45 protein-coding genes and 2 tRNA genes (1 of these 47 only partly in view) are annotated in these 57,671 nt (G+C 62.4%); 27 read left to right on the forward strand and 20 right to left on the reverse strand.

Annotation, left to right across the window (positions count from 1 at the left end; genetic code table 11):
- The 5 genes from OSH12_RS01925 to OSH12_RS01945 form a co-directional block, all read left to right on the forward strand.
- On the forward strand, nt 1-388 hold the end of the coding sequence (locus OSH12_RS01925) for an AI-2E family transporter (RefSeq protein WP_266341813.1). The gene continues 704 nt to the left of window position 1, outside the view; 388 of the gene's 1,092 nt are visible here — the last part of the coding sequence; its start codon lies beyond the left edge, outside the window; it ends in the stop codon at nt 386-388.
- Between the two features lie 24 nt (nt 389-412).
- Nucleotides 413-1,120, forward strand: coding sequence for a P-loop NTPase family protein (locus OSH12_RS01930; RefSeq protein WP_266341814.1), 708 nt, complete (start codon nt 413-415; stop codon nt 1,118-1,120).
- Between the two features lie 78 nt (nt 1,121-1,198).
- Entirely contained in the window at nt 1,199-3,397 is a 2,199-nt protein-coding gene (locus OSH12_RS01935; protein ID WP_266341815.1) for an RNA degradosome polyphosphate kinase, read from the forward strand.
- 55 nt (nt 3,398-3,452) lie between these two features.
- Nucleotides 3,453-4,940, forward strand: a complete 1,488-nt coding sequence (gene ppx, locus OSH12_RS01940) for an exopolyphosphatase (RefSeq protein ID WP_456077691.1) — start codon at nt 3,453-3,455, stop codon at nt 4,938-4,940.
- Between the two features lie 24 nt (nt 4,941-4,964).
- Nucleotides 4,965-6,152 (forward strand): glycosyltransferase family 4 protein, encoded by a 1,188-nt coding sequence (locus tag OSH12_RS01945; RefSeq protein WP_266341816.1) that lies wholly within the window; start codon nt 4,965-4,967, stop codon nt 6,150-6,152.
- A 171-nt stretch (nt 6,153-6,323) separates the two neighbouring features.
- Here the strand turns inward: OSH12_RS01945 and rnd are convergent, their stop codons facing one another.
- Nucleotides 6,324-7,502 carry a ribonuclease D gene (gene rnd / locus OSH12_RS01950; RefSeq protein WP_266341817.1) on the reverse strand — a complete coding sequence of 393 codons (1,179 nt, stop codon included), beginning with the start codon at nt 7,500-7,502 and terminating at the stop codon, nt 6,324-6,326.
- Nucleotides 7,503-7,934: 432 nt separating this feature from the next.
- On the opposite strand from rnd, the gene aspS reads away from it, so the two are divergent.
- Nucleotides 7,935-9,716, forward strand: a complete 1,782-nt coding sequence (gene aspS / locus OSH12_RS01955) for an aspartate--tRNA ligase (protein WP_266341818.1) — start codon at nt 7,935-7,937, stop codon at nt 9,714-9,716.
- Between the two features lie 118 nt (nt 9,717-9,834).
- Nucleotides 9,835-9,911, forward strand: a tRNA-Met gene (locus OSH12_RS01960).
- 79 nt (nt 9,912-9,990) lie between these two features.
- On the opposite strand, the gene OSH12_RS01965 is transcribed toward OSH12_RS01960, so the two are convergent.
- Both OSH12_RS01965 and OSH12_RS01970 read right to left on the reverse strand, forming a co-directional pair.
- Nucleotides 9,991-10,596 carry an alpha/beta fold hydrolase gene (locus tag OSH12_RS01965; RefSeq protein WP_266341819.1) on the reverse strand — a complete coding sequence of 202 codons (606 nt, stop codon included), beginning with the start codon at nt 10,594-10,596 and terminating at the stop codon, nt 9,991-9,993.
- Nucleotides 10,597-10,658: 62 nt separating this feature from the next.
- The gene (locus OSH12_RS01970; RefSeq protein ID WP_266341820.1) at nt 10,659-11,546 is read right to left on the reverse strand and encodes a LysR family transcriptional regulator; all 888 of its coding nucleotides are present in this window, start codon (nt 11,544-11,546) and stop codon (nt 10,659-10,661) included.
- Between the two features lie 166 nt (nt 11,547-11,712).
- Here OSH12_RS01970 and OSH12_RS01975 point away from each other — a divergent pair, with 166 nt between their 5' ends.
- The gene (locus OSH12_RS01975; RefSeq protein WP_266341821.1) at nt 11,713-12,921 is read left to right on the forward strand and encodes an MFS transporter; all 1,209 of its coding nucleotides are present in this window, start codon (nt 11,713-11,715) and stop codon (nt 12,919-12,921) included.
- 150 nt (nt 12,922-13,071) lie between these two features.
- Nucleotides 13,072-13,148: transfer RNA gene (locus OSH12_RS01980), tRNA-Met, on the forward strand.
- A gap of 118 nt (nt 13,149-13,266) precedes the next feature.
- Here the strand turns inward: OSH12_RS01980 and OSH12_RS01985 are convergent.
- A complete protein-coding gene (locus tag OSH12_RS01985; protein WP_266341822.1) occupies nt 13,267-13,440 on the reverse strand; it encodes a hypothetical protein in 174 nt (57 codons plus the stop codon).
- Nucleotides 13,441-13,552: 112 nt separating this feature from the next.
- On the opposite strand from OSH12_RS01985, the gene OSH12_RS01990 reads away from it, so the two are divergent.
- Nucleotides 13,553-13,708: a hypothetical protein gene (locus OSH12_RS01990; protein ID WP_266341823.1), complete on the forward strand. Its 156-nt coding sequence runs from the start codon at nt 13,553-13,555 to the stop codon at nt 13,706-13,708.
- 276 nt (nt 13,709-13,984) lie between these two features.
- Here OSH12_RS01990 and OSH12_RS01995 read toward each other — a convergent pair whose 3' ends face one another.
- Nucleotides 13,985-16,003, reverse strand: a complete 2,019-nt coding sequence (locus OSH12_RS01995; protein WP_266341824.1) for a sensor histidine kinase — start codon at nt 16,001-16,003, stop codon at nt 13,985-13,987.
- A 91-nt stretch (nt 16,004-16,094) separates the two neighbouring features.
- On the opposite strand from OSH12_RS01995, the gene OSH12_RS02000 reads away from it, so the two are divergent.
- The 8 genes from OSH12_RS02000 (at nt 16,095) to OSH12_RS02035 (ending at nt 26,775) form a co-directional block, all read left to right on the forward strand.
- Nucleotides 16,095-16,328 carry a hypothetical protein gene (locus tag OSH12_RS02000; RefSeq protein ID WP_266341825.1) on the forward strand — a complete coding sequence of 78 codons (234 nt, stop codon included), beginning with the start codon at nt 16,095-16,097 and terminating at the stop codon, nt 16,326-16,328.
- A 296-nt stretch (nt 16,329-16,624) separates the two neighbouring features.
- Nucleotides 16,625-18,067: a collagen-like triple helix repeat-containing protein gene (locus OSH12_RS02005; RefSeq protein WP_266341826.1), complete on the forward strand. Its 1,443-nt coding sequence runs from the start codon at nt 16,625-16,627 to the stop codon at nt 18,065-18,067.
- 243 nt (nt 18,068-18,310) lie between these two features.
- Nucleotides 18,311-19,102 carry a DUF6065 family protein gene (locus OSH12_RS02010; RefSeq protein WP_266341827.1) on the forward strand — a complete coding sequence of 264 codons (792 nt, stop codon included), beginning with the start codon at nt 18,311-18,313 and terminating at the stop codon, nt 19,100-19,102.
- 136 nt (nt 19,103-19,238) lie between these two features.
- Nucleotides 19,239-19,952 carry a response regulator transcription factor gene (locus OSH12_RS02015; RefSeq protein ID WP_266341828.1) on the forward strand — a complete coding sequence of 238 codons (714 nt, stop codon included), beginning with the start codon at nt 19,239-19,241 and terminating at the stop codon, nt 19,950-19,952.
- A 560-nt stretch (nt 19,953-20,512) separates the two neighbouring features.
- Entirely contained in the window at nt 20,513-23,941 is a 3,429-nt protein-coding gene (locus tag OSH12_RS02020; RefSeq protein WP_266341829.1) for an autotransporter outer membrane beta-barrel domain-containing protein, read from the forward strand.
- 87 nt (nt 23,942-24,028) lie between these two features.
- Nucleotides 24,029-24,301, forward strand: coding sequence for a hypothetical protein (locus tag OSH12_RS02025; RefSeq protein WP_266341830.1), 273 nt, complete (start codon nt 24,029-24,031; stop codon nt 24,299-24,301).
- A gap of 10 nt (nt 24,302-24,311) precedes the next feature.
- Entirely contained in the window at nt 24,312-25,502 is a 1,191-nt protein-coding gene (locus OSH12_RS02030) for a low temperature requirement protein A (protein ID WP_266341831.1), read from the forward strand.
- A 19-nt stretch (nt 25,503-25,521) separates the two neighbouring features.
- Nucleotides 25,522-26,775 (forward strand): 2OG-Fe(II) oxygenase, encoded by a 1,254-nt coding sequence (locus OSH12_RS02035; protein ID WP_266341832.1) that lies wholly within the window; start codon nt 25,522-25,524, stop codon nt 26,773-26,775.
- Between the two features lie 44 nt (nt 26,776-26,819).
- On the opposite strand, the gene OSH12_RS26230 is transcribed toward OSH12_RS02035, so the two are convergent.
- The gene (locus tag OSH12_RS26230; RefSeq protein WP_380223888.1) at nt 26,820-27,170 is read right to left on the reverse strand and encodes an integrase core domain-containing protein; all 351 of its coding nucleotides are present in this window, start codon (nt 27,168-27,170) and stop codon (nt 26,820-26,822) included.
- 1,072 nt (nt 27,171-28,242) lie between these two features.
- Between OSH12_RS26230 and OSH12_RS02040 the strand changes: the two genes are divergently transcribed.
- From OSH12_RS02040 to OSH12_RS02055, 4 genes are all read left to right on the forward strand, one after another.
- On the forward strand, nt 28,243-29,586 hold the full coding sequence (locus OSH12_RS02040) for a rhamnan synthesis F family protein (RefSeq protein WP_266341833.1): 1,344 nt from the start codon (nt 28,243-28,245) through the stop codon (nt 29,584-29,586).
- A 43-nt stretch (nt 29,587-29,629) separates the two neighbouring features.
- A complete protein-coding gene (locus OSH12_RS02045; RefSeq protein ID WP_266341834.1) occupies nt 29,630-30,544 on the forward strand; it encodes a class I SAM-dependent methyltransferase in 915 nt (304 codons plus the stop codon).
- A gap of 154 nt (nt 30,545-30,698) precedes the next feature.
- Nucleotides 30,699-33,752, forward strand: a complete 3,054-nt coding sequence (locus OSH12_RS02050) for a glycosyltransferase (protein ID WP_266342427.1) — start codon at nt 30,699-30,701, stop codon at nt 33,750-33,752.
- A gap of 464 nt (nt 33,753-34,216) precedes the next feature.
- The gene (locus tag OSH12_RS02055) at nt 34,217-34,408 is read left to right on the forward strand and encodes a CsbD family protein (RefSeq protein ID WP_266341835.1); all 192 of its coding nucleotides are present in this window, start codon (nt 34,217-34,219) and stop codon (nt 34,406-34,408) included.
- Nucleotides 34,409-34,493: 85 nt separating this feature from the next.
- Here the strand turns inward: OSH12_RS02055 and amaB are convergent, their stop codons facing one another.
- Nucleotides 34,494-36,035, reverse strand: coding sequence for an L-piperidine-6-carboxylate dehydrogenase (gene amaB / locus OSH12_RS02060; RefSeq protein WP_266341836.1), 1,542 nt, complete (start codon nt 36,033-36,035; stop codon nt 34,494-34,496).
- Between the two features lie 37 nt (nt 36,036-36,072).
- The gene (locus OSH12_RS02065) at nt 36,073-37,356 is read right to left on the reverse strand and encodes an NAD(P)/FAD-dependent oxidoreductase (RefSeq protein WP_266341837.1); all 1,284 of its coding nucleotides are present in this window, start codon (nt 37,354-37,356) and stop codon (nt 36,073-36,075) included.
- Nucleotides 37,357-37,393: 37 nt separating this feature from the next.
- Between OSH12_RS02065 and OSH12_RS02070 the strand changes: the two genes are divergently transcribed.
- Together OSH12_RS02070 and OSH12_RS02075 are read left to right on the forward strand one after the other, a co-directional pair.
- Nucleotides 37,394-37,570 carry a hypothetical protein gene (locus tag OSH12_RS02070; protein WP_266341838.1) on the forward strand — a complete coding sequence of 59 codons (177 nt, stop codon included), beginning with the start codon at nt 37,394-37,396 and terminating at the stop codon, nt 37,568-37,570.
- Between the two features lie 10 nt (nt 37,571-37,580).
- Nucleotides 37,581-38,582, forward strand: coding sequence for a CorA family divalent cation transporter (locus OSH12_RS02075; protein WP_266341839.1), 1,002 nt, complete (start codon nt 37,581-37,583; stop codon nt 38,580-38,582).
- Nucleotides 38,583-38,706: 124 nt separating this feature from the next.
- Here OSH12_RS02075 and cydX read toward each other — a convergent pair whose 3' ends face one another.
- Genes cydX through OSH12_RS02090 form a run of 3 tightly spaced genes read right to left on the reverse strand, consistent with a single transcriptional unit; the run spans nt 38,707 to nt 41,603 of the window.
- Nucleotides 38,707-38,835 carry a cytochrome bd-I oxidase subunit CydX gene (gene cydX, locus OSH12_RS02080; RefSeq protein ID WP_266341840.1) on the reverse strand — a complete coding sequence of 43 codons (129 nt, stop codon included), beginning with the start codon at nt 38,833-38,835 and terminating at the stop codon, nt 38,707-38,709.
- Nucleotides 38,836-38,849: 14 nt separating this feature from the next.
- The gene (cydB, locus tag OSH12_RS02085) at nt 38,850-40,001 is read right to left on the reverse strand and encodes a cytochrome d ubiquinol oxidase subunit II (RefSeq protein ID WP_266341841.1); all 1,152 of its coding nucleotides are present in this window, start codon (nt 39,999-40,001) and stop codon (nt 38,850-38,852) included.
- 15 nt (nt 40,002-40,016) lie between these two features.
- On the reverse strand, nt 40,017-41,603 hold the full coding sequence (locus OSH12_RS02090; protein ID WP_266342428.1) for a cytochrome ubiquinol oxidase subunit I: 1,587 nt from the start codon (nt 41,601-41,603) through the stop codon (nt 40,017-40,019).
- A 151-nt stretch (nt 41,604-41,754) separates the two neighbouring features.
- Here OSH12_RS02090 and cydD point away from each other — a divergent pair, with 151 nt between their 5' ends.
- Both cydD and cydC read left to right on the forward strand, forming a co-directional pair.
- Nucleotides 41,755-43,530: a thiol reductant ABC exporter subunit CydD gene (cydD, locus tag OSH12_RS02095; RefSeq protein WP_266341842.1), complete on the forward strand. Its 1,776-nt coding sequence runs from the start codon at nt 41,755-41,757 to the stop codon at nt 43,528-43,530.
- Nucleotides 43,527-45,182 (forward strand): thiol reductant ABC exporter subunit CydC, encoded by a 1,656-nt coding sequence (cydC, locus tag OSH12_RS02100; protein ID WP_266341843.1) that lies wholly within the window; start codon nt 43,527-43,529, stop codon nt 45,180-45,182. Before cydD ends, cydC begins: the two co-directional genes overlap by 4 nt.
- Before the next feature lie 6 nt (nt 45,183-45,188).
- Here the strand turns inward: cydC and OSH12_RS02105 are convergent, their stop codons facing one another.
- Nucleotides 45,189-45,800: a TetR/AcrR family transcriptional regulator gene (locus OSH12_RS02105; protein WP_266341844.1), complete on the reverse strand. Its 612-nt coding sequence runs from the start codon at nt 45,798-45,800 to the stop codon at nt 45,189-45,191.
- Between the two features lie 115 nt (nt 45,801-45,915).
- On the opposite strand from OSH12_RS02105, the gene OSH12_RS02110 reads away from it, so the two are divergent.
- Nucleotides 45,916-46,539: an FMN-dependent NADH-azoreductase gene (locus OSH12_RS02110; RefSeq protein WP_266341845.1), complete on the forward strand. Its 624-nt coding sequence runs from the start codon at nt 45,916-45,918 to the stop codon at nt 46,537-46,539.
- A gap of 58 nt (nt 46,540-46,597) precedes the next feature.
- Here OSH12_RS02110 and OSH12_RS02115 read toward each other — a convergent pair whose 3' ends face one another.
- The 8 genes from OSH12_RS02115 to OSH12_RS02150 all read right to left on the reverse strand — a co-directional run bounded on the left by OSH12_RS02115 (nt 46,598) and on the right by OSH12_RS02150 (nt 56,775).
- Nucleotides 46,598-48,565, reverse strand: coding sequence for a hypothetical protein (locus OSH12_RS02115; RefSeq protein ID WP_266341846.1), 1,968 nt, complete (start codon nt 48,563-48,565; stop codon nt 46,598-46,600).
- A 157-nt stretch (nt 48,566-48,722) separates the two neighbouring features.
- Nucleotides 48,723-49,865, reverse strand: a complete 1,143-nt coding sequence (locus tag OSH12_RS02120; RefSeq protein ID WP_266341847.1) for a hypothetical protein — start codon at nt 49,863-49,865, stop codon at nt 48,723-48,725.
- A gap of 325 nt (nt 49,866-50,190) precedes the next feature.
- A complete protein-coding gene (locus OSH12_RS02125; RefSeq protein ID WP_266341848.1) occupies nt 50,191-50,355 on the reverse strand; it encodes a hypothetical protein in 165 nt (54 codons plus the stop codon).
- Between the two features lie 118 nt (nt 50,356-50,473).
- A complete protein-coding gene (locus OSH12_RS02130) occupies nt 50,474-51,172 on the reverse strand; it encodes a pentapeptide repeat-containing protein (RefSeq protein WP_266341849.1) in 699 nt (232 codons plus the stop codon).
- Nucleotides 51,173-51,239: 67 nt separating this feature from the next.
- Nucleotides 51,240-51,680, reverse strand: a complete 441-nt coding sequence (locus tag OSH12_RS02135) for an RES family NAD+ phosphorylase (RefSeq protein WP_266341850.1) — start codon at nt 51,678-51,680, stop codon at nt 51,240-51,242.
- A gap of 112 nt (nt 51,681-51,792) precedes the next feature.
- Nucleotides 51,793-52,221 (reverse strand): type II RES/Xre toxin-antitoxin system antitoxin, encoded by a 429-nt coding sequence (gene parS, locus OSH12_RS02140; RefSeq protein ID WP_266341851.1) that lies wholly within the window; start codon nt 52,219-52,221, stop codon nt 51,793-51,795.
- Nucleotides 52,222-52,308: 87 nt separating this feature from the next.
- Nucleotides 52,309-52,794, reverse strand: a complete 486-nt coding sequence (locus OSH12_RS02145) for a hypothetical protein (RefSeq protein WP_266341852.1) — start codon at nt 52,792-52,794, stop codon at nt 52,309-52,311.
- Between the two features lie 273 nt (nt 52,795-53,067).
- Nucleotides 53,068-56,775, reverse strand: a complete 3,708-nt coding sequence (locus tag OSH12_RS02150; RefSeq protein ID WP_266341853.1) for a vitamin B12-dependent ribonucleotide reductase — start codon at nt 56,773-56,775, stop codon at nt 53,068-53,070.
- Nucleotides 56,776-57,671: the final 896 nt, after the last annotated feature.

The following is a 57,671-nucleotide window of genomic DNA, read 5'->3' on the forward strand; positions in this document are numbered from 1 at the left end:
CGGCATCGGCGCGGGCATTCTGTCCTTCATTCCTTATGTCGGCACGACGGTCGGCTTTATCGTCGGTGTCAGCGTCGCGCTGGTGCAGTTCTGGCCGGAGTGGCCGTGGATCGGCGCAACGGTGCTGGTCTTCATGGTCGGCCAGTTCATCGAAGGCAACATCCTGCAGCCGCGGCTTGTCGGGCGCAGCGTCGGGTTGCATCCCGTCTGGCTGATGTTCGCGCTGTTCGCCTTCGGTGCGCTGTTCGGCTTTGTCGGTCTTCTTGTGGCTGTCCCGGCCGCTGCGGCCGTCGCTGTCTTGATGCGCTTCGCGATTGCGCGCTATCTGACGAGCCCGATCTATCGGGGGCAGGCGGGCGGTGACGACCAGCCCCCCGCGCTTGGTTGAGCGGTGTCGTTCGAGCGTATTCCTATGAGTGATTCCCAGCGGCAATTGCCGCTTTCGCTGCCGCACAGCGCCGCCATGACGCGCGCGGATTTCATCGTCGGGCGGGCCAACCAGTCGGCTGTCGCCCTGATTGATCGCTTTCCCGATTGGCCCAATCCGGTGGCGCTTCTTGTCGGTCCGGTCGGTTCGGGCAAGACCCATCTCGGCCAGATCTGGAAGGCGGCCACCGGCGCTGTCGAGATCGCGGCCCGCGATCTGGCAACGACCGGGCTGGACGAACTCGTCGGCGAAAGCCCCGTTCTGGTCGAGGATCTGCACGAAGAGGGCGTCTCGCAGCCGGCGCTCTTCCATCTGTTCAATCTGGTGCGCGAGCGCCGCGTCGCGGCACTTCTGACCAGCCGGGTGCCGCTGCAGGCGCTGGATTTCGCCTTGCCCGATCTCAACTCGCGTCTGCGCGCCACGGTCCCGGTCGAATTGCGCGAGCCGGACGACGAGTTGCTGGCTCGCGTCATCGTGAAGCTTTTTGCCGATCGGCAGGTGGCGGTGGACCCCGCTGTGGTCGATTTCATCAGTCGACGCATGGAGCGCTCGCTGGGGGCGGCAAACCGGCTGGTTGAGCTTCTCGATCATGAAGCCCTGGCGGCGGGACGGCCGATCACCCGGCAATTGGCGGCGGCCGTGCTGACGCGGGAGGCCGGCGATGAGCCGGAATTACCTTTTGACGGCGAATGATCGCTTTGCGCTCCGTTCCTGAGGCAATTGTCACAATTCGCGTGTATCCTCGCGGAAAGATGCGATTGGAAGAGCGATATGGACCAGAAGAATCCTGACGCGGAGGCGGCGCTGGCTGCCCTCAAGATTGAAGCGAAAGACGCGAACCGGCTGCGCCACAGCCCGGAGCGCTTCATAAATCGCGAGATCTCCTGGCTGGAGTTCAATCGCCGCGTTCTCGAGGAATCGGGCAACCCGCAGCATCCGCTGCTGGAGCGCCTGCGGTTCCTGTCGATCTCGGCCAATAACCTCGATGAGTTCTTTATGGTGCGCGTCGCTGGCCTTCGCGGTCAGCAGCGCGAAGGCGTGAGCATGACCAGCGACGACGGCCTGACGCCGAGCGAGCAACTGGTCAAGATCGCCGATGCCGTTGGTCAGTTGGCATCCGAGCAGCAGAACCGCTGGGCGGAGCTGCGCGGCGAACTCGCCATTGCCGGCATCATGCTGGTCGATCCGGTGGACCTCAAGGACAGCGAACGCGGCTGGCTTGAGGGCTATTTCATGGACTCGATCTTCCCGGTCCTGACGCCGCTCGCCATCGACCCGGCGCACCCGTTCCCGTTCATCCCCAATCTCGGCTTCTCGCTGGTATTGCAGCTCGTTCGCCTTGCGACCGGCAATCGCATGACGGCGCTGCTGCGCGTGCCGATGACGCTAGACCGCTTCATCCGCCTGCCGGCGTCCGAAACTGGAATCGAGCGCTTCATCAGCCTCGAGAATGCGGTCTCGCTGTTCACGGCACGGTTGTTCCCGAGCTACACGATCGAGGGCGTCGGCGCTTTCCGCATCATTCGCGACTCCGATATCGAGGTCGAGGAAGAAGCCGAGGATCTCGTTCGCTTCTTCGAGACGGCGCTGAAGCGTCGCCGGCGCGGTTCGGTGATCCGGTTGGAGATCGAATCGGCCACGCCGGACGCCTTGCGCAATTTTGTTGCCGGTGCGCTCGCCGTGCTGCCGGACGAGATATTCCTGGTCAACGGCATGCTGGCGCTCAACGACTTGGCGCAGCTTGTCGGTATCGACCGGCCCAACCTCAAATTTCCGCCCTATCAGGCCCGCTTCCCCGAGCGTATCCGCGAAAATGGCGGCGATTGCTTCGCGGCAATCCGCAAGAAGGACCTGATCGTCCACCATCCCTACGAGTCGTTCGACACCGTGGTGCAGTATCTGCGCCAGGCAGCGCTGGATCCGGATGTCGTGGCGATCAAGCAGACGCTCTATCGGACATCGAAGGATAGCCCGATCGTCAAGGCGCTGCAGGAAGCCGCCGAAGCCGGCAAGTCGGTGACGGCGCTGGTCGAACTCAAGGCACGGTTCGACGAGGAAGCCAACATCAAGTGGGCGCGCGATCTGGAGCGCGCTGGCGTGCAGGTCGTCTATGGCTTCATCGAGCTGAAGACCCACGCCAAGCTGTCGCTGGTGGTTCGCCGCGAGGGCGGAGCGTTGGTCAGCTACGTCCATATCGGCACGGGCAACTACCACCCCGTCACCGCCCGCGTTTACACGGATTTGTCCTATTTCTCGGATGATCCGGCGATCGCCCGCGATGTGGCGCGCATTTTCAATTACATCACCGGCTATACCGAGCCTGTGGAAATCGAGCGCCTTTCGACATCGCCGCATTTCCTGCGCAAGCGCATCCTCGATCTGATCTATGCCGAGATCGACCATGTGAAGGCCGGACGGCCCGGCGCGATCTGGATGAAGATGAATTCGCTCGTCGATCCGCAGATCATCGATGCGCTCTATGATGCCAGCCGGGCCGGGGTCGAGATCGATCTCGTCATCCGCGGCATCTGTTGCCTGAGGCCCCGAGTGCCGGGCCTTTCAGACCGGATCCGGGTCAAATCCATCGTGGGCCGTTTCCTGGAGCACGCCCGCATTCTCTGCTTCGGCAATGGCCACGGGTTGCCCTCGCCGGAAGCGATCGTCTATATCGGGTCAGCAGACCTGATGCCGCGGAACCTCGATCGTCGCGTGGAAGCGATGATCCCGATGCTGAATCCGACCGTGCACGAACAGGTGCTCGATCAGATCATGGTCGCCAACATGAAGGACAACCAGCAGAGTTGGGAAATCCAGCCTGATGGAACGTCCCGAAGGATCGTGCCGCGCAAGGGCGAAGAAGTCTTCAACGCCCATCAGTATTTCATGACAAACCCGAGTCTATCTGGCCGTGGAAAATCGCTCAAAAACAGCTCCCCTCGGTCAATCGGAAGCCGACCTGCCAAGCCCTGACGATAGTTCCAGCGCGGCTGGGGCTGCCCAGCCGCATGAGTATGCGCCGGGGCGGCTGAATGGCAGCGGTCCCGTCGCGATCATCGACATTGGTTCCAACTCGGTTCGACTCGTCGTCTATGAGCGCATGAGCCGCACGCCGATGCCCCTTTTCAACGAAAAGGAGTTGGCAGGCCTCGGCCGTGGCATCGCTGCCACCGGTCGTCTCAATGATCAGGCCGTTCAGGCCTCGTTGGACGCAATTCGCCGCTTCATGGCGCTTTGCGAGCAGATGCACGTCAAGTCGGTGCATGTGCTGGCGACCGCCGCGGCGCGCGAGGCAACGAACGGCCCGGATTTCCTCGCTCAGGTCGAGGAAATCACCGGCGTCGACGTAGCCCTGCTGAGCGGCCCGGAAGAGGCGCGGCTTTCGGCCATGGGAGTGCTTTCGGGCATTCATGATCCGGACGGTATTGCCGGCGATCTCGGCGGCGGCAGCCTCGAAGTCGTCGATATCAAGAGCGGCGAGATTGGCCTCGGCGAGACCTTCCCGCTGGGCGGACTGCGGCTCGAGGAAGTGTCCGAGAAGACGCTGAAGAAGGCCGAGAAGATCGCCACCGATGCGCTGGCGAAATCGACAGTCCTCCTGCAGGGGCAGGGCCGGCCGTTCTACGCGATCGGTGGCACGTGGCGTTCGCTCGCAAGACTTCACATGCGCCAGAAGGGCTATCCCCTTCATATCATGCACGAATATGCAATTCCGGCGGACGAGGCTCTCGATTTCTGCCGGATGGTCGCGCGTCGCGATGCCGAGTCGCTCGATTCGATCGAGGCGGTCTCGAAAAGCCGTCGCCTTCTCCTGCCCTATGGCGCCATCGTGCTGGAGCAGGTCATCCGGGTGATGAAGCCGTCGGTGATCATCCTGTCGGCGCTCGGCGTGCGCGAAGGCCTGCTCTACGACCTGCTCGACGCGGAAACCCGCACCCAGGATCCGCTCCTGGCCGCCGGCGAAGAACTGGCGCTGCTGCGCTCGCGTTCGCCCGGCCATGCTCGCGAACTCGGTCCCTGGACCGGGCAGGCGCTTGCCGCCATCGGAATCGACGAGACGCCCGAGGAAGCGCGCTTGCGCACGGCGGCCTGCCTTCTGGCCGATATCGGCTGGCGTGCTCATCCCGATTATCGCGGCGAGCAGAGCCTCAACATGATCGCCCACGGCTCGTTCGTCGGCATCGATCACCCCGGCCGCGCCTATCTGGCCCTGGCAAATTATTATCGGCACGAAGGGCTCGGCAACGAGCTCATGTCATCGCGCATCCGCGAGTTGGCGACGACGCGGCTGATCGAACGGGCCCGCGCTCTCGGGGCGGCGCTGCGCGTTGCCTATCTCGTCTCCGGTTCGATGGCCGGTGTCATTCCGCGCACGCGGATCGAGGTCCGCGGCGACGAGCTGACGCTCGTCCTGCCGTCGGACCGCGCCATGCTCGCCGGTAGCCGCCTGCAGCGCCGTATCGCGCAGCTGGCCAAGCTCGGCGCCATGAAGCCGGCCATCGTCATCGAAGACTGACTGCCCGAAAGAGATCACCTACATATGTCGTCCATCGTCATCGCGGACACGAGCAGTTCCTATAACGGCCGTGACCTTGAACTTCGTCCGTTGAGAGGTACGGAGACTTCTGTCATCCGTCTCGCGCGGGCCCTGGCGCGACGTGGCCATCAGGTGACCGTCTATACGCGCGCGCTCGAATCCATCGAGAACGAGGGCGTCAGCTGGCGTCCTCTGTCGGAAGGGCTGCCGGAGAGCTGCGACCTCTATCTCCCGGTGCATCAGACGAAACTGCTTGGCCTGGTCCGTCGTCCCAAACGTCTGGCCCTTTGGGTGGCGTGGCCCGCGAACCAGCTCAGTCACTACAAGCGGCTGCCGGCGATGTGGTGGTATAGGCCGATCCCGGTGCTGATGAGCCTCTATCAGGCTCACGCCTATTCGCGGCTGCTCCCCCGTCGGGATCCGCAGATTGTGATTCCGCACGGCCTGCCGGACGACATACGGGGTCTGCCGCCCTTGAGTGTTCCGCCGCAGCCGCACGCCATCTTCGCGTCCGATCCGACCCGGAATCTCTATGCCGTCGTTTCGATCTGGGCCGAGCGGATCCTGCCAAAATGTCCGAACGCCATCCTCGACATCTATGGTGTCCACGGGGTCAAGGACGGGGAGGACCCCTGGACGGTCTGGGGCGGCAAGTTCCTGCCCGCGAATCTGTCGGCCGCCCAACGCGAATCGATCAAGATCCATCCGAGCGTGACGCGCGCCGAACTGATCGCCGCGATGCGTCAGTCCCGCGCCATGCTCTATCTCGGTCACAAGACGGAGGCGTTCTGCCTCTCCGTGGCGGAAGCTCAGGCGCTCGGCGTCCCCGCGGTGCTGGCGCCGACGACCTGTTTGCCGGAACGTATCGTCGATGGCGTCACCGGTTTCCTGCGCTCCGACCCGCAAAGCTTTGCCGACGCCGCGATTTCGCTTCTGTCCGACGACGCTGTCTGGCGTCACCACCACGAGGCGGCACTGCGCTTGCGCCAAGGGATTTCCTGGTCGGAAATGGCGGCACGGCTGGAACTGGCGCTTCTGTCGGATCGCATCCCCCTCGATTGGGGCGTGAATGATCCGTCGGTCGCCGAACGTGACGTCGATCCGTATGATCTGAAGACGAAGGGTCCGCTGGACGCTGCAGCGCTTCGGGTTCCGCTCGATCAGAGTTCGCCGGAGATCTTCCGGCGCTAGAGCGTTTTCGAGCGAAGTGGATACCGGTTCGCGGGCCTGTTCCGTGTTTCCACGAAACGACGAACGGCTCCAGACCCTGATTGCGCTTTCAGCGCAGCGCTCCGGTGATGGGTCGCGACGTTCGAGCACTCCCTGATGGCGATCGCCATCAGGGAGTGAATCTCAAGCGTTTCAGGCGGCTTCGATCGCCGGCTTCGGCTGGTCGCCGACAATCGTGACGCGGCGTCCATCGAGACGCAGCGAGATATCGCCCCGCTTCAGCTTCAACGCCTGCTCGCCGAACAATTCGCGCCGCCATCCATGCAGCGGCGGTACGTCGGCGTTGTTGTCACCGGCAATCGCTTCCAGATCATCTACCGTGGCGATCACGCGGGCCGCGACGCCATGCTCTTCGCTGGTCATCTTGAGCAGGACCTTCAGCAGGTCGACCGCCGCGCCGTTGCCGTCCGAGGCCGGCTTGACCTTGGGGACCTTGGGCAGCTTGTCCTTCGGCAGGTCGACAGCCTTCTTGACGACTTCAAGAATGTCTTCCGCCGTGCGCGACCGCTCAAAACCACGCGGAATCGTGCGCAGCCGTGCCAATGCCTCGGCGGTGGTCGGATGCTGCTCGGCGATCTCGTAGATCGCGTCGTCCTTGAGAATGCGGCCGCGCGGTACGTCGCGGGCCTGTGCCTCACGCTCGCGCCAGGCGGCGATTTCCATCAGCACGGCCAGTTGCAGCGGCTTCTTGATCCGCATCTTGAGGCGCTTCCAGACATTGGCCGGATCCACCTGATAGGTGTCGACCGAGGTCAGGACGCTCATCTCTTCCGCAACCCACTCGTTGCGGTTTTCCTGGTCGAGCTTCTGCTTCAGCGCCAGGTAGACGTCGCGCAGATGGGTGACGTCGGCGATCGCATATTCGATCTGCTGCGGCGTCAGCGGGCGACGGCTCCAGTCGGTAAAGCGCGACGACTTGTCGATCGGATGGCCGGTGATCCGGCCGACCAGCTGATCATAGCTGATCGATTCGCCAAATCCGCAGACCATGGCCGCGACCTGGCTGTCGAAAATAGGATGGGGGAGGATGCCGCCCAGATGCCAGACGATTTCGATATCCTGCCGGGCGGCGTGGAAAACCTTCACCACGGACTCCTTCGCCATCAGGGCGAAGAAGGGGGCGAGGTCCAGGCCCGGAGCTTCAGCGTCAATAACCACCGCTTCGTCCGTGCTCGCGATCTGGATGATGCAGAGCTTCGGCCAATAGGTGGTCTCGCGCATGAACTCCGTGTCGACAGTCACGAATTCGAACTTGGAAAGGCGTTCGCAAGCGGCGGCGAGGTCTTCGGTTGTCGTAATGATATCGGTCATGAAGCTTCTAATAGCGCAGGCGAGGCGGCTTGTCGCGGGGGGAGGCGACTCGACAAATGGAGAGAGCCCAGGCTCCGGCGATGCCGGGCGCCAGGAGAAAGCGCCTCATGCGTCGACTGCGGGCCTGGGCAATCCAAAATCCCGCCATGGCGCGCGACGACTAGTCAGTCGCGTGCCAACCGATTGGGCCGGAGTACATCCGTCCTGACCCGATCGTTCGAACTGCGGCACCTCTCGGTGCGCGGCCCGTATAGTGGCTGGGATGAGACTTAGATAGGAGACAAATCCTGTATTACAAGGGAAGGCTGCGTGCCGGGGCCGGTTCTTGACAAAGCGGGACCCGCATGCGCTTTTTCGCGCGCGTGCGGATATACCCTTATGTGTTGTATCCGGTCGCCCTGTTGACGCCTGACCAGACCGGATCCCAGCACCATGCATCGCTATCGCACCCATACCTGCGGACAACTCCGCGAGACCCATGCGGGCGAGACCGTCCGTCTCTCGGGCTGGGTTCATCGTGTGCGAGATCATGGCGGCCTGCTGTTCATCGATCTGCGCGACCATTACGGCCTGACGCAGATCGTCTGCGATCCCGACTCGGCCGCCTTCAAGACGGCTGAGGCCGTACGCTCGGAATGGTGCATCAAGATCGACGGCATCGTGAAGAAGCGCACGCCCGAGACAATCAACGCCAACCTGCCGACCGGCCAGATCGAACTCTTCGCCGAGGCGATCGAGGTTCTGGGCGCAGCCAAGGAACTTCCGCTGCCGGTGTTCGGCGAGCCGGAATATCCTGAAGACATCCGCCTGAAGTACCGCTTCCTCGACCTGCGCCGCGAGACGTTGCACGCCAACATCGTCAAGCGCACCCAGATCATCGCGACGATGCGCGAGCGCATGACCGAGATCGGCTTCCACGAGTACACGACGCCGATCTTGACCGCGTCGTCGCCGGAAGGCGCGCGCGACTTCCTCGTGCCGTCGCGCATCCATCCCGGCAAGTTCTACGCCCTGCCGCAGGCGCCGCAGCAGTTCAAGCAGCTCTTGATGATGGCGGGCTTCGACCGCTACTTCCAGATCGCGCCCTGTTTCCGCGACGAGGACCCGCGCGCCGATCGCCTGCCGGGCGAATTCTACCAGCTCGACCTCGAGATGAGCTTCGTCACCCAGGAAGACGTCTGGGACACGATGGAGCCGGTTCTGCGCGGCATCTTCGAGAAGTTCGCCGACGGAAAGCCCGTCAGCCAGCAGTTCCGCCGCATTCCGTATGACACCTCGATCCGTACCTATGGTTCGGACAAGCCCGATCTGCGCAACCCGATCGAGATGCAGGCCGTCAGCGAACATTTCGCCGGCTCCGGCTTCAAGGTCTTCGCGCGCATGCTCGAGGCCGATCCGAAGGCTGAAGTCTGGGCGATTCCGGCCAAGACCGGCGGTAGCCGCGCGTTCTGCGATCGCATGAACGCCTGGGCGCAGGGCCAAGGCCAGCCGGGCCTCGGCTACATCTTCTGGCGTACCGAGAACGACGTGCTTGAAGGCGCCGGCCCGGTTGCCAAGAACATCGGCCCGGAGCGCACGGAGGCGATCCGCGTCCAACTCGGCCTGGAGGATGGCGACGCCGTCTTCTTCGTCGCCGGCGATCCGTCGAAGTTCTACAAGTTCGCCGGCGATGCGCGCACGCGCGTCGGCACCGATCTGAACCTCGTCGACAAGGACCGGTTCGAGCTCTGCTGGATCGTCGATTTCCCGTTCTACGAATGGGACGACGAGTCGAAGACGCTCGATTTCGCGCACAACCCCTTCTCGATGCCGCAGGGCGGCATCGACGCGCTGAACAACCAGGATCCGCTGACGATCAAGGCGTTCCAGTATGACGCCGTCTGCAACGGCTTCGAGATCGCCTCGGGTTCGATCCGCAACCAGTTGCCGGAGACGATGGTCAAGGCGTTCGAGCTGGTCGGCCGTTCGAAGGAAGATGTCGAGCGCGATTTCGGCGGTCTCTACCGTGCGTTCCAGTACGGCGCGCCGCCGCATGGCGGCATGGCTGCAGGCGTCGACCGCATCGTCATGCTGCTCTGCGGCGCGCAGAACCTGCGCGAGATCACGCTGTTCCCGATGAACCAGCAGGCGGAAGACCTGCTGATGGGCGCGCCGAGCGATCCGACGCCGAAGGCGCTGCGCGACCTGCATATTCGCGTCAACCTGCCGAGCTGATTGGCAGGGGACGCCTTCCAGCCTGTGGACGACGGCGAATAATTCTTAGCCGGGGTTCACAAGTGAGGGGCATCCGTCTATATCACCACTGCGCGACGACGTCAGTCGCCGCGCTTGACGCGGGGTGGAGCAGCCCGGTAGCTCGTCAGGCTCATAACCTGAAGGTCATCAGTTCAAATCTGGTCCCCGCAACCAGCCTAAAAAGCCCCGGATCGCAGGATCCGGGGCTTTTTCGTTTGCACGGCTCGCGGGCTCACTTGTCTGGCCGGGACAGCTACCTGAGATGCGCTGCGATAAGGCCGGCGACCTCCGGCGCGTGGGTGAGCGCGAGGTCGTGGTCACCTCCCGGCAGAATGTGGAGGCGCGCATCCGGCAGCAAGCCGAGCAGTCGCTCACCCACTGCGATCGGGCTGATCGGATCGGCATCGCCCAATAAGAGCAAGCACGGTGCAGCGACGCCCGGAAGGCGCGTCGATAGATCCTCCGTCGGGTCTGCAATCCATTCGGCGGCTTGCGGGAAACTGGCCCGGTAGTCTTCACGCCAGTTACTGGCGCCGAGTTCGCCCATGGGCACGCCGGCGGAGGTCGCAGTCAGCACGAGGCGCCTGATCTTGTGCGGCACCCTCAGCGCCGCCTGCATCGCCACATAGCCTCCCATGGACTGCGCAACGAGGTCCACGACGCCCGGCTCTGCCTTCAGGCCTTCGGTCACCATCCCGACCAGATCGTCGATGCATCGGACTTCGGGATCCGGCGGTTCGCTGCCGAGGCCGGGCCAGGCGAAGAAGCGCCGATCCGTATCATCAAGGGTAAGTCGGTCGGAGACGGGCTTCCAGAAGGAAGCGCTGGCGCCCGCGCCGGGAAGGAAGAATATCGTCATTCGTGGTCCATCGGTCGGTGGCGGGCTCGGTACGATCTACGCGCAGGCCGCGCTGCGTCGAATCAAGGTTCCAGCAGGCTTTCCGCCGCGAAATCGACGAACACCCGCAGTTTGGGCGACAGGTGGCGGCTGGATGGCCAAAGCACGTTCAACATCGTCGTATTCGGCATGCAGTCGTTGAGCACGGTGACGAGTGTGCCCGCCTGCAGCTGCCGGCGTATGGCAATGTCGGGAATGCAGGCGATACCGAGTCCCTGTTCGGCCAGGCAGATCTGCGGTTCCAGCGTGTTCATCACGACGCTGGTCGGCAGCGCGACATCGACCGGATCGCCGCCACGTCGAAGCGGCCAGCGGTCCAGCTTGCCGGTGGTGGCGTAGCGGTAGATCAGGCAGGCATGATCGGCGAGGTCTTCCGGTTGTGTCGGGAAGCCGGTCTGATCGAAATAGGTCGGCGAGCCGACCAGAACCTTGCGATAGCTGCCGATCTTTCGAACCATCAGCCGCGAATCTGCCGGTTCGCCGGTCCGGATAACGGCGTCGAATCCTTCGTCGATCACGTCCACCAGCCGATCGCTGAAATCGAGTTCGACCTCGATCTGCGGATGGCGGCGCTTGAAGGCGGCGAATTTCGGCATGAACATGATGCCCATCGACGGCAGGCTAACGCGCAGCTTGCCCTGCGGCGCGGTCTGGGTCTGCGTCAGCTCCGTCTCCGCCGCTTCCACTTCGCATAGGATGCGCCGGCAGCGATCGAGGAAGCGCGAGCCCTCGGCTGTCAGCGTGATGGTGCGCGTCGAGCGGTGGAACAGCCGGACGCCGAGGCGCTCCTCCAGCCGGCCCACTGCCTTGCTGACGGCGGAGGGCGACACGCCGAGCTTGCGTCCGGCTTCAGTGAAGCCGTTGGCATCGGCCGCTTGTACGAAGGCGCTAAGCGCTCCGAGACTATCCATTCACATCCTCGATGAACGACATTTTTGTCAGAAGTGTTGTGAACTTTAGCCCATTTGTCGGCCAGCCGCGACCCTCTACGTTCTGCTCGAACCAGGCCGGATCGTGCATCGCCTTCCCGACGACGCTCCCTCCGCCTTCACCCAACCTCTGAAAGAGGCTGACATCATGTCTTCGATCACGCCAACGGATGCGCTGCCGACAGGTGCCGCCGCCCGGCCGGAATCCCTCCCCATTGCTGGATTGCTGGCGCTGGCCATGGCCGGCTTCATCACGTTGCTGACGGAAGTGCTGCCGGCCGGGCTGTTGCCGAAGATGAGCGCCAGCCTCGCCGTCTCGGAAAGCATGGCCGGCCAATTGATCACGGTCTACGCCATGGGCTCGCTGCTGACAGCGATCCCATTGATTGCCGCGACGCAGGCTCTGCGCCGTCGCCGGCTGCTGCTCTTGGCAATCGCTGGCTTCGCCGTGACCAACACGGTGACGGCGATCTCGGACCATTACCTGCTGACGCTGGTCGCACGCTTCTTTGCCGGCGTTTCCGGCGGTTTGGTCTGGGCTTTGCTCGCCAGTTATGCAGCGCGCATGGTGCCGTCGCATCTGGCGGGCAGGGCGATCGCGATCAGTGGTATCGGCGCGCCGCTGGCCTTCTCGCTTGGTGTTCCGGCCGGAACGTTTCTCGGCGGCGTGGTCGGCTGGCGGCTGGCCTTCGGCTTTATGAGCGTGCTGGCGGTTCTGCTGATCGGGCTGGTTTTCGCCAAGGTGCCGGATTTCCCCGGCCAGCCGGCCGGCAAGCGCCTGTCACTCGGCAAGGTGTTCCAGTTGCCGGGCATCCGGCCGATCTTGTTCGTCATCTTCGCCTTCGTGCTCGCACACAACATCCTCTACACCTACATCGCGCCCTATCTCGCGCCGCTCGGTCTGCTCGACCGCGTCGATGGCATTCTGCTCGTCTTTGGTCTCGGCGGCCTCGCCGGACTCTGGATCGCCGGCGTGCTGATCGACCGTTGGCTGCGCGAGTTGGTGTTGCTCAGCATCGTTGCCTTCGTCGCTGCCGTCCTGGCACTGGCGCTTTGGGCAAGCTCGCCGATGGTGGTCTATGCCGCGGTGGCCGTCTGGGGCGTGGTCTTTGGTGGCGCGCCAGCCCTGTTCCAGACCGCATCTGCCAAGACGGCTGGCGACGCCGCCGATGTCGCGCAGGCGATGATCGTCACCGTCTGGAACCTTGCCATCGCGGCAGGCGGCATCGCCGGGGGCGTGTTGCTCGAAGCGCTTGGCGTGATCTCGTTTCCCTGGGCGATGATCGTCGCGCTGATCCCGACGCTGGTCGTAGCATGGGCGGCGAGGCGGCACGGCTTTCCGGCGGTACGGCGATGAACTGGCTCGCTGGCCGTCCGGTTCTCGCAAGCCGCCGAATGCCAATCGTGTCGCCGTGTATAAAGCCAATTAAGTTTCGAATTGGGCTTCTCATCGGCGGCCTGACCCCCTATATCACCACTGCGCGCCGGCGAAAGTCGACGCGCTTGACGCGGGGTGGAGCAGCCCGGTAGCTCGTCAGGCTCATAACCTGAAGGTCATCAGTTCAAATCTGGTCCCCGCAACCAGCCTACAAAGAACCCGCCCTAACCGGCGGGTTCTTTTGTTCTGGGCCTGCGCGACCATCGCGGCGAGAGCGCCTTCAGGATCGGGCGTCGTTCCGTCCGGTCCTTTATTGACGATGACCTACTCGATCAGTCCGCGCAGCGTATCAAGCGCCGAAGTGCCGACATCGGGATCTGCCAAGGTTGCCGCAAGTTCGGCAGTCTTGCGGCGGTCGAACTCGGAGAGATTGGTGCAACCGAACCGGCGATGGGGCAGGGGGCCGCGAGTTCGACAGCAAGCCGTGCTTCCAACCATTCAAGTTTGCTCTGTAGCCCGGCTGTGCATATGCCGTCAGCAATCGCGTCGTAGAATCCGTCGAGTTGCGGGAGATCGCTGCCCGCTCAGTTGTTGAGCGTGCACGAGCGGCATGATCGACACCGCTGCGCGCATTGATCTCCTCGGCAAAGCCCTTGATGAACGCAGTGACAGCGTCGGGTTGCATGAGCCGGTTCCGGAGCAGATCGCGCACGGCCCCCTCCAGAACGCCGCGGCGGAATTATTTGCTTTGTGTGCAAAAGCGTAGCTTGCGAGCGGCAGAGCAGGCCACGTAGTCGCGGCACACAGCCGCAACCCGCCACAACAGCAGCCGCAGCGCAGTAGGCCTGTTAGCAGGTGAGTGTGTCGCCGCTTTGCATGGCCACTTAGCCGGTTGGGGGGCTCACAGCGGCACTGGAGTTGTGGAACTGTCACGGGCAATATGAATCTCGGCCTGTACGCCAGACCGCAGCCCTAGCTTTGCGGTTCGACGCGACTGGGGCATTTGACCTCAACCAAGCGATCGGCGTCGGCGGGTTGCCCGCTACTGGATCTCCATGATGAGATCGGGCTTCAGAGCCGCGACTTCGGATCCTGCGAGCGGTAGAGAGAGACGGAACGTTGTTCCGCTAGCGTCGCTGGCTACCAGCGTGAGCGCGCCCCCGTGCTGTCTGGCTATTTCCCTCGAGATATAGAGCCCCAGACCGGAGCCGTTGGCCCGCTGCCCGGCTGCGCGGTAATACTTCAGGAAGATGAACTCGCGATACTCGGGCGGCACGCCGGAGCCCTGGTCCGTCACGTTCACGAATACCATGCCCTCATCGACGGAAAGCCGGACGGTGACCGGGGTGGGCGAGGCCGAGTATTTCAGGGCATTCTGGACCAGGTTCTGGAGGGCGATTTCCAGCAGGTACCGGTCGCCGCTCACCTTCGCCTCGTCGCCCGGAAGGAGGCTGACGCGGCTGACGGCGTCATCGTCCAGTGCCGCTTGCAAAGTCCGCAGGATCTCGTTGAGATCGAATGTCTGGACCATCGCGTGCGGCTTCTCCGCCGCGTCGAGCCGATCCCCGGCCAGGACGTTTTCGATCAGCATCGACATCCGGTTGACGGTCCGGCGTATCCTGGCCGCGCGCAGCTGGACGTCTTCCGAGTTCTCGTCCGTCGAAAGCGCCATATTATCCGCAGCGCCTGCGATCACGGCCAACGGACCCCGGAACTCGTGCGTGACCAGCGCCAGAAAGTCTCGTTGCTGGACCAGGGCATCATTGACGGAATCGAGTGATTGCCTGAGTTTCACTTCGAGGCCGTGGCGTCGATCCACCTCCTCTTCGAGCGAGGCGTTGCTCTCGGCCAACTCGGCGGTTCTCTCGCGCACCTTGATCGTCAGGTCGCGTTCGGCTGCCTTGGAGATCGCGAGGACGCGATCCTGCTCCGCCCGCAGACGGCGCTCGGCCAGCTGCGTGGCGATGCGGCCGCAAAGCAGGATCAGGAGAAGGCCGAATCCCGCAGCAAGGCCACCGGTGATCAGATGCTGCATGCGCATGGGGGCCAGCGCCTCCAGCGACGCCAGCGTGAGCAATTGATATGGCGTATTGGTCAAGGACTGCTGCCGCAGAAGATAGGGCCGGCCTTCTATAAGCCACTGGTCGGATTGCCCCGTTTCGGCCATTGAGCGCACGTCCATGGCCTCGCCAAGCTCTTCCTCGCCGTCCGGCGGCTCGACCGTGCCGGGCGGCAGAAGCGTCGCCACATTGCGCAGCATGAACGGCTCGGACGAGGCGGTGATCACGCGCCCCTGGCGATTCACGACCAGGGATACATGTCGCCCCGTCAGGTAGTGCGCCACGTCCGGGGCATCGAACTTCACCGTGACTGACCCTAGCGGGGCGCCGTTCTCGTCATCGATGCGACTGGACACGAAATAGGATGGCGTCTTGTTAAGGCGGGCAATGCCGAACGAAGAGCCCTTGCCGTCGCGCAGGGCGTCGACGAGGTAGGGGCGGCCCGAGTAAATCATGCCGACGATGCTGTCCGGCGCGGCCCAGTTGCTGGCCGTCACCGTGTCGTCTGACAGGTTGTTCATGTAGATTCGGGCATAGTTCAGGTCGCTTGCCAGCGCGTCCATGTAGTCGCCGACCTGTTGCGCCAACGGGTCTCGCGTGAATTGGGCAGCACGCTGCGGACGTGTCAGGTCGATGGCTCCGGGCGCATCGATGCGGTAGCGGGTCGCGAGCTCGATGACCTGCGCTTGGCTCGCCACCATATTGGATACGCTGACCATTTCGGTGAACAACCGGTCCATGACGCGTGCGGTGGTGATCGCCTCGTATTCGGCGCTGGATGCCAGGCTGTCGAGCTGCGCTGTCATGGTGCGCTGCGACATCCACCAACCCATACCGGCCACCAGTGCCAGCCAGATCACGGCAACGCTCAACGTCACCCGGCGCAGGATCCGTAGCTGCCGCTTGTGCTGCGGCAGCGCGTCGCTTCCTCTGTAGCTGCCCGGAAGACCAGAGTCTAAAGCAGCTTGATCCGGCCTCATGCTCGCCACTGACGTGTTCACTTTGTCTCCATACCGGCCGATTGGCCATGTCTACGCACGCTGGCGCCGACTCATCCGGAATCGGTCGAAATGAATATTGGAATGCCGGGAAATGGCATCGCGGATCGTGGGTGTCTCGGCGGAATCCAAGAAGACTGCGGGACAGCCGCTGCGTGAAGCCCCAATCCGTGCTCCGTTTCCAAAATTAGGCGAGTGCAACCTAAGCGTCTGCAACGCCACACATGCAATTGAACAAGAGTGGCAACTCCAGATTGAAATCGATGCTGGCGAACCGAGCGCATTCGTGGGCTCTCTTTCGCCGATTGGAATGATCATTTCTCAATGACGGCAATCCATTTCCTCGCCTGCGCAAAATAGCGCGGGCCTGGAACGATATTGCTTCAAGATCCATCAAGTGAAAGCAAGTGTCAGAAACTGACAGGCAGCGAAATTGTTACGAATCTCGTTAGATATTACGTAGGGAATTGGTAACTCTTTCGATCATTTCGACCTCGAGTCAAAATTAGCTGGCGATTATCGCGGGACGACAAGAAGAAGAATCGCGAGCCGGCGGGGTCAGCGTAGTCCGAATATGCAACGAGAACCCTGAGTTCCATTCCGCCCCGGGGGGGGCACAACCAAATGAAACGACATCGGAATAGACTCTATATAAGCTGCTCGGTCCTTGCCCTTACCGCCGTTTTCGGCAGCTCGCAGGCCCAAGCCGCCGACCTGGCGGAATCCTATGGCGGCGGCTATGTCGAGCAATCCAGCCCGCAGCGCGGTGGGGTAGTCCCTGTGGCGGCGGGCCAGACGCCCAGCAATGATCAGCTCTACAGCATGATCCTGGACCTTCAGAAGGGCCAGCGTCGCCTGGAAGCCGAATTGCAGGCGGCCCATGCCGAACTGGCCGCGGTCCGGACCTCGTCCACCGCCATTCAGGGACAACTCTCTGCTCAGGCGGCAGGAGGCCGGATGCTGGTGGACTACAGCGGCGAAGCTCCGCCGAGCCGCCTTGCGGTGGCTGCGCCGAATTTCCGCATTGGCGGTGGTGGTGGCAATGGCCGCTACGAAGGCTATGGCTACACGGAGGGCTCACTGGCCATTCCGCTCGGCGAGCGCGGCGGCGTCCAACTCGACGCGCTGGGCGGCATTTCGCAGGAGAACGGCTTCGCCGGTTCCGCCGTGCATCTGTTCACGCGCGACCCCGAGAAGGGGGCGATCGGCGCCTATGCCAGCTACCTCTACGGCAACGGCTCCTACAAAGACGGCGACGATTACGAGCAGGGCGTCTCGCAGGCCAAGGTCGGCGTCGAGGGCCAGCTCTATCTGGACCGCTTTACCCTGGAAGGCCTCGCCGGCGTCAACTGGGATTCGCTCGACGACAGTGCGGGCCTGTTCGCCGAGGGCCGTGCCAACTGGTATGCGACCGACAACTTCAAGGTTGGTGGCGGCGTGCGCTACGCTGATGCGTTTGGCGGCGACCGGACCGAAATCGTTGGCGGGGCGGAATATCTGACCCAGTTCACAACCGGCACGGCGGCGTCGATCTTCGGTGATGTCGCGTTCGATGTCGGCGGCAGTGACGGCGGCGGCAGCGACGTGACGGCCTTGGGCGGTCTCCGCTTCCACTTCGGAACCGGCAACAAGTCGCTCATCCGGCGCGATCGCGAAGATTACATGCCGACCTATCTCGGTCGCGATGCCGGCGATCTGCCGCGTTCGGTGGATGTGGTCGCACAGCCGGGCGCCCCAGGCGCACCGGGAGCCCCGGGAGCGGAGGGACCGCCCGGAGCACCGGGACAAAAGGGAGATGACGGCTCGCCCGGAACGCCCGGAACGCCGGGTGCGGACGGAGCGCCGGGAGACAAGGGCGCCTCGGGTATCGACGGGGCGAATGGCGCACCGGGGACCCCCGGAACGCCGGGCGCCAAGGGTGACACCGGCGACAAGGGTGACGCCGGTTCGCCGGGAGCACCTGGCCCCGCAGGTCCGATAGGCCCCGTAGGCCCGGAGGGCCCTATGGGACCGTCCGGCCCGAAGGGCGACACCGGAGCGCCAGGAGAGTCAGGCGCCGGCTTCTGATCCACAGAACGCTCATCGTAAACCATCGCGGCAGCTTGCCGCGATGGTCGTTTCCAAGACATGTCATGATGGGAAATTGCCAGGCCTTGGCTGGTGGGCGACGGCGCTTGGCGCAGGACTTGCTCATCGGACCGGCAATGCGCAAACCTTCCTGGAAGCTGAAATGGCCGGGCCAGCATGGCAATGGACACTTCATGCGCCAACTGTTGAGAGCAGAAGATGGCCACGCCCCGCCTAGAATGCATGATTCAGTCGCCCAATCCGCCAGCCCTTGTCCAGGCGCCGGGCCAACGCGACTGGATGGACGCCACAAACGAGCATTTCGCCTATCGCTGCACGCCACTATCGATCGCAAACGCGTCCGGCTGGGAGCTTCTGAATCCGCACGAAGTGACGGTCATCTGGACCGGCTACAACAGCAAGAACGACATCATCATCCGCGTGCACGAGCCCGGCGTTACACATCGCTTCATCTCTTCGACCTTCGGGCATGGCATCGTCACCTTCCATCCCGGCTATGTCTTTCGGACAGATCCCGGCTGGATGGTCTGGGCGCGCGGCGGCCCGAACCGAATCAAGGATGGCATTCATCCGCTCGATGGCCTGGTGGAAACCAACTGGCTTCCCTTCAGCTTTACCATGAACTGGAAATTCACCCGCCCAGGCGCCGTGACCTTCGCCAAGGGCGAGCCGTTCTGCTTCATCACGATGACACCGAGCGTCGCCATCGAAGAAGTGCAGCCGGTCATCCTGCCGATGGAGGACGATCCGGATTTCCACAGGGAACACAAGATCTGGAACAGCGAGCGCCGCCTGTTCAATGCCGGCCTCCAGATGGGGGATGAACTGACCGAAGAACAGAAGTGGCAGAAGAACTATCTGAAGGGAGTCTCTCCGTCGGGCCTTTCGAAGGCCGACGCAAACCACCGGGTCAAGCGGACGCTCAAGGCGCCGATCTATGGCCGGCTGCAGAAGGATGCGGGTCCGAAAGCGGCGGGTTCCGACGTGCCGGCGAAAGAACCCGGAGAATCATGACGATCGATGCATGGCATCGAGACAGTTGACGGGGGACGACGTTCGCGAACGGCGCGGATAGTCGGCCAGTCCCCTGGCGAGGCGTCGCGATACGCACCCATCGAACCATTGAAATTGTTGCGTCGGAGATCCGTTAATGCCCGGAGAAGCACTCAAGCAGGGTGGCGTCGCCCTCTCTCCCCTCGTCTATCTCGTCGATGACGATGAAGATTTCCGGGAGGAAATGCTGGCCGGCCTGACGAGACTAGCCTTGAACGTGCACGGATTTCGCGACGCGGCGGCCCTCTACCGGGCGTTTGCGGCCAAGCCGGCCGATATCGTCATTCTCGACATTGGCCTGGAGGGCGAGGACGGCCTGTCGATCGCCAGCCATCTGCGGGCCTCGCAATCGGTGGGCATCGTGATGGCGACGGCAAGAGGTTCCGTCGAGGATCGCGTCAATGCGCTTGAAAAAGGCGCGGACGCCTATCTCGTGAAGCCGATCGACATTCGCGAGCTTGCCGCCACGCTGGTTTCGCTCAATGAGCGCGTCAAGCGCCAGATCGCGCCTTCGCCGGAGCAGACGCCGCAATGGGCGCTGGTGGAAGGCGGTTGGGTGCTGACCGATGGGCTGGGCCATCGTCTCCGCCTGACGGCGTCAGAGCAACGATTCCTCGCGCGCCTGTTCGAGGAACGCGGCCAGACCGTCGAACGCCGCGCCCTCGTCGAAGCCCTCGGCGCCGATATCTATGACTTCAATTATGCCCAGTTGGACACCCTTGCGAGCCGCCTGCGCCGGCGGGCCGAGAAGTGCGATATGCAGCTGCCTTTGCATGCAATCCGTGGCCAGGGATTCGCCTTTCCTGAGTAAGATCGACCGCCTTTTCGAGTTTTCGCAAAGTATATTTTCTAGAGAATGATTTAGGCCACCCACGCACAAGTTTTAGTCAGGTGTCAGGCAGTGATAGGATCTGAAACTTACTGAAATTGTGAGGACTCGTCCTGACAACTAGTTAAGGAACGGGGAAGAATTCGCACTGGCGGATTCGAATGAGACATGCAGCGAGGCGCATTGCGGAATCCGCGGTGACAGCCTGGCCTGCAGGTGGGGTCGTAATGAGCCGAGATCTGTTCAAAGGACTTGCCGCGCCGAACCGCGTTCGTTCGCCGCAACCTGACCAGCCCATTTTCGCCGTGGGGGCTTCGGCCAATGCCCCATCCTTTCCACTCGATACCCATGACGTATCCGGCATCGAGGGGACCGCTGGCTTCTCTTCGATCCACGTCGAGATGTTGCCTCCGCCGCCTTCGAGCGGTCCGCACGCCCGATATCAACGTCCGCTTTTCGGCCGGTCGAACGGATAGCTCCGCGCTTCCGTCACCGTCCCGCCCGACGCCTTTCATCATCACCAAAACGTTCAGGACAGCAGCATGCCCAACACACCCGCAACCCCTGCCAGCGAACATTCCCGGGGGCGCTCAAGCCAGGACGCCGGCTGGCGCTCCTTCCTCGTCAGGGGTGGACGCATGGTGAAGTACAAGGGCATTGTCGGCAGCGTCGCACCCCACCTTGCCTCGGCCGGACTGGTCGCGCTGGGAGTCGTCGCGTTCTCGGGTTCCGCAGCCCTTGCCGGCACGTGCAGCACGTCCGACAACACCAATTTTGCCTGCTCGGGTCCGGCCGGAGCCGCCGGCACCGACGCGCCGATCGTGATCAATGATTCGGGCACGACGACGGTGACGACCGATCCGGGCTTCGGTATCGACGCCAACGGCACCGCCATTACCATCCTGGGCAGCGGCACCGGCGATATCTCCTTCACGGACACCAACCAGTCGACGATCAACGGCACCGTGTATGGCATCTACATGTCCGGCGCTAACGCCGGCTCGATGAACATCACCACCAACGGTGTCATCACGGCCGGCAGCACGGGTATCCTGGCCCCGATGGGCGGGAACTCCACCGGCCTGACCATCGATGTCAACGACGTCAACGCGGGTGCCTATGGCGTCAATATCGTCGGCAATTCCGGCACGGGCGATATTTCGGTCACGGCCCATGACATCGAAGCGGCTAGCAACGGCATCAATTTCGACAATGGTGCGCAGACGCACGACTTCACCGTCGACGTCAACAAGATCACGTCCACTGGCGCCAACGGCATCTACGGCTTCTCCAGCGGCAACGGCGCCACCAACATCACGGTGCACGACTCCATCACGGCCGACGACAACGGCATCTGGATCGATGTGGATGCCAGCGCTGGCGCGGGCGCGACGACCATCGATGTCGGCGATATCGATGCCGGCAACGAAGGCATCAATATCGACACGAATTCGAACACGACCGATCTGTCGATCACGACGAACAACATCGAGTCCGGCGCCAGCGGCATTCGCTTCGTCCATCGTGGCACCGGCGACACGACCGTCGTCGCCAACGACATCACCAATACGACCGGCAACGGCATCTGGTTCGACACCTATGGCAGCGGCGACGTCTCCGTCACCGCCCACGACATCGACTCCGGCTTCATCGGCGTCTGGATCGACACGGCGGCGACCACCAAGGACTTCACCCTCGACGTGAACAAGATCACGTCCGGTGACGACGGCATCAATGTCGTCCACAGCGGCGACGGCTCGGTCAACATCACGGTCACCGACTCGATCGTCGCCGGCGACGATGCCATCGAGCTCCTCCTCGACAACAACAACGTCAAGGACGTCAACCTCGACGTCAACAACGCCCAGGGCGGCAATAACGGCATCTATGTCACCGACGTTTCCGACGCGGTCGACCCGACCGATCCCGACGCCGTCAACAACGATCTCACCATCGTCACCCGCGGCAACATCAAGGCTGGCAGCGGCTGGGGCATCTACACGGATACCGACCCGGGCGTTCTGACCAAGATCGACGTCCTTGCCGGCTCGACCGTCAAGGCGGATAGCAACGCGGCGATCTACAACGCCGATGGCGACAGCATCGTTACCATCCGGGACGCCTCGGAGGCTTCCAACAGCATTGTCGGCCGCATTGATCTCGGCGCGGGCGTCGACGTGCTGAACCTGCATGGCGGCTTCTCCGGCATCACCTCGCTCTATGGCGGCAAGACGCTCGGCGACACCCTGAACGTCTATGACGCCAACAGCACCTATGATGCCGACGCACTCGGCCCGTGGGATTCGATCAATCTGTACAACACCACGCTGAAGCTCTCGACCGGCACGGATACGGATGTCGGCGCGGCGTCGGACATGTCGAACGGCATCTTCCTGCACAATTCCGTGCTCGATGTCAGCGAGAACCCCGACTACGACTCGTATGGCAACCTGTCGATCGATACGACCAGCACGTTCTATTCCCGCGGCGACGCGGCGGGGAATGGTGTCCTGATCCTGGGCGGCCTCCACAATGACGGCCTCGTCTCGCTCTCCACGCCGGCTGGCGTCGGTGTTGCCGGCGACCTGCTGACCATCGGGGGGCAGTATTCGGGCGATGGCGGTGCCATCCTGATCGACACCGTGCTCGGTGACGACACCTCGATCACCGACCTGTTGCGTTTCAATGGCGGCACCGCCGAAGGCACCACCCGCGTCGGGGTGAACAACACCGGCGGACTGGGCGGACAGACGGTCGAGGGCATCAAGATCATCGACGTCACCGGTGCTTCGGACGGCGCGTTCTCGCTGATCGGCGACTATCAGATCGCCGGCCAGCAGGCTGTGCTGGGCGGCGCCTATGGCTACACGCTCTGGAAGAACGGTATCTCCAACCCGGATGATGGCGACTGGTACCTGCGTTCGCAGCTCGCTCCGACCGGCTCGAACCCGGGCGGTCTCCTCTACCAGCCCGGCGCGCCGGTCTTCGAGGCCTATGCTGGTGTCCTGCTCGGCCTCAACAGCCTCTCGACCCTGCAGCAGCGCGTCGGCAACCGCTCGTGGAGCGGCGGCGCGGTGGACACGGATTCCAAGCTGGCCAGCGAGCCCCTGTCGGGCATCGAGGGTCGCGGCATCTGGGGTCGCATCGAGGCAGCCCATACCTCGATCAATCCCGCCGTCTCGACCACGGGTTCCGACTACGACTTCGACACGCTGAAGTTCCAGGCCGGCGTCGACTTCTCGGTCCTCGAGAACGAGTCCGGCAAGCTGATCGGCGCCGTGACCGGCCACTATGGTCATGCATCGGCGGACATCACGTCCTCGTTCGGCGATGGCTCGATCAGCACCGATGGCGCCGGCTTCGGCGGCACGCTGACCTGGTATGGCAATAGCGGCTTCTATGTCGACGGCCAGGCACAGGTCAGCTGGTACGACAGCGATCTCGGCTCGGACGTGCTGGGCAACCTTGCCTCCGGCAATGACGGCACCGGCTACGCCCTGTCGTTGGAAACCGGCAAGCGGATCGGCCTCAACAACGACCTGTCGCTGACGCCGCAGGCCCAGTTGGTCTACTCCTCGGTCGACTTCGACGCGTTCACGCAGACCTATGGCGGCGAGGACGTCGCCGCGATCTCGCTGCTCAACAATGACAGCCTGCGTGGCCGTTTCGGCCTGTCGCTCGACCAGAACAAGTCCTGGCGTGGCGAAAACGGCCTGGTGTCGCGCAGCCACGTCTACGGCATCGCCAACCTCTACTACGAGTTCCTCGACGGGACCTCGGTCGATGTCTCCGGTGCGACGCTTGCCAGCCGCGACGACCGCTTCTGGGGCGGCGTCGGCCTCGGTGGCTCCTATGACTGGAACGACGACAAGTACTCGATCTATGGCGAGGGCTCGGTCAACACCAGTCTCCAGAACGTCGCCGACAGCTACGACCTGAAGGGCACCGCAGGCTTCCGCGTCAAGTGGTAGCCGCCCGACAAGGCCAGGACTGAATGCAACGAGACGCCGGCCACTAGGGCCGGCGTCTTTTTTGGCTGGATACGAGCAGAGAAGGACATGGCGATGCATGTGGTTTTGGTCATTGGCGGTGGGATCGTGCTGCTCGGCTTGTTCCTGCTGTTCGGCAAGCTCTGGGGCGGGGCGGCGCCCGATTTCGCGCTCGCTGTGAAGCTGTTCATCCCAATCTGGGCGCTGATCGCGATAATCAATCTCTGGGTCGGCGTCACCCGCGCTGGCTATTCGATGAGGGAAGAATTGCCGATTCTGGTCCTGGTGTTTGCGATCCCGGCAATTCTCGCCGGCGTGGCGTTCTGGCGGCTGGCACGGTGAGAGGACGAACATGAGCGAACAGACCAACCAGCACTCCTTGTTGCGCCGGCGCGACGGCCACCATGCCCGCGTCACCTACGAAGAACTCTTCTTCGATCTCGTCTACGTCTTCGCCGTCACGCAGCTCAGCCACGAACTGCTGCATGATCTGACGCCGACAGGCATCCTGCAGACGCTGATCCTGTGGTTCGCGGTCTGGCTCGGCTGGCAATATACCTGCTGGGTCACGAACTGGTTCAACCCCGAGACCCCGCCCATCCGCGGCCTGCTGTTTGCCAGCATGGCGCTGGCGCTGGTGATGGCCTCGGCGCTCGACGACGCCTTCGGGGATCGCGCCCTGGTCTTCGCCGGCGCCTACGTCGCCATGCAGGTCGGGCGAACGGCGTTCATCCTGCTTTCGCTCGGGAGCGATCATCCGCTCGCCGCCAACTACCGGCGGATGCTGGGCTGGCTCGTCATTTCGGCCTGCTTCTGGATCGCCGGCGGCCTGTCGGAATCCTGGATGCGCGTCGGCTTCTGGATCGTCGCGGTGCTTTGCGAATATGTCTCGCCGATGTTCGGCTTCGCCCTTCCGGGCCTCGGCCGCTCCTCGACCCGCGACTGGACCATCGAAGGCGGCCATCTGGCCGAGCGTTGCCAGCTCTTCGTCATCGTCGCGTTAGGTGAAACCCTGCTCGCCACCGGCGCCATGCTGGCCGGCACGGAAACGTGGGACGTTTCGGTTATCTCGGCCATGCTCGCGACCTTCGTGGGCACGCTCGCCATGTGGTGGCTGTATTTCGGGACGTCGAGCAAGGACGCCACCGATGCGATCACCCATTCCGACGATCCCGGCCGGATCGGCGCTTCCTTCCACTATGTTCACGCCATCCTGATCGCTGGCATCATTGCGACCGCCGTCGGTAACGACCTCGTCATGGCGCACCCGCATGAGGGGGTGAAGCTTGCCTACGGCCTCATCCTGTCGCTCGGTCCGATCCTCTATCTCGCCGGCAGCGCGATTTACAAGAAGGTAGTCTACGGCACCGTTCCGGTCTCGCACATCGTCGGCGCCCTGGTGCTCGCGGTCCTGATTCCGGTCCTGCTCAACACCAACCTGCTGATCGCGGGTTGGCTGACGAGCGCCGTCATGCTCTGCATTGGCCTGTGGGAAGGCCGCGTCCGGCGCAGCCGCCCGGGCGCGGTCCAGGCAGCTCACTAAAAGGGAACGGGGATCGGCGATGGACTTGAATTTTCATGTGGTGACTGTCGCGACGGATGTAAGCCGCGCAGGCATTCTGATTGAATCATCCAGGAAATTTGAGGTCCCCGTGCTCAATCTGGGAAGCAACGTTCCATGGCGAGCCGGCCAGGCGGGCGGGCTGAAGATCAATCTGCTCAAGCGATTTCTGTCGGGACTGGATGACGCCAACATCGTTCTTTTCGTCGATGGGTATGACACGCTCGTCAATGCTCCCCTCGATGAGATCGCCGAGCGATTTTTCGAGGCAGAGGTCGATATCCTCTTTGCGGCCCAAAGGCAGTGGCGGTCGGAAAAGGATCTGTCCGGCCATTTCCCGGAGACGAAAAGCGGCGATCGATACCTCAACGGCGGCGCCTATGTCGGCCTCGCCGCCAGCTTGAGGGAATTCCTGTCGGCCCCGCTTGCCGACGACGACGATGACCAGACCTATCTGAGTGAGGCCTATCTCCGGCATTCGCAGGGAGGGAGCGACATCCAGGTTGCTCTCGACACCGAAGCCAGACTTTTCCAGAGCGTGTCCGCCGCATCCTCCGACATCACCATCACGGAAGAGAAGCAGATCCTCAACACGACCGTCGATCGCCGCCCGCTCATCCTGCATGGCGGTGGTGACAAGGCTGACAAGCGCCGCTTCACCAATCTAGGCGCCTCCCTTGGCATCAGCCGGAAGCAGATTCAGTTTACCGGGACCAATGGCGCCTTCGACGTTGTGGGCCCCGAAATCATTCTCACCGACTTCCTGGATCCGGCGGAGTGCAGGAAGCTCATCGCCATGGCGGAGGACTATGGCGAGTGGAAGTCGATGTATGGCGACAAGTTCCCGGCTCAGGAATTGAGGCTGCGCACGCTTGATATCAATCTCTTCAACAAGCTCGAAGTCCACTTCGCCAACGACCTGAACAAGATCATTGAAAAGTATTGGTGGCCGATGCGGATGATCTGCCTCCGGGACGCGTTCATCATCAAATATTCGCCGGATACCCAGGCAAGCCTATCCTGCCATACCGATGCGTCGATGGTGTCCGGGATCGTCAAGCTGAATGACGACTATGAGGGTGGCGATACCTGGTTCCATCGGCAGCAATACAGCACGAAATATGCGCCTGTCGGAAAGATGGTTCTTTGGCCTGGACAAGTGACCCACGGGCACGAGGGGCGCGAAGTGACCGCGGGCACGAAATACTCTTTGGTTATCTGGACGTCTAGAACAAGAAATGATCTAAATTACTGATCAGTATAGGCGCAATCAAATTTATCCTAGACGATGATCACGTGTCATCGTCTTCGGTCAACATGTCTGATCTGACGCCCGTTTTTTCTACGATTTGAGGGAGAGTCCACGATTCTCTTCCTGGCCTCCTGCGGCCTGCTTTTCCAGCGTAGATTTCTGTACAAACTCTGCGGGTGGATGTCGGCAAGGGGAGAGTAGGTCTGTGGCGGTTTCAATCCTCTTTCCATGAGGGGAGGGTAGCTCTTGCTGAGTGTCGAGAACGGCGTGCCAATGAGCCATTCTTCTCGGAGGCACCCGTCGAGGCTCTCGGCGAAGGCGTTCTGCGTGGACTTGCCCGGCGGGATTAGCCGACAGGCTGGCGATAACGGTCGGTCCCACCTGCTGTCGCAAGCCACTCAAGCCAGTTGGGCGAAGAGAGATCCGGTTGACAGCGGAGCGCTGGTTCGACAAAGGCCAATGCCTGTCCCCGCAACCAGTCTACAAAGAACCCGCCCTAACCGGCGGGTCCTTTCGTTTTGGGCCTTCGCGACCATCGCGGTGACGGCCCAGTTCGGAATCGTTGCAGATCTCGAAAAAGCGGTCGAAGCAACGGCTTCGGCTACAGTAGCAACGAGAGCGTGTACTTATGACGTTTCTCTCGAAAATGGGGTAATCAGTTCGATAGCCTGGCGAGATATCGGAGGCGAACGACGATCTGCAGGCCGGATGAGATCTCACCAAAGCTACGAATTTACGACGCATTCCGATGCAATCATTCGGAGAGTGGAGAGCTCTAGTGCTTCATCTAAATGGTCTTGCCACGCTATCGCCGTATAGATTTGGTGTATGAGTCAATCTGCTGTTTGAAAATCTCATCGGCGTGTCGCGGACCTCCGATGTGCAAAACGAGGCTCTGTGGTTCGTCAGTCGATAGACGTCTTCAGGATAGCGCACACCAGTGCCCGATTTGTTCGTAGCGCGCTGACGGCTTCGCCCGGTGGGCTGACGATCAAGTGCATTGGCAACGCGAGCGCGGGTGATAGCGCAGCCTTCCTGAGCTTCGATTGACTAGGAAGCGAACCTCGGCTTCGTGGGGCTGCAGCCTTAGCGTGGTCAGCATTCGGACAATGGGTATTATTCGGCAATTCGCACGCATGTCGGGACAATGTCGGGAGATACGCCAGCACAGGACTGGTCAATAATATATTTCGATCTAAATTTGGAATATATTCGTATTGGCAATTGGGATTAAGCTGTTGATTGTTCGTGTTTTCTCTTCGTTATTTGGAAGGATGGCGATTTCAGTCGTTAATTTTAGTTTAGTGATCAATAAGTGGGTCCGTAGATAGGTTTCATAGAAGGAGCGTTCCACCGTTTGTAGTCAAATCAAACGGTAGCCAATCAGCTGAATTCGACGCCGGCCTGAAGGTATGATCGAACGAGATTTACGTGCTTAATTTACCAGTTCGCGATTCGAGAGAACTTGAGATGCGCGGTGTCGAAAGAGGTGCCGCATTGAGCGTGATCCATGTCGACACGCCGGGCCGTTATATCGTTGAGGTCGTTCTCAAGGATAGGCGGATGCCGTTTATTCGAATGAACGTTTGTCTGGGCGCGCATCCTGACAGGGTGATCTTCGTGCCCTGTGCCCGGCGGACGATCTATCTGTTGGAAAGCACCGAACGTGGATTGGTGCTGCAGTTGGATGGCCGCGACGTCCTTACTGCCAGTATCCGTCCCTGGAGAATAAGCGACCTTGGCGCGATACTCCGCCAACGCCGTCGCCAGAAGCGATTTCAGCTATCGCTTCTGGATCAGTCGCCTGGCCATCGCGTTGTTCTTCGCCCGCTATTGTACAGCTCCGGATCGGATGGGCGTGAATTGGCTACCGCTCTCAGAGGGGTGGCCAGTTGGGGCTTTGGTCCGGCCAGCGACAATCTGCAAAAGACTTTGGCGCGCTACTTTGACGGTCCTCCGATCCTGGCGCCGGAGCGGGCACCCACCGCCGAACCGAAGATCGCTGTCGCCCTTCACCTGCACTACGCGGAGTTGTGGCCAGAATTCGAGGCGTTGCTGGAAGCGATTGAGCGTCCGTTCCAGCTCATTCTCACATTGACCCATCCGAATCCGGCACTCGCGGAGCGCGTGAGAGCGACATTTCCGGGGAGCGAGGTTCTAGTCTATGACAATCGCGGTCGCGATGTCGGCCCCTTTGTCCAACTGCTTCGCGAAGGGCGGCTCGACGGCTTCGATCTCATCTGCAAGCTGCATGGCAAGAAGTCGGGCATGAGCGGGTCACGCATGGTTCTCGGTGAGATCTGGCGCCTGGCGAGCGTCTTTGACCTCATAGGCTCCCGCGACGTGGTTGATCGCATCGTCGCAGAGTTTGATCGTTCTCCGGACATCGGAATGATCGGATCTCGCCGCTTCCAATTGCCCAACGAATGGAAAGATGAGGCCGCTGCCTGGTCTGTCAACAAGGCGATGACGCTCGACCTGTTGGCGACGATGGGTATTGCTTCCAACCGACTAAGCTATTTCGCCGGGACGATGTTCTGGGTTCGCCGCAGTGCTCTCGAGCCTCTCAGGCGGCTTAATCTGTCTCTGGCTTCCTTTCCCGATGAGGAAGGCCAGCAAGACGGCACATTGCAGCATGCTCTTGAGCGAGTGTTCGGAATGATCTGTCCCAAGATCAAGGGCGTCGGTTGGGATGACGACGTAGAAATGGATCCTCAGAAGCCGACGAACTCATCCGATCGAGTTTCAGGGAGCGGACATCTCGAAAGGGGTGCTCGTCCGAGTGCAGGTGGCGCTCCGAACGTGTCTTCCTGAATGGCTCGGGTCGATCTGCCCCAGGAATTGCGGAGATAGTCAAATGTCCCAGCGCCCTCCGGTGCCTTCTGCGATCCTAGCTGTCAGGAAGCTCGTCGATGCTGATCTCGACGTGTTCTTTACGGAACCGCATCTGCTTGATGAGCCGAGCGCCTGGTTCGGGCATACGCCGTTTGCCCGCTGGATTATTCGTGCCGTGCAGCCGGCGGTATTTGTCGAGTTGGGTACGCATGCCGGCGTCTCCTACTCGGCCTTCTGCATGGAGATAAAGGCGTCAGGTCTCGGTACCCAGGGTTTCGCTATCGATACCTGGGAGGGCGATGACCAAGCCGGTCGCTACCCGGAGTCGGTTTTCGAGAACTTCAAAGAGTTCCATGCGGGCAATTTTTCTGAATTTTCCACTTTGCTCCGCTCCAGCTTTGATGAGGCGCTTCCCGGTTTTGCGGATGGATCCATTGACCTGCTCCATATCGACGGCCTCCACACCTATGAGGCCGTAAGTCACGATTTCAACTCGTGGCATTCGAAACTGTCGGATCGCGCCGTGGTGCTGTTCCACGACATCGCCGAGCGGAAGAACGGCTTTGGTGTGTGGAAGCTGTGGGACGAATTGAAGGATAGATATCCGCATTTTGACTTCGCGCACGAACATGGCCTTGGCGTCCTCGCCGTTGGCGGTAGCGCGCCGCGGGACGTGCTTGACCTATGCCGCCTCGAAGCGCCGCTTGCGTCAAAAGTCCGGGAGAGGTTCGAGCAGCTGGGGGATCGATGGCGCATTCAATCCGAAAATTCTCGCTATCAAGCTGTTCTGAAAAAGGAAATCGATGCAGGCCGCTCAGAAATCACGGTTGATAAGCTTAGGTCCGACCAATTCGACGCGAGGTTGCTGGCCTTCAAAAACGAGATCGCTAGTCTTGAACAGAGAGTGGCAGATTTGCAGGCGAGGTTGATGTCATGAACAATCTGCTATCATGGCTTGCCGCCGCTCCGCGGCGTGACGTCAATGGCTTGACTCCAATTGCTGCCGAATGCATGGCGACAGGCAACGGCTCCGTGAGCCTTGGAATTCTACATGCTAAGCCGGAGCGTTTTTCGTGCCTCACTCGAGCTTTATGAGGTTGCTTGTCAACCTCATCGCGGCATGTCGACATCCTTGGGATTCGAAAGAGCGCAAGAGATTTCGCGCGGCTCGCATTCATCGTAGCTACCATTCCGCCCTGAGTTCCGATTACCGGAGCATTGGCTCTGACAGAATCCGCCCGAAGGCCGCGACGCGACAATCCGACTATGAGTTGTGGATTGAGAATAATAGGCTGACTCCCACAGATATAGGGGAGCTACGCGCGGCTCTAGCGGAGCGCGGGAGCAAACTGCCTCGAATTTCTTTGATAACGCCAGTCTACAATACCGCTCCGGAGTGGATGATTGCCTTAGTGGAATCGGTCCAGGCGCAGATTTATGAGGACTGGGAGCTCTGCGTGGCTGACGACTGTAGCCCTGCATCCCACGTCAGGCCGATGCTGGACGAACTCCGCGCACGCGATCATCGCATCAAGGTTGTCAGCCTTTCAACGAACGGCGGCATCAGCAATGCCACTAACGCTGCTGTCACTATTGCAACCGGGGAAGTCATTGCGTTTCTTGATCACGACGATCTGATCACGCCTGACTGCTTGGCGGAACTTGCAATCTACTATGCCGATCATGCCGAGGCGGATATTGTGTATAGTGACGACGACAAGATTGGCCCCGAACATTACCGCTACGCGCCGCAGTTCAAGCCGGGTTGGTCCCCGGCATTGCTGCTCTCGTTCATGTATCTTGGCCACATCTTGAGCGTCCGTCGGGCGCTTTTTATTGAACTTGGAGGGTTTAGAAGCGAGTATGACGGCTCGCAGGACCACGACTTCTTCCTTAGGGCAAGTGAGCGTGCGCGCGAAATTGGCCACATCCCCAAAGTTCTCTATCATTGGCGTGCGGTAGAAGGGTCAACTGCGGTATCGGGAGATGCCAAGCCGATGAGCATAGAGGCTGGCCGGCTCGCGGTTGCGGATGCCTTGTCGCGACGAGGAGTCCAGGGGAACGTCGTCCACCCGGATTGGGCAATGGCAGGTCGTGTGGGAATGTTCGAGATCGAGTTTCCCGATTGCGGCCCCACGGTGAGCATCGTAATTCCGACTAAGAACCGGCTGAAGCTGCTCAGGGCCTGCGTCGGATCTATCGCGAAGACCAGCTATCGAGACTACGAGATCGTCATTATCGACAATGATAGCGATGACTCGGAGACCTTGGCATATCTGGCGGAGCTCCAAGAGCAGCAGAGCATTCGGGTTGTGAAAATTGGGAATCCAGCCGGTCGCTTCAGCTTTGCAGCGCTGAACAACGCCGCAGTCCGCCAAGTCACTTCGGACTACGTATTATTTCTCAATAATGACACTGAGGTACTCTCGCCGGGCTGGCTGAGCCAAATGATGGGCTACGCCCAAATGTCGGGCGTTGGTGCGGTAGGAGCTCGACTTTATTACGAGGACGGCACGATCCAACATGCGGGCATCGTCCACGGCTATCACGATGGTTTGGTAGGGCACGCTTTTCGAAACCTGCCTCAGCAAGATTGGGGTTATCTCGGCTTCATACGAGCTGCACGTGAATATTCTGCCGTAACCGCAGCATGCATGCTAACTCGGCGCGCCGTCTTCACAGCGATGGGCGGTTTTGATGAAGTGAAATTCGCAGTTGCCTACAACGACGTCGATTATTGCTACCGTCTTGTCCTCGCTGGGCTTACATGTGTCTATTGTCCAAGTGCAGAATTAATCCATTACGAGGGAAAGTCTCGCGGTTTCCAAGACGATCCGGAGGAGAAGTCTAACTTCCGTAGGAAATATGGAAACTGGAATGATCGCTGGTATAGTCGTAACCTTTCGCTCGAGGACGAATCCTTCAGGATCGCCTCCGCGCGCCCCGAAACCAAGCGCAAGGCCCCGATCCGCATTCTGGCGGTGAGCCACAATCTCAACCGCGAGGGGGCTCCTATTGTCTTGTTCGACCTTATAGTTGGGCTAGTCGAAAGGGGAATAGTGCGTGCCACCGTGCTGTCTCCCGTTGAAGGACCTCTCCGATCTAACTATGAGGCCGCAGGTATTCCTGTTGTTATTGCAGGTGAAGCGCTTCGTGGCGTTTCCAATCAGGCTACGCTTGATGTGGCGTTATATGGGCTTGGCCGGTTGTTTGCAGCGCTGGGCGCCGAAGTTGTATTAGCGAATACACTACAGACATTTTGGGCTGCCGCCGCGAGCGCGCAACACGGAATTCCAACGATTTGGTATCAGCACGAAAGCGAGCCGTGGCAAACCTATTTCAACGACTTGCCCAAGTTAACGCGCTCTGCAGCCTACGCGGCGTTTGCCAAGGCTTATCGCGTCGTTTACGTCGCGAATGCGACGAAGCGGGCTTGGTCCGCCCTGGAGACGCGCCGCAATTTTCAAGTCATTCGTCATGGTATTCCACAGGCGCGCCTTTTGGATGAGCTGAGCCGCTGGTCGCGAACTGCCGCACGTGAGCGTCTCAACCTCTCCAATAGCGACGTAGCGATAATAGTTGTAGGGACGATATGTGAACGAAAGGGGCAACTCGACGCTATTCGGGCTTATGTTCAACTTTCGGATAGCTTGAAGCAACGTGTGCGTATCTATCTTGTTGGTGCGCTCGTTGCTCCTTATTCCGACGCGGTATCTATTGAAATATCTGCCTTGACGGCTCATTCGGGTCGAATCTCGATGGTGGGTGCCGTAGATGACCCGTACCTCTATTACGCAGCGGCGGACATCATGTTGTGCTGCTCGCGCATCGAAAGCGCGCCGCGTACTATTATTGAGGCAATGGCGTTCGATTTGCCAATCATAACTACGCCGGTTTTCGGCATTCCGGAAATGGTCGTTGAAGACGTGAATGCGCTTTTTTACGAGCCTGGAGACGTGCGAGAATTATGCGCCTTACTTGAGCGGTTAGTCGAGGACGAAAAGCTACACGCGCGACTTCGCCTAAACAGCAAAGCTGTCCTAGACAGTCAACCAACTTTCGAGGATATGATACTTTCTTTTGAGAGCCTGTTGCGCCAAGCAGTCAATCTTGACTCTCGCGATAGGAGGTCTTCACTGAACTGAGGCGCAGGCCTATTCACCTAAATCTAAAGTTCGTCACATGAAGTCTGGTGGCAGAACGTTTATAGATGCTAGGATTTAATCAGCGGGCATGATTTAGGCGTAGGGCTTTCAGTGCTCGTGGCGCGCCTCGATCAAGGCGAAGATACCGGCGTCCAATTCTGCTGTGGATCGGAGAGCGCCGCGTTGTGTTTGCTTGCGGATCTCCCAACGCGGTTCATTCCAGATAGCGCCCGGATCCTTGGTGGGCAAAGGTCAATTCTGTGCCGGCAACCACTCGAAAGTGCTCGCCCTAACCGGCGGGTTCTTTTCGCTCTTTCCCGTCATCCTTCAACCCCGACGATGTTGCTAGCTGCCTCGGGCAAGTAGGACACGTCGATAGCGCCGACGCTGATTTGTCCCTGAATGGGAACCAACCGGCCGCTGGGCAGTTGTCCTCCTGCAATAACAGTTAAGAGGAATTCACGATGAGCAGCACCAGCGACAAGATCAAGGGCCTTGCCAACGAAGCCGTCGGCAACGTCAAGCAGGGTATTGGCAAGGCGACCGACAATGATCGTCTTCGCGCCGAGGGAAAAGCTCAGGAAATCAAGGGCGAAGCCCAGCAGGCAGTCGGCAAGGCCAAGGATGCCGTCAAGAACGTCGTCGACAAGGCCTGATCGCGGGACTCACATCATCTGACGATCTGCAAGGCCCTGGCCGGGTTTCCCGGCCGGGGCCTTGTGTTTTTGGGCACGGCGCGAGTCAAGCGACGTCGAACTTGACGCCCTGTGCCAGCGGCAGCGTCTTGCCGTAATTGATGGTGTTGGTGGCGCGGCGCATATAGGCCTTCCAGGCATCAGAGCCGGACTCACGGCCGCCGCCAGTCTCCTTTTCGCCGCCGAACGCGCCGCCGATCTCAGCGCCGGACGGGCCGATATTGACGTTGGCGATGCCGCAATCCGAGCCGCGCACCGACAGGAACGTCTCCGCCTCGCGCAGATCATTGGTAAAGATCGACGAGGAGAGGCCCTGCGGCACGTCGTTGTGCAGCGCCAGCGCCTCCTCGAAGCTCGAATAGCGCATCACATAGAGGATCGGCGCGAACGTCTCATGCGCGACCGGGCCGTTCTGCTCCGGCATTTCGACGATGGCGGGGCGGACGTAATAGGCGCCGGATGACTTGTCGGCATCGACGCGGCCGCCGCCCGTCACAGTGCCGCCGGCGGCCTTCGCGGCGTCGAGCGCCATCTGCATGCCCTTATAGGCGGATGCGTCGATCAGCGGACCGACCAGCGTACCGCTTTCGAGGGGATTTCCGATGGCGACCGAGCCGTAGGCCTGCTTCAGCCGCGGCACGAGGCTGTCATAGACGCTGTCATGCACGAACAGGCGGCGCAGCGACGTGCAGCGCTGCCCGGCCGTGCCCATGGCGGAGAACGCGACGCCGCGTAGCGTCAAATCGAGATCGGCCGAAGGGCAGACGATGGCGGCGTTGTTGCCGCCAAGCTCAAGGATGGCGCGCGCAAAGCGCCCGGCGAGGCGCGGGCCGACGATCCGGCCCATGGCGGTCGAGCCGGTAGCCGAGACGAGGGGCACGCGGCGGTGATCGACCAAAATCTCGCCGATCTCGCGACCGCCGATCAGCAGGGCGGCAAGACCTTCGGGAGCCGTGCCACCTTCGGCAACGAAGCGTTTCAGCGCACGATCGAACAGCGCCGAGGTAGCGAGCGCCGTCAGCGGCGTCTTTTCCGAGGGCTTCCAGACGACGCTGTTGCCGCAGACGAGCGCCAGTGCCGCGTTCCACGACCAGACAGCGACCGGGAAATTGAAGGCCGAGATCACACCGGTGACACCCAGCGGGTGCCAGCTTTCCATCATCCGGTGATCGCTGCGCTCGGTGGCGATGGTCAGGCCGTAGAGCTGGCGCGACAGGCCGACGGCGAAATCGCAGATGTCGATCATCTCCTGAACTTCGCCAAGGCCTTCGGAGACGATCTTGCCGGCTTCGATCGAGACGAGGCGGCCGAGCGCTGCCTTGTGGGCGCGCAGTTCCTCGCCGAGCAGGCGCACCAGTTCGCCGCGCTTCGGGGCGGGAACATTGCGCCAGGCCAGGAAGGCGGTGTGGGCCTGGTCAATGGCCTTTGTCGCGCCGGCAGCGTCCGTCTCGACGAGTTGGGCCAGTTCCTCGCCGGTGATCGGCGAATGGACGGCGAGCGTGCCGCCGGTGCGCGCGGCGGTGACGCCCATTCCGGCAAGCAGCGCTTCGACCTCGGTAACGAGGGTGTTCTTGATGGCGATCGTCATGGTGTTTCCTCGAATTCCGTGGCTTGCCCGCTTCTGCTCAAAGCCGGGCATCGGCGAGATGGGCGATCTGTGCCCCTACTTCGTAATAGGCCTCCTTGAGGCGACGCAAGCGCGCTTCCTGAGGCTCGGTAACGGGAAGCGGCAAATCGGCTTCCCCGATCCTTCCGGCGATATGGTCCGCCAGCACTCGCCCGAACACCGTTCCAGGTGCAATTCCACGTCCATTATAGCCGGAGAAGCCGATGACATTCTCCGCCAGTCTATGGAAGCGCGGCAGGCTGTTGCTGGTCATGCCGATCTGGCCGTACCACTCGGCTTCGAAGGCGATATCGCCGATCTCGGGGAAAATCTTGGCGAGCGCGCGCCTCGCCCAGGCGCGATGCACCTGCGTTCCGGTGCCGCGCAGCGCGCCGACGCTGCCGAAAACCAGGCGGCCGGCGCGGTCGAAGCGGAACGAGCTCAGCACTTCCTTGGTGTCCCAGGCGCCCTGGCGCTCGGGCAGGATGGAGCGCCGGAGATTTTCGCTGAGGGGAACCGTGGCGAAGTTGAAATAGGGCAGGTGGACCTGCTCCGTGCGGATCTCCGGCCATGGCGCGTTGGTGTAGGCGTCGGTTGCGACGACGATCCACTTGGCAGTCACGCTGCCGCGCGCCGTTCTCACGCGCCAACCGGACGGCGTCTTCTCGGCCGCAAGCACGGGGCTGCGCGTAAAGAGTTGCGCGCCGACCGCCATCGCCGCATGGGCAAGGCCGCGTGCATAGGCGAGCGGCTGGACGGTGCCGGCGCGCAGATCGAGCAACGATCCGGCATAGGCGCGACTGCCGAGCTTCGCCGCCGTCTCGTCCGCGTCGAGCAGGCGAACCGCCGCACCGCGCGCGCTCCATTGCGCCGCCCGCTGCCGGATCTCTTCCAGCCCCTTGGCGCCGACCGCGCAATGCAGCGTCCCGGCCGTTTCCAGCTCGCAGGCGATGTCATGGGTTCGGATCAGCTCGAAGACGAGCTTTGGCGCGTCGCCGAGCAGATGGAGCAGCCGGTCGCCATGCTGATCGCCAAGCGTACCGGGCAGGTCGTCGGGCATAACCCACATGCCGGCATTGACCAGGCCGACATTTCGTCCCGAGCCGCCAAAGCCGAACTCGACGCCTTCGAGCAGCACGACGTTGAGCCCGTCGCGCGCCGCGTGGAGCGCGGTGGACAGCCCCGTATAGCCGCCGCCTACCACCACCAAATCCGCCTTGAGATCCTGGCCGAGCTGCGTCGTAACAGGGGCGGGGGGCGCGGTGCGCTCCCAAAGTCCGTGCGATCGGGGATCGTTCTGCATCTGCTGTTCCGCCAACTGCGGGAGGGGCTACCTGATCATGGCCGCAGCCTTGTCCGGCGACAATGAAAATCCCGCCGCACGTGCGCCGTTCATATCGGCGGGACAGCGGGACTGTCATCGCATTGTCATGACTGTTGTCGCAGGTGGTGCGACATGCCTGATCCGGATGCCCGATCGGGTCGATATCGAGTTGCAGGCGATTGACGAACCCTGAGGAAAGATCTTTGCCGGCAGAGCGGATGGCGCGGCCCGTCGCCGGCGTCATCTGGGCTTATCGGTTCGATGGCGCAGGGCAGGCGTCCTCGGTCGAGGCCGATGCCTGCCTGCGGCCGCTCGACCCCGGCGATGGGTTTCTGTGGGTTCATCTCGATTTCGTCGACCGGCTGGCGCGCGATTGGGTGGCTAGCATCGACTGGCTTGAGCCCGCGGCGCGGCGCCTGCTTCTCAGCCCCGATGATTATCCAGCGCTCGAATACAGCGCCGATGCCGTCTGGGGCCGGTTTTCCGACACGGTTCAGGACCCGGACGAGGATAGCGACCGCGCGGTGCCGATGCGGTTCGCATTCGGGCGGGGCTATCTGGTTTCGGGCCGACGTCATCCCGTCCGCGCCGCGGCGTTGACGCGGGCGAAGGTCGATTCAGGTCATGGCGTCTCCGGACCGGTGGCGTTGTTCGAGGTGATGATCGAACAGGTATTGCGGGCCATGGCGGAGACGCTGCGCGCCTCGCGGGCGGAGGCGGATTCGATCGAGGATCGCGTGCTGGACGAACGGTTGCATGACGAATCGCGCCGTCTCGGGCCGCTGCGGCGCACGGCGGTGAAGCTGCATCGCCAGCTCTCCGGCCTGCGCAGCATCCTGCGTGAATTTGCCGAGGACGAGCATGCCGATGGCAGCCATGTCGCCTCCAGGGCCGCGGCCGAGCGACTGTTGCGGCGGATCGAGACGCTCGACCAGGAGGTCCAGGAAGTTCAGGACCGGGCGCGCTTCCTGCAGGACGAGATCGCGGCCAAGCTCGCGACCATCAGCAATCGCCACCTCTATGTGCTGTCCGTGATGACGGCCCTGCTGATGCCGCCGACACTTGTCACCGGGTTTTTCGGCATGAATACCGGCGGCCTGCCGTTCCTTGAGGGCGTGCATGGCTGGATCGGCGCTTCGCTGATCGGCGCGCTCGCCTCGGGCTTCACGCTGCTGGTGCTGAAGCGGCTCGGCTTCTTCGAGTAGCCACAGGTTTTCAAGAACCACCCGGGAAATGAAACGGCCGCCAGGCGGGATCCATGGATCGCGCAAGACGGCCGTTGTCGGTTTGGCCGGCGCTGGTGCGTCGGCCAATGGCGGGGTTGGCCGCCTAGTCTTCCGGAGGCGTGATCGCCACGCGCCCCTTCAGCCGATCATCCCGCAACTCATACCAGATGGCGTTCAGGATGCCGAAGGCGCAGGCTAGGCTGAGGCCGAGGATCCAGGAAAAATACCACATGCTTAGTCCTCCACTCAGTAGGCGTTGGGGTTCTTGCCCATGCTGTCGCTCGTCACCTTGCCGCGCATCACCCGGTACACGAAGGCCGTGTAAAGCAGGATGATAGGCAGGAAGAAGGCCGTCGACAGCAGCATGACCCAGAGCGTCAGCTTGGAAGAAGACGCATCCCAGAGGGTCAGTCCGGCATTCGGGCTGATGGAGGACGGCAGCAGGAACGGGAACAGCGAGACACCGGCGGTCGAGATGATGCCGAAGATCGCCACACCCGAGGTGATGAAGGTGAGCGCCGGCTTGCGGACGGTGAAGCCGACCAGGGCCAGTACTGCACCGGCGAAGCCGAGGATCGGCGCCGCCATCATCCAGGGGTAGGTCTTGTAGTTGCTAAGCCAGGCGCCGGTTGTGACGGTCGCCGTCTTGCCGAGCGGGTTGGATGGGCCGTTAGGGTCGATGACGCTGGTCAGGACATGCCCGCCAATGCCATAGGCAACCCAGACGCCGGCCAGTGCGAACAGCACGATGGCGGCAAGGGCGGCCCAGCGGCCGTAGGTACGCGCCCGGTCGGCGATCGGACCGGAGGTCTTCCACGTCAGCAGCGCCGCGCCATGCATGATCAGCATGGAGAGGCTGACAAGGCCGGCGACCAGTGCGAACGGCGTCAGCAGCTGGAAGAAGTTGCCGCGATAGAAGGTCCGCAGCGTATCGTCGAACTCGAAGGGCAGGCCGAGCAGAACGTTGCCGACAGCAACGCCCAGAATCAGCGAGGGGACGACGCCGGCGAAGCACAGCACCATGTCCCACTTCGAGCGCCAGCCTGGATCGCCGATCTTGCTTCGGTACTTGAAGCCGACCGGCCGCACGATGAGGGCGATCAGGATCACCATCATCGCCAGATAGAGCCCGGAGAAGGAAACGGCGTAGAGCAGCGGGAAGGCGGCGAAGATCGCGCCGCCACCGAGGATCAGCCAGACCTGGTTGCCTTCCCAGACCGGGCCGACAACGTTGATCACGATCCGGCGTTCTTCGTCCGTCTTGGCGACGAAGGGAAGGAGAGCGCCGATCCCGAGATCGAAGCCGTCCATCACCGCGAAGCCGATCAGCAGGACGCCGAGCAGCAGCCACCAGATGAGGCGGAGCGTTTCATAGTCGATGGGAACAATGTCGTGCATGGCAAACCTCGCGGATCAGAGCTTGGGAGCGGCGGTTGCCGGCTTCGGCAACACGTCGGCACCGGCAGGCGCGGTCTCGAACGGATTGTGATCGAGCGGGCCCTTCTTGATTGCCTTGAGCATCAGGAAGACTTCGATCACGGCGAGGACGCTGTAGAGGATCAGGAAGATCGCGAGGCTGATGACGAGATCCCAAAGGGTCAGGCCGGATGCCGCATAGAAGGTCGGTAGCACGCCTTCGATCGCCCAGGGCTGGCGGCCATATTCAGCCAGTAGCCAACCCGATTCGATCGCAACCCATGGCAGCGGCAGGCTGAAGAGAGCCACCCAAAGCGTCCAGCGCTTTTCGCCGAGCTGGTGCCGCGAGGCGAGCCAGAAGGCGGCGGCGAAGAACGCGATGAAATAAAGGCCCAGTCCCACCATCACGCGGAAGCTCCAGAACAGCACAGGCACGTTCGGGATGGTGGAATTCGCCGCCTTGGCGATGTCCTCGGGCGTGGCGTTCTCGATGTCAGTACGGATCTGCTTGACCAGAAGTCCGTAGCCAAGGTTCGGCCACTTCTCATCGAACACCGCGCGCGCTTCGGCATCGGCCGGATTGGCGCGGATCTTCTGGAGCGCGCTGTAGGCGGTGATGCCGTCGCGGATCTTGCCGTGCGCGGAATCAACCAGGTTGACGATGCCGGGAAGCTCCGTCGTCAGCGAGCGCGTGCCGATGATGCCAAGCAAGTAGGGGATGCTGATGGCGAAGCTATTTTCCTGCTTCTCCATGTTGGGGAAGGCGATGACATTGATCGCGGCGGGAGCTGGCTCGGTGTGCCACATGGCTTCCATGCCCGCGATCTTCATCTTCTGGTTTTCGGTCGTCACATAGCCGCTCTCGTCACCGAGCACGACGACCGACAGCGCGGCAGCGAGGCCGAAGCTGGCGGCAACCGCCATCGAGCGCTTGGCGAATTCCTGGTGACGCCCGCGCAGCAGGTACCAGGAACTGACGGCCATCACGAACATCGCGCCGGTGACGTAGCCCGCGCTGACCGTGTGGACGAACTTTGCCTGGGCGACCGGGTTGAAGATGACCGCCATGAAGTCGGTGACTTCCATGCGCATCGTATCGGGGTTGAATACCGCGCCGACCGGATGCTGCATCCACCCATTGGCGATCAGGATCCAGAGCGCCGAGAAGTTCGCGCCGAAGGCGACGAGCCAGGTGACGACCAGGTGGCCGACCTTCGACATGCGATCCCAGCCGAAGAAGAACAGGCCGATGAAGCTTGCCTCGAGGAAGAAGGCCATCAGGCCTTCCAGCGCGAGCGGAGCGCCGAAGATGTCGCCAACGTAGTGGCTGTAATAAGACCAGTTCATGCCGAACTGGAATTCCATGACGACGCCGGTTGCGACGCCCATGGCGAAGTTGATGCCGAAACAGGTGCCCCAAAAGAGGGTCATGCGCCGCCAAATTTCGCGGCCGGTCATAACATAGACGCTCTCCATGATGGCCATCAGGAAGGAGAGGCCAAGCGTCAGGGGAACGAAGAGAAAATGATACATCGCAGTGGCAGCGAACTGCAGCCGCGACAGGGTGACAACATCCATATCAATCATGGCCTATACCTTTTGAGCCGCCAGGATTTCAGAGCTAACGCGCTATAAGGGTTCTAACCTTGAGCGAAATCAATGCAGCCCGCTGCCACGTGCGGTCGATTGGCACAGGCGTGACCCAGATCGATACTGATCCGATAAGCTAGAGTGCATGAAGACCGAAGACACTACCAGAGGCGGTGAAACCGCCCGTTCGCCCGCTTTTGCGGCCCGCTGGCTCAGGGCACGAGGTCGAGTCGGCCGTCGTGCCGCGGGGATCGCCATCCTGGTGCCGCTCATCAGCGCCGGCTTGACCCTGGCGCAGGCCTATCTCCTTGCGACCATTTTGCACCGGGCGATTGTCGACCAGGTGGCGAGCGCGTCGCAGACGGGCGCCATCCTCTCGCTGCTCGGTCTTGTCGCGATTCGCGGTCTCCTGGCGTGGATCGGTGAGGCAGCCGGCATCCGCGCTGCCGAGGATATCAAGCAGGCGATCCGGCGCGACCTGTTCGCGACCCTGATGCGGCGCGGGCCTGACTGGATGCGCCAGCGCTCTTCCGGCGAGTTGGCAAGCCAGATCCTCGATCAGGTCGAGGCGCTGGATGGCTATTTCGCGCGCTTCGTGCCGGCCATGATCGCCGCCGCCGTGGTGCCGGTCGCCTTCGCCGTCGGCTTGATGCCGGTCGATCTGGTCGTCGGCATCGTGCTCCTTGTCACCGCGCCGATGATTCCGCTGTTCATGGCCTTGGCCGGTTGGGGCGCCGAGGCCGCCAGCCGCCAGCATCTGACCGCCCTGTCGCGGCTATCCGGCATGTTTGCCGACCGGATTCGCGGGTTGCTTGTCTTGAAGCTGTTTGGCCGGGCGGAGGACGAGATCGTTCGCGTCCGTAGCGCCAGCGACGAGTTCGCCGAGCGCACCCTGGCCGTGCTGCGGATCGCCTTCCTGTCGTCGGCGGTGCTGGAATTCTTCGCCGCCCTCGGCGTCGCCGGCGTCGCGCTCTATGTCGGGCTGACCTATGTCGGCCTGCTCGATCTGCGCGGCACCGGGTTCACCCTGCAGGCGGGGCTTTTCTGCCTGCTGATGGCGCCCGAAGTCTACATGCCGCTGCGCACGCTCGCCGCTCACTACCACGACCGGGCCAGCGCCAAGGCCGCCGTAACCAGCCTTGCCGCGACCTTTGAAAACCTGCCGCCCGTCGACGAAGTCGTTACGGCGCCCGGCTCGCCTTGGTCTCCTTCCGGGGCAATTGCCGTCACGGCGCGCCACTTGACGGTCGAGACGCCGGATCGCGGCACTATTCTCTCCGATGCAACGCTGGACATCGCAGCCGGCGAGACCGTCGCGCTGCTTGGCCCGAGCGGGATTGGCAAGTCGACGCTGCTCGAGGTGCTGGCGCGCCTGCGCTCGCATCAGGGCCAGATCGAGCTCGGCGGCGTTCCACTCGCTGACATCGACGAAGGGGCGCTCCGTCGCCATGTCGCATCGCTCGGCCAGCGGCCGCGCCTGTTCCATGGCACGATCGCCAGCAATATCCGCCTCGGCCGGGCCGATGCCACGGACGCGGAAGTACGCCTCGCTGCCGAACGCGCCTGTGTTCTCGATTTTGCCGACAGGCTGCCCGAAGGGCTGGCGACGCCGGTCGGCGAACGGGGCAGGGGCGTTTCGGGCGGCGAAGCGCAGCGTATCGCGCTTGCGCGCATCTTCCTGCGCGATCCGGCGCTGGTGCTGCTTGACGAGCCGACCGCCCATCTCGACATCGAGACGGAAGCGCGCGTCATGCGCACCATCCTCGCCTTCGCGCAGGGACGAACGTTGCTGATCGCGACCCACTCCATGGCCGTCGCCGCTCTGATGGACCGGATTCTCGAGATCGACGATCGCCAGCGCATCCTGGTGCGCGCGCCGGATCTTACCGCAGAACCGGTCCTGGCCCAGGGAGTGGCATGATGCGTTTGCTTTTCAGCCTTTTCGCAGCGCGTGCCGGCGGCCTCGCATTGGCGCTGGCGCTTTCCTGCCTCACTCTGGCTGCGGGTGTCGCCTTGTTCGGCGTCTCCGGCTGGTTTCTGACCGGCGCGTCGCTCGCCACCTCGGCCATGGCCTTCAACCTGTTCGGGCCGTCGTCGATGGTTCGCGGCTTCTCGTTCCTCCGCATCGTGTCGCGCTATTTCGAGCGACTGGCCGGACATGCCACGACCTTCAAGATTCTGTCGGATATCCGCGTCCGGATTTTTTCCCGGCTGATCCCGCTGGTGCCGCTGAAGGCGGCGGCGCATCGGACCGGTGATTTCGTCGCGCGGCTCACTGCCGACGTCGAAGCCCTCGACATGATGTTCCTTCAGGTCGTCGCGCCGATTGCCACGGCGGTCCTCGGCGCGCTCGGCCTCGGCCTGTTCCTCTGGATCGTGCTGCCCGATGCGCTGCCTGTGGTGCTCATCGGATTTGCGCTGACGACGCTGTTCCTGCCCCTGCTGATCGCGCTTTCCGGCCAGCGAACCGGCGCGGCGACCGTGCGCACCGCCGCCGATCTCCGCGTCGCCGTGCTCGACGGCATTGATGGCCATGCCGATCTCGTCGCGCTGGGGGCTGTCGATGGCGCCCGTCATGCGGTCGATGAAGCGGTCGCCAGCGTCCGCAAGGCGCGGCTGCGGCAGTCCTGGCGTGTCGCCTTTGGACCGGCCTTCGTCGTGCTCGGCACAGGCGCGACGGCGATCGCCACGCTCTATGTCGGGCTCCCGGTTCTGGAACAGGGGCGCGTCACCGGTCCGGTGCTGGTCGGCGCGCTGCTGGCCGTGATGGCGGTGTTCGAAGTTTCCGGCCCGATTCTTCGCGGGGCGGGCAAGTTGGGCGCCGCGAGTGCCGCGGCCCGTCGCGTCCAGTCGCTGGTCGACATGCCGCCGGCGATCCGTGATCCGGCCCAGCCCATTGCCGTGCCGGATGCGGGCGACATCACGTTCGAGCAGGTCGGCTTCACCTATGGCCGCGACCAAGCCGTTCTGGCGGGTCTCGACCTGACGATCCGGGATGGCGAGCACATCGCCATCATCGGCGAGAGTGGTTCCGGCAAATCGACGCTGCTCGGCCTGCTGTTGCGGCTTGTCGATGTCGAGAGCGGCGGTATTGGCATGGGCGGCGTCGATATCCGCGCGGTTCGCCAGGCGGATCTGCATGCCCATATCGCGCTGCTATCTCAGGACGCGCCGGTCTTCATCGGCACCATTCGCGACAATCTGAAGATCGCCGATCCACATGCCGCCGATGCAGCGCTTTGGGGCGTTCTGGAAAAGGCGCGGCTCGACGATTTTGTCCGCAGCCTGCCGCAGGGGCTCGATACATGGCTCGGCGAATCCGGCGAAACGCTGTCGGCCGGACAGGCACGACGCCTCTGCCTCGCCCGCACACTGCTGTCGCCTGCGAAGGTTCTGTTGCTGGACGAGCCGACGGCTGGCCTCGATCGGCCGACCGAAGCCGAGTTCCTCGCTGACCTGTTGGCGGTGACGACCGGCCGCACCTTGATCCTCGCCACCCATGCGGCGCTGCCGAAGGGCGCGGTCGATCGCGTCTATCGCCTCGAAGAAGGCGCCCTAACGCTGGAGGGGTGAGGGCGCCTACTTCCGGTGTGACGCGATGATGCCTGCCGCGAGCGTTGCGAGGTTTGCGCCCGGTCGTTCGTCGCCGACATTCTGCCAGGCGACGCGCGAGCCCTCGATCAGCAGGAACAACTGATCGGCCAGCAACTCTGGCTCGGACAAGCCTGAGGCGCGGCAGAGGCGAATGAGATTGTCGCGGTGCTGGCGCGTATTGGCTTCGATCACCTTGCGACCGGGATGTGCCGGGTCGGTAAGCTGGATCGCGGCGGTCGCCAGCGCGCAGCCGCTCTCATTGCCATGCTCGACATGGTTGGTGATGCGCATCAGCCATGCGTCGATCTGCGCCAGCGGTTGGCCCGGATGCTCGTTCTCGATCTCGCACCAGATTGCCGATCCCTCGGCCGCCAGCCCGCGCAGATACTCCGCGACCAGCAGGTCCTTTGATTCGAAGTGCCGATAGAGCGTCATCTTGTTGGTGCCGGCCGCCTCGGCGACCGCTTCGACGCCAACGCCGTGGACGCCATGGCGCGCGAACAGCTCGCGCGCAGCGATCAGGATGCGTTCGCGAGGCGGCAGCGCGCGTGCGGTAGCGCTGCTGTGAACAGACTGTTCAGCGATTTTCACATCCATCCCATTTGACTCGGTGTTACCAAGGAGTAACATTTAGTAACGTTACTCTACGGTATCGGCGTCCGTTCCTCCCCGGATCTGGACCGGTTGCCGTAACATAGTGAAGGCAAGACCGATGACCAACATCCTTTTCGTGACCTCAAGCCCGCGCGGCGGCGCCTCGCACTCCAGCAAGGTTGCCGAGCGCGTTCTGCAAGACCTTGTTGCCGGCAATCCGGATGCGACCGTTGTCCGCCGCGATCTCGCGCGTGACCCGCTCCCCCATGTCGACGAAGCCTATCTGGGCGCTGTGTTCACTCCCGCGGAAGCGCGCAGCGACGAGCAGAAGGCGATTGCCGCGGTTTCGGACGCTCTGATCGATGAGCTGTTCGCCGCTGACATCATCGTCATCGCCTCGGCAATGATCAACTTTACCATCACCTCGACGTTGAAGACCTGGCTCGACTACATCGCCCGCGCCGGTCGCACCTTTGCCTATGTCGACAATGCACCGGTCGGTCTGGTTACCGGCAAGCGCGTCGTGCTGGTCGAGTCGAAGGGCGGCATCTATTCGGAAGGTCCGATGAAGCCGAACGATTTCCAGCTGCCCTATCTTCGCTTCATCCTCGCCTTCATCGGCCTGACCAATGTCGAGGAAATCACGGTCGAGGGCGTCGCCTTCGGACCGGAGCAGGCGGCCAGCGCCGTGGCAGCTGCCGAGATCAAGGCGTCGGAGACGGCCCGCGCCATCGCGGCCTGAACCCGACTCTAGAGCGACAAATGAAAACGGCCGGATCTTTCGATCCGGCCGTTTTGCGTTACGGGGTGGTCTTGATTTCGACTTGCAGCAGGTCGGGCAGCTTTTGCGGCGCGCTTTCGGCCGTCTCCATCAGCGTCGTCACCGGAACCGGCGTCGTCGGCTCCGCGGCAATGGTCATCGTGCCCGGCGTCTTGATGAAGGCCTGAAGGGCAGGGGCGAGCTTTGCCTGGAAGCCCGGATTCTTCAGCACCATCAGGAACAGCGGCAAGGCGCCGGCGATCTGCTGGCGGAACTTGTCCGGCTCGACCTTCATCTTGGTCGCCTGCATGCCGATGGCGCGATCGACGATCGACTTGTCCTCGATCGCCAGCTTGCCGCGCGTGAACAAGAGCGACGCGAGCGCGCCTTCCAGTTGCTTCGGATCTTCGATCGCCTGGCGTGTCAGTCCGGTCAGCGTGGCGTCGACGTTCATCGTCGCCAGATCCTTGATGGCGAGCTTGAAGCCGTCGAGGATCAGGCTGTCGTCGGCTTCGCGCCAGGCAAGGCGGAAGCCGTAATCGGCAACCAGCCTGTCATAGCCGAGCCCCTTGATGATATCGCGGGCACGACGGTCGTCGATCTGCGACAGGTCGAGATCGAGGCCGCGCATCTCGCTGGTGATCGTGGTCGGCACGGGGCCGACATAATCGCCGAGATCGATGCGCGCGCGATCGACCGCGCCGAGCTTCTTGCCGGCCTGGGTCACGTCGACGCCGACAGCCTCGGCGAAGCCCATGGTCGGGATGATCGCCATCGGGTCGAAGTCCATGCCGACGGTCGCGGCGAGCGCCGACGACATGATCACTTCCGTCGACGGGAACTTGAAGCCGCCGATGGCCAGGCGCTCAGCCCCGACCGAACCCTTGTCCTGGACGGCGACATCGAGATCGCTGATGCCGATCTCGCCGATGCCGTCGCTGGAGAAATCGTTGATGTGGAAATCGCCGAGATGGAAGCGCTCGATCTCGGGCGCGGTGATGTCGAGATCGTTGAGGCGCACTGCACCGACGCCGACGAAGCTGAACAGGCCGGCGATATTGCCGCTCAACAGCCGCTCGGTATCCTCATCGGTGAGTTCGGGTTTCGAGAGGATTGTGTCGAAGAGGTCGGCGAAGCTCGTCTTCGGCTGGCGCATCCGGAGATTTTCCATCTCGAACGAGCCCATGCGGATCGAGGCGCCGGGCATCTCGATCGAGAAGTTGCGATAGACCTCAAGGCCGAGCACGGTGCGCCACTTGCCATCGCCGACGCCACCGACATAGCGGTCGGGATCCAGCACGGCCGAAACCGCGTCGAGGTCGTATTTGCGCGCTTCGATCTTGTCGATCGTGAATTTCAGCAGGCCATCGGGGGAGGGCATTTCCTGTGACACAGGTCCAAGCGTCACCTGATCGATGACGCCGTTGGCCATGCCCTTCAGCTCATACGAGCCGAAGCTTGCCGCCGAGGTCTGGCCCTCGGTCGTCTCCGTGGCGTCGATGCGGCCAATCCGGATGCTGTCGACGGAGGCCTTGGCGACAATACCCCAGCCTTTGGCGAGCGACGTGAAGATGCGGTTCTGGTCGAAGACGAAATTGACGAAACTCGGCACGGCGAGATTTTCGACGCGGATATCCGCGAGCGTTGCGCTCCCCAGATCGCCGAACGTCATCTTGCTGCTGTCGACCGTGATCCCGGTCGCCCTGAAGCCGCCATCCGCTGCCTCGGCGTAATTGGTGATGCCGATCGTCCCGAAGGAGACCTCCATCTTGGTCGCCAGCGTCTCGCTGCGGATCGTCAGGTTGCGCAGCGTCACGGTGCGCTGGCTCTCGTCATAGGACAGCTCGGAGAAACCGGCGACCCAGTTCGGCGAAGCATCTAGCGCCGAGACCCAATTGCGGATGGTCGTCTCGATCGGCGTTTCGGCTAGCGCGGGCAACGAGGCCGTCATGGCGGCGGCGCTGACACCGGCGGCGAATAGACGGACGCGTAGCGACGAACGGCTCATAGGGTGCTCCATGGCGGCTGGGCGATCGGGCTATGCGTGCCTTCGATCGGCCGTGTCAGGCAAAATCATCCCGAAAGGGGATAACAAAAACCCGGACGGTCTGCACCGCCCGGGGAACATTTGGCGTCTATTCGACGCGCAGTCTCGCGAGAGAGACTTACTGGTTGGCCTGGATATCGACAGCCAGGACGTCCGGCAGCGTCTGCGGCGCGGTCGAGGCGGCGCCGAAGATCTGCATGATCGGAACCGGATTGCCGGGAGCCGCGGTGATCGTCAGCGACTGCGGGTCCTTGAGGAAGGCGGTCGCCGCGGTGGCGATGCGATCCTGGAAGCCCTGGTTGCCGACAACCGAAAGCAGCAGCGGCAGCGCGCCGCTGATCTGCTCGACGAACTGCTCGGAGGTGGCGCCCATTGCCTTGGCCTGCATCTCGATCACGCGGCCGACGATGCCGGCATTGTCGAAGCGGATCTTGGCATTGTCGACCGTCGCTGTGGCAGCGAGTTCCGAAAGCTTGTCGGGATCCTGCAGCTTGTCGCGCGGCAGGCCGCCGAAGGTGCCGGTGATGTTGAGCTTGCCGACATCCTTGCCGTCGAACGAGATCGACCGGAAGGTGAAGCTCTGCTTGGCGTTGTCATACGCGCCGTCGATGCCGACGTCGAAGGTCAGCTTGTCATAGCCTAGCTTCTCGACCCAATCCTTGGTCTGCTCGTCCGACTTCAGCACGTCGCCGGGAATGTTGACGCCGCTGACGCGCAGCTGGCCATCGTTCGGCGCGCCCTCGATGACATCGCCGAGCGCTACGTTGACGCTGTCGATCGTGATCGGCGCGGGGGTCTCGGTGGAGACGACGTTGATCGTCGACATTTCCATGTTCGAGAACGGCGTGATCTTGGCCTTCGAGTTGATCTCGCTCGGCGCGGGAACGACGGCGTCCTTGAACGAGCCCTTGTCCCAGCTGATCGTCGTTTCCTTGTCGACGACCTTGCCGGCGTCGAAGGAGATGCTGGCCGCGGTGAAGCCGCCGCTGGTGCGCTCTAGCGGGCTTTCGATGACGATCACCGGGATCGTCACGTCGCCGCCCTGCTTGGCGACCATCTTCACGTTGTTCAGCGTGACGTTGTCGCCGTCGGCCTTGGCCGATTCAATCGTGACCTTGGCCTCGCCGCGCGCCTGAGCCGCGGCGACGAACGCGTCTGCGATTTTCTGGGCGTCGGGAGCTGCGAATGCCGCCGTCGACAGCATGAGCGCCGATGCGAGCGTGAGGCCGCGCACCGCGAAGCCGGAAACCGTCAGGTTCATAGTGTCCTCCAAGGAACGAATCGAGTGGGCTCGGCAAAAGCCTGAGCCATGTCCGTGATGTATTCTGTCGAGACTTCATGGCGAGAGCAAGAACGGCAGCCTTGCGTGTGACGCGCGTCACCCGCGACAAAACCGGGCCTTGCCTCTGCCCGAATCTCCGGCACAACCTGCCCCGCGCAATTTCCGCTACGTCAGGCGCGGGTTAGAGCGCTTTCGAGCGGAGGGGACGCCAGTTCGCGAGACGAAAACATGGCAAGGAACTGGGGCCTCTCGCCGTTTCGGCGAAACGGTGAAAGGCTCCAGGTTGCGCGCCGATCCGGATAAGCTAGCGGCGACCGCTATCGCAATCTTCCGCGTTGCTGGTTCCGCCGGGGCCGCAGGCATTGACGGGGTCCATCGCCTTGATGGCGGGGGCGTTCGAATTGGTGGTGCAACCGGCCAGGCCTGCAAGGCCGGCGCTGATTGCGAGAACGGCGAGTAGGGCGCGCATGGACTCTTCCTCTGGTTGGCCCTCGCGCATCGTCGCGTAGGGTTCCCCTGCGACGTAGCGCTTGTTTTGTGGGCGACCAGAGGTTCGCGCAACCCAAGGTCGCGCGCAAGCGTCCATTTCAGAGCACGATCAGGCCGACGCCTTTCAAAAGCTCCGTCGCCTGCGCCTTGGAGATGGTGGCCTTGCGGAACAGGCTTGCATCGGCCAGCGTGATGGCGCCAAGATCGCAGCCGCGCAGGTCCGCGCCTTCGAATTTCGCCGCCCGCAGGCTTGCCGAGCGCAGCGACGAATCCAGGAACACGGCATCGCGGAAATCCGCGCCGGCGAGATCCGCATCGGCAAAATCGACGCCGTCGATCCGCTCCTTGCGAAACGACACGTTGCGCAGCATCGCGCCATTGAGCCGCGTGCGCAGAAACGAAATGCCGATGGTCGCCGCGCCCTGGAAATCGCCCCCCGTCAGCTTGCTGTCCTCGAAGCGCGCATTGGTCAGTCGCGCCCGGACGAATTCGGAATTGCTGAAGTTGCAGTTTTTGAACTGCGCATCGGCAAGCTCGGCGCCGGAAAAGATCGCCTTCAGCGCCCGCACTTCGTTCCAGCGTGATCCGGTCGCTTCGACGCCGCGCAGATCGCTTTCGGTCAAGTCACAGCGTTCGAACTCGGCCTCGGAAAAGTTCATCCCCTTCAGGTCGCAACCGGTGAACTGGCAATCGACAAAACGCGCGCCGGAAAAATCGATCTCGCCGTCGAACAGCGTCGTCAGGCGAACCTTCTCGGCAGTGAGGTTTTCGACAATGCGGGCAGTGGGCTTGGTCATGGAATCGGGCGCCTCTTTGAACGGCCCCGTTGTAGCGCCGAAGCGGCCGCCCGGCCATGCGCAGGGCCTATGGCACTTCGCCGGATTGCCAGAGCCGGGTATCGAAGCGGAACGGCCGCCGGCTCGTCACCTTCAGCCCCGCCGCATCCCGATGGGCCGGATTGAGCAGCAGGTTGAAGCTCTCCGGCACGATGAAGGACGGCACGCGCAGCACCGGTGTGCGCGCCTCCGCCAGCCAGTCATCGCCAAAGGCTTGCGGCGTATCCGGCAGTGTGTCCAGCGTCTCGACGGCAATCCCGCCCAGGGCGATGCCGGTCAGTACATAGTCGTCCGGCAGCAGGTCGGGCGTCAGGTCGAGATGGACGCGCACTTCCAGCACGGCCAGCGCCGCCGTTTCCGCCGCATAGATCAGTGCCCGCCCCGGCGAATTCCAGCGCCCGCCATAGAGCCGCGCGCCAGTGCCCGAAAGGTCGGCATAGGGCGCGCGGGAAATGCGCCAGGCAATCAAGCGTCGCGTCCTGCTACAAGACGGGCGGGGCAGGCGGGAGATCGGCGGGCTTGCCCTTGGCCGTTCCGGTCAGGGCGTCCAAATGCAGGGCCGTCTTCGGCGCGGCCGTCCATCAGGCGGCGATGCCGTGATTGATGCGCCCAAGCAGGGTTTCGACCTGCAGAGCGCCTTCCGACGTGTCGAGCAGCGACAGGGGTGTCTCGTCGTCGAGCGCGCTGGTCGGCCGGCGAAGCCATGTCGCCGCCTTCTGCTGGCTGCCGAACGTATCCTCGGCCGCAGCGATCACGCGCGCCGCGCGCATTAGCCGGTCGGACTGGTCGGCGGTGAGCGTGCCGATCTTCCGGCGATGCGACAGCGTTTTTCGCGGGAGGACGACGAGATCGAGTTCTGCCAGCGTCATGCGGCCGGTATCGAGCACATGCTCAACCGCCTTGACGGGCAGCCCGTGCCGAACGGCGGCGATCAGGTCCCGCCCGCTGCGGATCGAAAGCCCGAGCGCGGTTTCCCCACCGACAATATCGAGTGCTTGCGTATGAGCCATGAGAGCCTCCTGGCGATATGCCAAGAAGATAGGTGCATATGGCCGGGGCGACAAGGGACGTCGCACGGTTGGTGACTTCCGTGCGTTCTAAGTGGTGAGGCTTTGTGGGGCGAAGCGCAGCCGCGAGACTGCTCGATCTACCTTGGAGCGATTGCGCTTGTAGAAGGCGAGCAACTCTACGAACGTTTCTTCAGAGGTAACTGCGTGTTCGATATGATCTCGCGTCGAGTCATTGGATAAAAGCATTCCAAGATCCGTCACGAGTCTATCGCTCGCGAGTTGCCGAGTCTTCGTTCCGAATAGACGGTGATTTACGGCAACCGCAAAAATTTCAAGAAGGTTGAGATAGTTATTGAGTTCAATCTTGAAGGCTACGGGGTCTTGAGTTTGAGCGGTAAGTCGCGCCTCCGCCTCTCGGATGTTTGCCGCAATGGTGAACAAAGTTTTCGCATCGTTAGATCTTCTTTGTTGTGTTATGGCATTGGCATTGAAGATTAGTGCAACTGCTGCTGCTATGGCTGATAGAATACTTCCCCAAACGCCCGCCTCTGAAAGCGAGGGAAAGTCGATCATCGGCGCTTGTCGCCGATAGGTGGGAACTCAATCGAACTATTCTTGCCCCCTGCGTTCGAAGGTTTGGAGCCAGCTTGCTGCAATGCCTGTTGAAGGTTTTGCGATGTGGTTCCGCGGCCTTCGTCTTTCAGTGCACCCGTCTTGGATGCGCCGGGCCGTTTAATAATCGGGATTCTTTCCGACATTAGGAGACCTCAGTTACAAAGTGCATCCCATGCGAGAAACGAAGGGATGCACTCTCCAATACTACGCCAGCGAGTTTCTTAGCCGCTCTTACGAGCAGCCGCTCGTATTTCCGCAGGTGTCGCACTTCAGGCAGGTGCCGTTGCGCACCATCGTGAAGTTGCCGCATTCGGTGCAGCTTTCGCCCTCATAACCCTTCATCCGCGCGATCGCGACCTGTTCGGCCGCCTTCGGCTTCGGCTGGGCGGTGGGCGAAGCCGAGATCGGTTCGGCGTGGCCGACGGAGAGTTCCGTCTCGGTGGCGACGTCGCGCTTGAAGGCGGTGGCGGCGGCGCCGCCGATGCCCGTCGTGCGCAGGGCCGTTACCGTCGAACCGGTGGAGGCGGGAGCGGTGGCCGCGCCCTTCGATTCACCGGCGCGGTCGACCAGCTTGAAGCGCTCGGTCTTGCCGCGGACGAGGCCATGGCTGACCTGCGCCGGCTTGATCGTCGGGATATCGCCGCCGCCAAGCGTCGTGGCGTTGTTGTCGTCGGGGACGACATGCGCCAGGTCGTTGCGGCCGAGATAGGACACGGCGAGCTCGCGGAACACGTAGTCGAGGATCGACGTCGCGTTCTTGATCGCCTCATTGCCGGTGACCAGGCCGGCCGGCTCGAAACGGGTGAACACGAACGCCTCGACATACTCTTCCAGCGGCACGCCGTATTGCAGGCCGAGCGAGATGGCGATGGCGAAGTTGTTCATCATCGCACGGAAGGCAGCGCCCTCCTTGTGCATGTCGATGAAGATCTCGCCGATGCGGCCGTCGCGATATTCGCCGGTGTGGATATAGACCTTGTGGCCGCCGACATTCGCCTTCTGGGTGTAACCCGTGCGGCGATCCGGCATCTTCTCCCGCTTGCGGACTTCACGCTCGATGATCCGCTCGACGATGCGCTCGGCAACCTGTTCGGCGCGGGCGGCCGGCGTCTTGGCCATCAACGCCTCGACGACGTCGTCGGCATCCTCGTCGTCATCGGCGAGGATCTGCGAATTCAGTGGCTGCGAGAGCTTGGAGCCGTCGCGATAGAGCGCGTTGGCCTTGAGCGCCAGACGCCAGGACAGCATGTAGGCGTTCTTGCAATCCTCGACGGTGGCGTCGTTCGGCATGTTGATGGTCTTGGAGATCGCGCCCGAGATGAAGGGCTGCGCCGCCGCCATCATGCGGATGTGGCTTTCGACCGACAGATAACGCTTGCCGAGCTTGCCGCAGGGATTGGCGCAATCGAACACGGCGTAGTGCTCAAGCTTCAGGAAGGGAGCGCCTTCCAGCGTCATCGCACCGCAGACATGCACGTTGGCGGCTTCGATGTCCTTCTTCGAGAAGCCGAGCGCCGGCAGCAGTTCGAAGGCCGGGTCGTTCAGCTGCGCTTCGGTGAAGCCGAGGCTCTTGAGGAAGTCCTCGCCGAGCGCCCACTTGTTGAAGACGAACTTGATGTCGAAGGCGGAGGCGAGCGTGCCTTCCAGCTTCTCCAGCACCTCGTCGGTGAAGCCCTTGGCCTTCAGCGTCGTGTGATTGACGCCGGGCGACTGGCGCAGCGACGCATGGCCGACCGCGTAAGCCTCGATCTCGGCGATCTGATGCTCGGCATAGCCAAGGCCCTGCAGCGCTTCGGGAACGGCGCGGTTGATGATCTTGAAGTATCCGCCGCCGGCGAGCTTCTTGAACTTCACCAGCGCGAAGTCGGGCTCGATACCGGTGGTGTCGCAATCCATGACCAGGCCGATCGTGCCTGTCGGCGCGATCACGGTCGACTGGGCGTTGCGGTAGCCATGCTGTTCGCCGAGTTCCAGGGCCTTGTCCCAGGCAGCCTTGGCATGCTCGCCGAGGCGAACATCCTTGAGCGAGGCGTGGTCGAGCAGCACCGGCAGGACCGACAGGCCTTCATAGCCCGTCGCCTCGGCATGCGCCGCGCGGCGATGGTTGCGGATGACGCGGAGCATGTGCTCCCGGTTCTTGGCGAAGCCGGGGAAGGGGCCGTGCTCCTTGGCCATCTCGGCCGAGGTGGCATAGGCGATGCCGGTCATGATCGCGGTCAGCGAGCCGCAGATGGCGCGGCCTTCGGCCGAGTCATAGGGGATGCCGGCGGTCATCAGCAGGCCGCCGATGTTCGCATAGCCGAGGCCCAGCGTGCGGAACTCGTAGGAGAGCTCGGCGATTTCCTTCGACGGGAACTGCGCCATCAGCACCGAGATCTCGAGCACCACCGTCCAGAGGCGGCAGGCATGCTCGTAGCGCTCGACGTCGAAGGTCTTGTCCTCGTTGCGGAACTGCAGAAGGTTCAGCGAGGCGAGATTGCAGGCCGTGTCGTCGAGGAACATGTATTCCGAGCACGGATTGGACGCGTTGATGCGTCCCGATGCCGGGCTGGTGTGCCACTCGTTCATCGTCGTGTTGAAGTGCAGGCCCGGATCAGCGGAAGCCCAGGCGGCGTGGCCGATCTGCTCCCAGAGGTCCTTGGCCTTCAGCGTCTTGGCGACCTTGCCGTCGGTGCGACGGATCAGGTTCCAATCCCCATCATTCTCCACTGCGCGCAAAAAGTCGTCGGTGATGGAGACCGAGTTGTTCGAGTTCTGGCCCGAGACGGTGAGGTAGGCCTCCGAATCCCAATCGGTGTCGTAGACCGGGAATTCGATGTCCGTGTAGCCCTGCTTGGCGAACTGGATGACGCGCAGGATGTAGTTCTGCGGCACCAGCGCCTTCTTGGCGGCGCGGATTTCGCGCTTCAGGGCCGGGTTCTTGGTCGGGTCGTAGCAATCGTCGCCCGAACCCTCGCAGTTCACGCAGGCCTTCATGATGGCCTTGAGGTGCTGCGCGTTGATCTTCGAGCCGGTGACGAGGGCGGCGACCTTCTGCTCCTCGTGCACCTTCCAGTTGATGTACTTCTCGATGTCGGGATGGTCGGCGTTGACGACGACCATCTTGGCGGCGCGACGCGTCGTGCCGCCCGACTTGATGGCGCCGGCCGCGCGGTCGCCGATCTTCAGGAAGCTCATCAGGCCGGACGACTTGCCGCCGCCGGAAAGCTTTTCGCCTTCGCCGCGCAGCGCCGAGAAGTTGGAGCCGGTGCCGGAGCCATACTTGAACAGGCGCGCCTCGCGGACCCACAGGTCCATGATGCCGCCTTCGTTCACCAGGTCGTCGGAGACGGACTGGATGAAGCAGGCATGCGGCTGCGGGTGCTCATAGGCGGTCTTCGACTTGACCAGCTTGCCGGTCTTGAAGTCGACGTAGAAATGGCCCTGGCTCGGGCCGTCAATGCCATAGGCCCAATGCAGGCCGGTGTTGAACCACTGCGGGGAGTTCGGCGCCACCTTCTGGGTCGCCAGCATGAAGCGGTGCTCGTCGAAGAAGGCCTGGGCGTCCTCCTCGGTGTCGAAATAGCCGCCCTTCCAGCCCCAATAGGTCCAGGTGCCGGCGAGACGATCGAACACCTGGCGCGAATCGACCTCGCCGGTGAAGCGCTCCTTCTCGGGCAGGGCAGCCAGCGCCTTGTCGTCGGCGACCGAGCGCCAGAGGAACGACGGGACGTCGTTTTCCTCGACACGCTTCAGCCGCGCCGGGACGCCTGCCTTGCGGAAATACTTTTGGGCGATGATGTCGCTGGCGACCTGGCTCCAGGTCGTCGGCACGGCAATGCCTTCCAGGCGGAAAACGACCGACCCATCGGGATTGCGGATCTCGCTTTTCGTCGTTCGGAACTCGATGCCGGCATAGGCTGATTGGCCCGCTGTCGTGTAGCGCCGTTCGATCCGCATCGTCTCAAGCCCTTTGTTTTTGCTGGCGCTGCCCCTGGCGCGCCGCCGGCCGGCGCATGGCGCCCGCTCTGTCCCTTGCCCAACGCTTTACACCAGGACGGGGTTCATTCCATCCCTCATCTAGTGCTCAAGATACGCTGAGACTCTAAATATAGTGTTTACACATCGAAATGTCACCAAGCGAACACGCATATCCAGGACACAATAGGGCGATCAGACGGGGAAGGGAGTCCACCCAACCGCCGTATGTTCCAACTGCCAATGATGTCCTGGAAATCCGGATCGGGGGGATCCGGAGCGCATTCCAACTCTTCGTCGGAAGCTATGACGAGTCCGGCGAAAGCGTCAAGGAATAGTGGTGGCCATTTCTAAGTCGGCTAGATGTGGATTTGCCGTTGCAAATTTCGGCGACGGTTGCGTAGCGATTGGGGGCGAGGTTTGAATCGACAGGAGTTTCAAGGTTAACAAAGCCTTGCGGTTCGAGACTCGATCGCGCGACAGGTCGATGACAGCCTGCGTTCAAGGGGGCTGATGGCCGCCTTATCCTCAATCTCCACAGGCGGCGAATATGCGCCGCTCCGTTGCCGCTTCTGCCTTGCGGAAATGGAAACGGCGGAAAGCCGCCATGCTGCCGGGACGAGTGAATTTCGCCTCTACGTCGCTCTGCGAATCAGCGCCGCGGGGCCGTTCGGCCAGCGCTGCGCGATATCGCGACGCTGAAACGAAAGAGCCCTCCAAAGAGGAGGGCTCGCAAGCCGGCCGGGGCCGGGCAATAGCTTGAAGGGGAAATCGCTTCACCTCTCCCTGAGGGATAGGTCGACGCCCGCAAAGGCGGCGGGTGAGGGTTTACGGCCTCACCGGATAGTTCCCTAAACCCTCACCCGGAGCTTCGCTTC

The organism is Kaistia terrae (assembly GCF_026344005.1).
Lineage (GTDB): Bacteria > Pseudomonadota > Alphaproteobacteria > Rhizobiales > Kaistiaceae > Kaistia > Kaistia terrae.

Coding starts and splice junctions, on each gene's coding strand:
- OSH12_RS01930 (WP_266341814.1), top strand. CDS start 413: ATGAGTGATTCCCAGCGGCAATTGCCGCTTTCGCTGCCGCACAGCGCC.
- OSH12_RS01935 (WP_266341815.1), top strand. CDS start 1,199: ATGGACCAGAAGAATCCTGACGCGGAGGCGGCGCTGGCTGCCCTCAAG.
- OSH12_RS01945 (WP_266341816.1), top strand. CDS start 4,965: ATGTCGTCCATCGTCATCGCGGACACGAGCAGTTCCTATAACGGCCGT.
- rnd (WP_266341817.1), bottom strand. CDS start 7,502: ATGACCGATATCATTACGACAACCGAAGACCTCGCCGCCGCTTGCGAA.
- aspS (WP_266341818.1), top strand. CDS start 7,935: ATGCATCGCTATCGCACCCATACCTGCGGACAACTCCGCGAGACCCAT.
- OSH12_RS01965 (WP_266341819.1), bottom strand. CDS start 10,596: ATGACGATATTCTTCCTTCCCGGCGCGGGCGCCAGCGCTTCCTTCTGG.
- OSH12_RS01970 (WP_266341820.1), bottom strand. CDS start 11,546: ATGGATAGTCTCGGAGCGCTTAGCGCCTTCGTACAAGCGGCCGATGCC.
- OSH12_RS01975 (WP_266341821.1), top strand. CDS start 11,713: ATGTCTTCGATCACGCCAACGGATGCGCTGCCGACAGGTGCCGCCGCC.
- OSH12_RS01985 (WP_266341822.1), bottom strand. CDS start 13,440: ATGGTTGGAAGCACGGCTTGCTGTCGAACTCGCGGCCCCCTGCCCCAT.
- OSH12_RS01990 (WP_266341823.1), top strand. CDS start 13,553: ATGATCGACACCGCTGCGCGCATTGATCTCCTCGGCAAAGCCCTTGAT.
- OSH12_RS02000 (WP_266341825.1), top strand. CDS start 16,095: ATGGCATCGCGGATCGTGGGTGTCTCGGCGGAATCCAAGAAGACTGCG.
- OSH12_RS02005 (WP_266341826.1), top strand. CDS start 16,625: ATGAAACGACATCGGAATAGACTCTATATAAGCTGCTCGGTCCTTGCC.
- OSH12_RS02010 (WP_266341827.1), top strand. CDS start 18,311: ATGATTCAGTCGCCCAATCCGCCAGCCCTTGTCCAGGCGCCGGGCCAA.
- OSH12_RS02015 (WP_266341828.1), top strand. CDS start 19,239: ATGCCCGGAGAAGCACTCAAGCAGGGTGGCGTCGCCCTCTCTCCCCTC.
- OSH12_RS02020 (WP_266341829.1), top strand. CDS start 20,513: ATGCCCAACACACCCGCAACCCCTGCCAGCGAACATTCCCGGGGGCGC.
- OSH12_RS02025 (WP_266341830.1), top strand. CDS start 24,029: ATGGCGATGCATGTGGTTTTGGTCATTGGCGGTGGGATCGTGCTGCTC.
- OSH12_RS02030 (WP_266341831.1), top strand. CDS start 24,312: ATGAGCGAACAGACCAACCAGCACTCCTTGTTGCGCCGGCGCGACGGC.
- OSH12_RS02035 (WP_266341832.1), top strand. CDS start 25,522: ATGGACTTGAATTTTCATGTGGTGACTGTCGCGACGGATGTAAGCCGC.
- OSH12_RS02040 (WP_266341833.1), top strand. CDS start 28,243: ATGCGCGGTGTCGAAAGAGGTGCCGCATTGAGCGTGATCCATGTCGAC.
- OSH12_RS02045 (WP_266341834.1), top strand. CDS start 29,630: ATGTCCCAGCGCCCTCCGGTGCCTTCTGCGATCCTAGCTGTCAGGAAG.
- OSH12_RS02050 (WP_266342427.1), top strand. CDS start 30,699: ATGAGGTTGCTTGTCAACCTCATCGCGGCATGTCGACATCCTTGGGAT.
- OSH12_RS02055 (WP_266341835.1), top strand. CDS start 34,217: ATGAGCAGCACCAGCGACAAGATCAAGGGCCTTGCCAACGAAGCCGTC.
- amaB (WP_266341836.1), bottom strand. CDS start 36,035: ATGACGATCGCCATCAAGAACACCCTCGTTACCGAGGTCGAAGCGCTG.
- OSH12_RS02065 (WP_266341837.1), bottom strand. CDS start 37,356: ATGCAGAACGATCCCCGATCGCACGGACTTTGGGAGCGCACCGCGCCC.
- OSH12_RS02070 (WP_266341838.1), top strand. CDS start 37,394: ATGGCCGCAGCCTTGTCCGGCGACAATGAAAATCCCGCCGCACGTGCG.
- cydX (WP_266341840.1), bottom strand. CDS start 38,835: ATGTGGTATTTTTCCTGGATCCTCGGCCTCAGCCTAGCCTGCGCCTTC.
- cydB (WP_266341841.1), bottom strand. CDS start 40,001: ATGCACGACATTGTTCCCATCGACTATGAAACGCTCCGCCTCATCTGG.
- cydD (WP_266341842.1), top strand. CDS start 41,755: ATGAAGACCGAAGACACTACCAGAGGCGGTGAAACCGCCCGTTCGCCC.
- cydC (WP_266341843.1), top strand. CDS start 43,527: ATGATGCGTTTGCTTTTCAGCCTTTTCGCAGCGCGTGCCGGCGGCCTC.
- OSH12_RS02105 (WP_266341844.1), bottom strand. CDS start 45,800: ATGGATGTGAAAATCGCTGAACAGTCTGTTCACAGCAGCGCTACCGCA.
- OSH12_RS02110 (WP_266341845.1), top strand. CDS start 45,916: ATGACCAACATCCTTTTCGTGACCTCAAGCCCGCGCGGCGGCGCCTCG.
- OSH12_RS02115 (WP_266341846.1), bottom strand. CDS start 48,565: ATGAGCCGTTCGTCGCTACGCGTCCGTCTATTCGCCGCCGGTGTCAGC.
- OSH12_RS02120 (WP_266341847.1), bottom strand. CDS start 49,865: ATGAACCTGACGGTTTCCGGCTTCGCGGTGCGCGGCCTCACGCTCGCA.
- OSH12_RS02125 (WP_266341848.1), bottom strand. CDS start 50,355: ATGCGCGCCCTACTCGCCGTTCTCGCAATCAGCGCCGGCCTTGCAGGC.
- OSH12_RS02130 (WP_266341849.1), bottom strand. CDS start 51,172: ATGACCAAGCCCACTGCCCGCATTGTCGAAAACCTCACTGCCGAGAAG.
- parS (WP_266341851.1), bottom strand. CDS start 52,221: ATGGCTCATACGCAAGCACTCGATATTGTCGGTGGGGAAACCGCGCTC.
- OSH12_RS02145 (WP_266341852.1), bottom strand. CDS start 52,794: ATGATCGACTTTCCCTCGCTTTCAGAGGCGGGCGTTTGGGGAAGTATT.
- OSH12_RS02150 (WP_266341853.1), bottom strand. CDS start 56,775: ATGCGGATCGAACGGCGCTACACGACAGCGGGCCAATCAGCCTATGCC.